The sequence below is a fragment of the Mycobacterium sp. SM1 genome, assembly GCF_018361265.1.
In the GTDB taxonomy this organism is placed as follows: Bacteria; Actinomycetota; Actinomycetes; order Mycobacteriales; family Mycobacteriaceae; genus Mycobacterium.
Map to the genome: position 1 here is coordinate 1 of NZ_JAFLNH010000005.1, position 54308 is coordinate 54308.

At 63.9% G+C, this 54308-nt stretch carries 61 protein-coding genes and 9 pseudogenes (1 of these 70 running past the window's edge); 20 read left to right on the forward strand and 50 right to left on the reverse strand.

The window, feature by feature from the left end:
* The first annotated feature begins 74 nt into the window (after positions 1–74).
* Together MSM1_RS20045 and MSM1_RS20050 are read left to right on the forward strand one after the other, a co-directional pair.
* A pseudogene (locus tag MSM1_RS20045) lies at positions 75–697 on the forward strand (IS607 family transposase).
* A gap of 45 nt (positions 698–742) precedes the next feature.
* Positions 743–2359: an IS200/IS605 family accessory protein TnpB-related protein gene (locus MSM1_RS20050; RefSeq protein WP_213445833.1), complete on the forward strand. Its 1617-nt coding sequence runs from the start codon at positions 743–745 to the stop codon at positions 2357–2359.
* On the opposite strand, the gene MSM1_RS20055 is transcribed toward MSM1_RS20050, so the two are convergent.
* The 11 genes and pseudogenes from MSM1_RS20055 to MSM1_RS20095 form a co-directional block, all read right to left on the reverse strand.
* The gene (locus tag MSM1_RS20055; protein WP_213445835.1) at positions 2349–4193 is read right to left on the reverse strand and encodes a transposase; all 1845 of its coding nucleotides are present in this window, start codon (positions 4191–4193) and stop codon (positions 2349–2351) included. The two genes, MSM1_RS20050 and MSM1_RS20055, sit on opposite strands and share 11 nt — an antisense overlap.
* Positions 4194–4211: 18 nt before the next feature.
* Positions 4212–4343: a hypothetical protein gene (locus tag MSM1_RS22600; RefSeq protein ID WP_282101025.1), complete on the reverse strand. Its 132-nt coding sequence runs from the start codon at positions 4341–4343 to the stop codon at positions 4212–4214.
* A 506-nt stretch (positions 4344–4849) separates the two neighbouring features.
* Positions 4850–5128: pseudogene (locus MSM1_RS22240) on the reverse strand (site-specific integrase); the annotation flags it as partial.
* Positions 5129–5610: 482 nt separating this feature from the next.
* Positions 5611–6798 carry a transposase gene (locus MSM1_RS20060; protein WP_307857460.1) on the reverse strand — a complete coding sequence of 396 codons (1188 nt, stop codon included), beginning with the start codon at positions 6796–6798 and terminating at the stop codon, positions 5611–5613.
* Complete coding sequence (tnpA, locus tag MSM1_RS20065; protein WP_213445837.1) at positions 6795–7205, reverse strand: IS200/IS605 family transposase; 411 nt, start codon at positions 7203–7205, stop codon at positions 6795–6797. The genes MSM1_RS20060 and tnpA (MSM1_RS20065) overlap by 4 nt, the downstream gene beginning before the upstream one ends.
* A gap of 363 nt (positions 7206–7568) precedes the next feature.
* On the reverse strand, positions 7569–8168 hold the full coding sequence (locus MSM1_RS20070; RefSeq protein WP_213445839.1) for a hypothetical protein: 600 nt from the start codon (positions 8166–8168) through the stop codon (positions 7569–7571).
* Between the two features lie 112 nt (positions 8169–8280).
* Positions 8281–8724, reverse strand: a complete 444-nt coding sequence (locus MSM1_RS20075; RefSeq protein ID WP_213445841.1) for a hypothetical protein — start codon at positions 8722–8724, stop codon at positions 8281–8283.
* 77 nt (positions 8725–8801) lie between these two features.
* Entirely contained in the window at positions 8802–9059 is a 258-nt protein-coding gene (locus MSM1_RS20080; RefSeq protein WP_213445843.1) for a hypothetical protein, read from the reverse strand.
* 268 nt (positions 9060–9327) lie between these two features.
* Entirely contained in the window at positions 9328–9669 is a 342-nt protein-coding gene (locus MSM1_RS20085; protein WP_213445846.1) for a hypothetical protein, read from the reverse strand.
* Between the two features lie 166 nt (positions 9670–9835).
* Positions 9836–10111: a hypothetical protein gene (locus MSM1_RS20090; protein WP_213445848.1), complete on the reverse strand. Its 276-nt coding sequence runs from the start codon at positions 10109–10111 to the stop codon at positions 9836–9838.
* Positions 10112–10854: 743 nt separating this feature from the next.
* Complete coding sequence (locus MSM1_RS20095) at positions 10855–11331, reverse strand: hypothetical protein (protein ID WP_213445850.1); 477 nt, start codon at positions 11329–11331, stop codon at positions 10855–10857.
* Here MSM1_RS20095 and MSM1_RS20100 point away from each other — a divergent pair.
* On the forward strand, positions 11330–12085 hold the full coding sequence (locus MSM1_RS20100) for a DUF732 domain-containing protein (RefSeq protein WP_213445852.1): 756 nt from the start codon (positions 11330–11332) through the stop codon (positions 12083–12085). The genes MSM1_RS20095 and MSM1_RS20100 overlap by 2 nt on opposite strands.
* A gap of 102 nt (positions 12086–12187) precedes the next feature.
* Here MSM1_RS20100 and MSM1_RS20105 read toward each other — a convergent pair whose 3' ends face one another.
* On the reverse strand, positions 12188–12463 hold the full coding sequence (locus MSM1_RS20105; RefSeq protein WP_213446084.1) for a hypothetical protein: 276 nt from the start codon (positions 12461–12463) through the stop codon (positions 12188–12190).
* A 241-nt stretch (positions 12464–12704) separates the two neighbouring features.
* On the opposite strand from MSM1_RS20105, the gene MSM1_RS20110 reads away from it, so the two are divergent.
* The gene (locus MSM1_RS20110) at positions 12705–13955 is read left to right on the forward strand and encodes an IS256 family transposase (RefSeq protein WP_213446061.1); all 1251 of its coding nucleotides are present in this window, start codon (positions 12705–12707) and stop codon (positions 13953–13955) included.
* Here the strand turns inward: MSM1_RS20110 and MSM1_RS20115 are convergent.
* Entirely contained in the window at positions 13952–14101 is a 150-nt protein-coding gene (locus MSM1_RS20115) for a hypothetical protein (protein ID WP_213445854.1), read from the reverse strand. The two genes, MSM1_RS20110 and MSM1_RS20115, sit on opposite strands and share 4 nt — an antisense overlap.
* A 127-nt stretch (positions 14102–14228) precedes the next feature.
* Here MSM1_RS20115 and MSM1_RS20120 point away from each other — a divergent pair, with 127 nt between their 5' ends.
* Positions 14229–14537 carry a DUF3761 domain-containing protein gene (locus MSM1_RS20120; protein ID WP_236055743.1) on the forward strand — a complete coding sequence of 103 codons (309 nt, stop codon included), beginning with the start codon at positions 14229–14231 and terminating at the stop codon, positions 14535–14537.
* A gap of 396 nt (positions 14538–14933) precedes the next feature.
* Here the strand turns inward: MSM1_RS20120 and MSM1_RS20125 are convergent, their stop codons facing one another.
* From MSM1_RS20125 to MSM1_RS20165, 10 genes and pseudogenes are all read right to left on the reverse strand, one after another.
* Complete coding sequence (locus MSM1_RS20125; protein WP_213445859.1) at positions 14934–15812, reverse strand: hypothetical protein; 879 nt, start codon at positions 15810–15812, stop codon at positions 14934–14936.
* Positions 15813–15823: 11 nt separating this feature from the next.
* On the reverse strand, positions 15824–16255 hold the full coding sequence (locus MSM1_RS20130) for a recombinase family protein (RefSeq protein ID WP_236057282.1): 432 nt from the start codon (positions 16253–16255) through the stop codon (positions 15824–15826).
* 5 nt (positions 16256–16260) lie between these two features.
* Entirely contained in the window at positions 16261–16443 is a 183-nt protein-coding gene (locus MSM1_RS20135; RefSeq protein WP_213445863.1) for a hypothetical protein, read from the reverse strand.
* A 223-nt stretch (positions 16444–16666) separates the two neighbouring features.
* On the reverse strand, positions 16667–16990 hold the full coding sequence (locus MSM1_RS22245) for a hypothetical protein (RefSeq protein WP_236057286.1): 324 nt from the start codon (positions 16988–16990) through the stop codon (positions 16667–16669).
* Between the two features lie 316 nt (positions 16991–17306).
* Positions 17307–18455 (reverse strand): hypothetical protein, encoded by a 1149-nt coding sequence (locus tag MSM1_RS20140; RefSeq protein ID WP_213445866.1) that lies wholly within the window; start codon positions 18453–18455, stop codon positions 17307–17309.
* 66 nt (positions 18456–18521) lie between these two features.
* The gene (locus MSM1_RS20145; RefSeq protein WP_213445868.1) at positions 18522–19010 is read right to left on the reverse strand and encodes a hypothetical protein; all 489 of its coding nucleotides are present in this window, start codon (positions 19008–19010) and stop codon (positions 18522–18524) included.
* 12 nt (positions 19011–19022) lie between these two features.
* Entirely contained in the window at positions 19023–19649 is a 627-nt protein-coding gene (locus MSM1_RS20150; RefSeq protein ID WP_213445870.1) for a recombinase family protein, read from the reverse strand.
* 1 nt (position 19650) lies between these two features.
* A complete protein-coding gene (locus tag MSM1_RS20155) occupies positions 19651–20022 on the reverse strand; it encodes a hypothetical protein (protein WP_213445872.1) in 372 nt (123 codons plus the stop codon).
* A gap of 482 nt (positions 20023–20504) precedes the next feature.
* Positions 20505–20825, reverse strand: a pseudogene (locus MSM1_RS20160) (AAA domain-containing protein); the annotation flags it as partial.
* 83 nt (positions 20826–20908) lie between these two features.
* Positions 20909–21268 (reverse strand): hypothetical protein, encoded by a 360-nt coding sequence (locus MSM1_RS20165; RefSeq protein WP_213445874.1) that lies wholly within the window; start codon positions 21266–21268, stop codon positions 20909–20911.
* A 221-nt stretch (positions 21269–21489) separates the two neighbouring features.
* On the opposite strand from MSM1_RS20165, the pseudogene MSM1_RS20170 reads away from it, so the two are divergent.
* Positions 21490–21638: pseudogene (locus MSM1_RS20170) on the forward strand (transposase); the annotation flags it as partial.
* 491 nt (positions 21639–22129) lie between these two features.
* Here MSM1_RS20170 and MSM1_RS22605 read toward each other — a convergent pair.
* The 4 genes from MSM1_RS22605 to MSM1_RS20185 all read right to left on the reverse strand — a co-directional run bounded on the left by MSM1_RS22605 (position 22130) and on the right by MSM1_RS20185 (position 24121).
* Positions 22130–22264 (reverse strand): hypothetical protein, encoded by a 135-nt coding sequence (locus MSM1_RS22605; protein WP_282101013.1) that lies wholly within the window; start codon positions 22262–22264, stop codon positions 22130–22132.
* A gap of 175 nt (positions 22265–22439) precedes the next feature.
* Complete coding sequence (locus MSM1_RS20175) at positions 22440–23255, reverse strand: type VII secretion target (protein ID WP_213445876.1); 816 nt, start codon at positions 23253–23255, stop codon at positions 22440–22442.
* Between the two features lie 207 nt (positions 23256–23462).
* A complete protein-coding gene (locus tag MSM1_RS20180; protein WP_213445878.1) occupies positions 23463–23909 on the reverse strand; it encodes a type II toxin-antitoxin system HicB family antitoxin in 447 nt (148 codons plus the stop codon).
* Positions 23906–24121, reverse strand: a complete 216-nt coding sequence (locus MSM1_RS20185) for a hypothetical protein (protein ID WP_213445880.1) — start codon at positions 24119–24121, stop codon at positions 23906–23908. The genes MSM1_RS20180 and MSM1_RS20185 overlap by 4 nt, the downstream gene beginning before the upstream one ends.
* Before the next feature lie 180 nt (positions 24122–24301).
* Here MSM1_RS20185 and MSM1_RS20190 point away from each other — a divergent pair.
* The 3 genes and pseudogenes from MSM1_RS20190 to MSM1_RS20200 all read left to right on the forward strand — a co-directional run.
* Positions 24302–24535 (forward strand): annotated as a pseudogene (locus MSM1_RS20190) (IS607 family transposase); the annotation flags it as partial.
* Position 24536: 1 nt separating this feature from the next.
* Positions 24537–25226, forward strand: a pseudogene (locus tag MSM1_RS20195) (transposase); the annotation flags it as partial.
* 63 nt (positions 25227–25289) lie between these two features.
* A protein-coding gene (locus MSM1_RS20200) for an IS3 family transposase (RefSeq protein WP_213445882.1) occupies positions 25290–26428 on the forward strand; the annotation gives its coding sequence in 2 pieces (ribosomal slippage) (positions 25290–25560 and positions 25560–26428; 1140 coding nt in all).
* Between the two features lie 141 nt (positions 26429–26569).
* Here the strand turns inward: MSM1_RS20200 and MSM1_RS20205 are convergent.
* The 13 genes and pseudogenes from MSM1_RS20205 to MSM1_RS20265 form a co-directional block, all read right to left on the reverse strand.
* A complete protein-coding gene (locus tag MSM1_RS20205) occupies positions 26570–27124 on the reverse strand; it encodes an exonuclease domain-containing protein (RefSeq protein ID WP_307857461.1) in 555 nt (184 codons plus the stop codon).
* Between the two features lie 17 nt (positions 27125–27141).
* Positions 27142–27957: a DUF2637 domain-containing protein gene (locus tag MSM1_RS22250; RefSeq protein ID WP_307857462.1), complete on the reverse strand. Its 816-nt coding sequence runs from the start codon at positions 27955–27957 to the stop codon at positions 27142–27144.
* Between the two features lie 283 nt (positions 27958–28240).
* A pseudogene (gene dnaB / locus MSM1_RS20215) lies at positions 28241–29557 on the reverse strand (replicative DNA helicase); the annotation flags it as partial.
* 83 nt (positions 29558–29640) lie between these two features.
* On the reverse strand, positions 29641–30873 hold the full coding sequence (locus tag MSM1_RS20220) for a hypothetical protein (protein ID WP_307857463.1): 1233 nt from the start codon (positions 30871–30873) through the stop codon (positions 29641–29643).
* Between the two features lie 602 nt (positions 30874–31475).
* Positions 31476–32036 carry a hypothetical protein gene (locus MSM1_RS20225; protein ID WP_213445890.1) on the reverse strand — a complete coding sequence of 187 codons (561 nt, stop codon included), beginning with the start codon at positions 32034–32036 and terminating at the stop codon, positions 31476–31478.
* 158 nt (positions 32037–32194) lie between these two features.
* Positions 32195–32449: a hypothetical protein gene (locus MSM1_RS20230; RefSeq protein WP_236057289.1), complete on the reverse strand. Its 255-nt coding sequence runs from the start codon at positions 32447–32449 to the stop codon at positions 32195–32197.
* Complete coding sequence (locus tag MSM1_RS20235; RefSeq protein ID WP_213445892.1) at positions 32446–32901, reverse strand: hypothetical protein; 456 nt, start codon at positions 32899–32901, stop codon at positions 32446–32448. Before MSM1_RS20235 ends, MSM1_RS20230 begins: the two co-directional genes overlap by 4 nt.
* Positions 32898–33785, reverse strand: a complete 888-nt coding sequence (locus MSM1_RS20240) for an alpha/beta fold hydrolase (protein ID WP_213445894.1) — start codon at positions 33783–33785, stop codon at positions 32898–32900. The genes MSM1_RS20235 and MSM1_RS20240 overlap by 4 nt, the downstream gene beginning before the upstream one ends.
* 395 nt (positions 33786–34180) lie before the next feature.
* A pseudogene (locus MSM1_RS22255) lies at positions 34181–34420 on the reverse strand (WhiB family transcriptional regulator); the annotation flags it as partial.
* Entirely contained in the window at positions 34417–34809 is a 393-nt protein-coding gene (locus tag MSM1_RS20250) for a WhiB family transcriptional regulator (RefSeq protein ID WP_213445899.1), read from the reverse strand. The pseudogene MSM1_RS22255 and the gene MSM1_RS20250, both read right to left, overlap by 4 nt.
* 59 nt (positions 34810–34868) lie before the next feature.
* Complete coding sequence (locus MSM1_RS20255; RefSeq protein ID WP_213445901.1) at positions 34869–35501, reverse strand: hypothetical protein; 633 nt, start codon at positions 35499–35501, stop codon at positions 34869–34871.
* Positions 35498–35824, reverse strand: coding sequence for a WhiB family transcriptional regulator (locus MSM1_RS20260; protein WP_213445903.1), 327 nt, complete (start codon positions 35822–35824; stop codon positions 35498–35500). The genes MSM1_RS20255 and MSM1_RS20260 overlap by 4 nt, the downstream gene beginning before the upstream one ends.
* Positions 35812–36348 (reverse strand): hypothetical protein, encoded by a 537-nt coding sequence (locus MSM1_RS20265; RefSeq protein WP_213445905.1) that lies wholly within the window; start codon positions 36346–36348, stop codon positions 35812–35814. Before MSM1_RS20265 ends, MSM1_RS20260 begins: the two co-directional genes overlap by 13 nt.
* Before the next feature lie 36 nt (positions 36349–36384).
* Between MSM1_RS20265 and MSM1_RS20270 the strand changes: the two genes are divergently transcribed.
* A complete protein-coding gene (locus MSM1_RS20270) occupies positions 36385–36579 on the forward strand; it encodes a hypothetical protein (protein ID WP_213445907.1) in 195 nt (64 codons plus the stop codon).
* A 398-nt stretch (positions 36580–36977) separates the two neighbouring features.
* On the forward strand, positions 36978–37463 hold the full coding sequence (locus tag MSM1_RS20275) for a helix-turn-helix transcriptional regulator (RefSeq protein ID WP_374101756.1): 486 nt from the start codon (positions 36978–36980) through the stop codon (positions 37461–37463).
* 956 nt (positions 37464–38419) lie between these two features.
* Here the strand turns inward: MSM1_RS20275 and MSM1_RS20280 are convergent.
* Positions 38420–38575: a hypothetical protein gene (locus MSM1_RS20280; RefSeq protein WP_213445909.1), complete on the reverse strand. Its 156-nt coding sequence runs from the start codon at positions 38573–38575 to the stop codon at positions 38420–38422.
* Positions 38576–38621: 46 nt separating this feature from the next.
* Here MSM1_RS20280 and MSM1_RS20285 point away from each other — a divergent pair, with 46 nt between their 5' ends.
* Both MSM1_RS20285 and MSM1_RS20290 read left to right on the forward strand, forming a co-directional pair.
* A complete protein-coding gene (locus MSM1_RS20285) occupies positions 38622–38858 on the forward strand; it encodes a hypothetical protein (protein ID WP_213445911.1) in 237 nt (78 codons plus the stop codon).
* A 2-nt stretch (positions 38859–38860) separates the two neighbouring features.
* Positions 38861–39142, forward strand: a complete 282-nt coding sequence (locus MSM1_RS20290) for a hypothetical protein (RefSeq protein ID WP_213445913.1) — start codon at positions 38861–38863, stop codon at positions 39140–39142.
* A 375-nt stretch (positions 39143–39517) separates the two neighbouring features.
* Here MSM1_RS20290 and MSM1_RS20295 read toward each other — a convergent pair whose 3' ends face one another.
* The 3 genes from MSM1_RS20295 to MSM1_RS20305 are packed head-to-tail and all read right to left on the reverse strand — an operon-like array spanning position 39518 to position 42550.
* Positions 39518–40264 (reverse strand): cyclase family protein, encoded by a 747-nt coding sequence (locus tag MSM1_RS20295; RefSeq protein WP_213445915.1) that lies wholly within the window; start codon positions 40262–40264, stop codon positions 39518–39520.
* Between the two features lie 8 nt (positions 40265–40272).
* Entirely contained in the window at positions 40273–41331 is a 1059-nt protein-coding gene (locus MSM1_RS20300; protein ID WP_213445917.1) for a helix-turn-helix domain-containing protein, read from the reverse strand.
* Entirely contained in the window at positions 41324–42550 is a 1227-nt protein-coding gene (locus tag MSM1_RS20305; RefSeq protein ID WP_213445920.1) for a hypothetical protein, read from the reverse strand. Before MSM1_RS20305 ends, MSM1_RS20300 begins: the two co-directional genes overlap by 8 nt.
* Before the next feature lie 45 nt (positions 42551–42595).
* On the opposite strand from MSM1_RS20305, the gene MSM1_RS20310 reads away from it, so the two are divergent.
* A complete protein-coding gene (locus MSM1_RS20310) occupies positions 42596–42916 on the forward strand; it encodes a hypothetical protein (RefSeq protein WP_213445922.1) in 321 nt (106 codons plus the stop codon).
* 298 nt (positions 42917–43214) lie between these two features.
* Here MSM1_RS20310 and MSM1_RS22260 read toward each other — a convergent pair whose 3' ends face one another.
* Positions 43215–44336, reverse strand: coding sequence for a hypothetical protein (locus MSM1_RS22260; RefSeq protein ID WP_236057293.1), 1122 nt, complete (start codon positions 44334–44336; stop codon positions 43215–43217).
* 834 nt (positions 44337–45170) lie between these two features.
* On the opposite strand from MSM1_RS22260, the gene MSM1_RS22265 reads away from it, so the two are divergent.
* Complete coding sequence (locus MSM1_RS22265) at positions 45171–45701, forward strand: hypothetical protein (RefSeq protein WP_236057295.1); 531 nt, start codon at positions 45171–45173, stop codon at positions 45699–45701.
* Positions 45702–46306: 605 nt separating this feature from the next.
* On the opposite strand, the gene MSM1_RS20320 is transcribed toward MSM1_RS22265, so the two are convergent.
* Together MSM1_RS20320 and MSM1_RS20325 are read right to left on the reverse strand one after the other, a co-directional pair.
* Entirely contained in the window at positions 46307–46927 is a 621-nt protein-coding gene (locus MSM1_RS20320; RefSeq protein WP_213445926.1) for a hypothetical protein, read from the reverse strand.
* Positions 46928–46942: 15 nt separating this feature from the next.
* Positions 46943–47302 carry a hypothetical protein gene (locus MSM1_RS20325; protein ID WP_213445928.1) on the reverse strand — a complete coding sequence of 120 codons (360 nt, stop codon included), beginning with the start codon at positions 47300–47302 and terminating at the stop codon, positions 46943–46945.
* Between the two features lie 49 nt (positions 47303–47351).
* On the opposite strand from MSM1_RS20325, the pseudogene MSM1_RS20330 reads away from it, so the two are divergent.
* Positions 47352–47719 (forward strand): annotated as a pseudogene (locus MSM1_RS20330) (IS1634 family transposase); the annotation flags it as partial.
* Positions 47720–47859: 140 nt separating this feature from the next.
* Here MSM1_RS20330 and MSM1_RS20335 read toward each other — a convergent pair.
* The 3 genes from MSM1_RS20335 to MSM1_RS20345 form a co-directional block, all read right to left on the reverse strand.
* Positions 47860–48321 carry a hypothetical protein gene (locus tag MSM1_RS20335; protein ID WP_213445929.1) on the reverse strand — a complete coding sequence of 154 codons (462 nt, stop codon included), beginning with the start codon at positions 48319–48321 and terminating at the stop codon, positions 47860–47862.
* Positions 48318–48911 (reverse strand): winged helix-turn-helix domain-containing protein, encoded by a 594-nt coding sequence (locus tag MSM1_RS20340; protein WP_213445931.1) that lies wholly within the window; start codon positions 48909–48911, stop codon positions 48318–48320. The genes MSM1_RS20335 and MSM1_RS20340 overlap by 4 nt, the downstream gene beginning before the upstream one ends.
* A 163-nt stretch (positions 48912–49074) precedes the next feature.
* Entirely contained in the window at positions 49075–50097 is a 1023-nt protein-coding gene (locus MSM1_RS20345; protein ID WP_236057297.1) for a discoidin domain-containing protein, read from the reverse strand.
* Between the two features lie 664 nt (positions 50098–50761).
* Between MSM1_RS20345 and tnpA (MSM1_RS20350) the strand changes: the two genes are divergently transcribed.
* The 4 genes from tnpA (MSM1_RS20350) to MSM1_RS20365 form a co-directional block, all read left to right on the forward strand.
* A complete protein-coding gene (gene tnpA, locus MSM1_RS20350; protein ID WP_213445933.1) occupies positions 50762–51160 on the forward strand; it encodes an IS200/IS605 family transposase in 399 nt (132 codons plus the stop codon).
* Between the two features lie 3 nt (positions 51161–51163).
* On the forward strand, positions 51164–52414 hold the full coding sequence (locus tag MSM1_RS20355; RefSeq protein WP_213445935.1) for an RNA-guided endonuclease TnpB family protein: 1251 nt from the start codon (positions 51164–51166) through the stop codon (positions 52412–52414).
* Positions 52415–52749: 335 nt separating this feature from the next.
* Entirely contained in the window at positions 52750–52968 is a 219-nt protein-coding gene (locus MSM1_RS20360) for a hypothetical protein (RefSeq protein WP_213445937.1), read from the forward strand.
* A 136-nt stretch (positions 52969–53104) separates the two neighbouring features.
* Positions 53105–54308: the 5' portion of a serine/threonine-protein kinase gene (locus tag MSM1_RS20365; protein WP_213445939.1), read on the forward strand. Its footprint extends 377 nt past the window's final position; only the first 1204 of its 1581 coding nucleotides appear in the window; its start codon is at positions 53105–53107; its stop codon lies beyond the right edge, outside the window.

The following is a 54308-nucleotide window of genomic DNA, read 5'->3' on the forward strand; positions in this document are numbered from 1 at the left end:
GTGGGGTGCGGAGCAGTTGGCGGAATACTGAGTGATAGTGAGCGTATGAGCGTTCTAGTGAGTGTGCTGGTGGTGTGAGCCTGACGGAGTGGGCGCGTGCTCAGGGTGTGCATCCGCAGACGGCGTACCGCTGTTTCGGGAGGGCACGTTGCCGGTGCCGGCGGTGCGGGTGAATTCCCGCTCGGTGTTGGTGTCCCCGGACGCGCCTGGTGAGTCGGGAACCGCCGCGTTCGGGTTGTATGCGCGGGTGTCCTCCCGTGATCAGAGGTCCGATTTGGACCGGCAGGTCGCTCGGCTGACTGGCTGAGCCGCGCAGGCCGGTGGCCAGGTGGTGCGGGTGGAGGCCGAAGTCGGCTCGGGGATGAACGGGTCGCGGGCCAAGGTGCGACGGTTGTTGGCTGATCCGAAGGTGACCGTGGTGGTGGTGGAGCATCGGGATCGGTTGGGTCGGATGAGCACCGAGCTGGTCGAGTCCGCGCTTGCCGCGCACGCCCGGCGGCTGGTGGTGCTCGACGATGGTGAGGTGACCGATGATTTGGTGCGCGACATGGTGGATGTGCTCACTTGGTTCTGCGCACGACTCTATGGTCGCCGAAGCGCTCGAAGCCGCGCGTTAAAAGCGGTGGGCTGCGCGCAGCGCGACATCGGCCCCAAGGCTGTTGTCGGAGGCCGGGTGGATGATGCCGGTCATGGATGAGCTGCGGCGGGCGTTGCGGTCAAGGTCTGCGCGAAGGCGGCCGTCATGACCATCCTGCGCCAGATCGCTGCGCCGTTTGTCGCCGACCCGGCGACGGGTGTGTGCATACGCACCCGGCTGAAAGGACTCACCGCCGCCGACGAAGACGTGCTGCGTCAGGTGGGTGCCCACTTGGGCGGGCTGGCCGGCGCTGATCTGGCGGCGCGGGTGCGCGCCGGTGTGGGCCACGGCAAGGACGCCTGGGCCGAGCGCAAACGCGGCCTGACCGTGGAGTCGACGGCGCGCTGGGCGGGCGCCATCACCAAAGCCACGCACGACCAGTGGGGGCTGGCGCGGCGCGCGCAATACGCGCACGCCCAATCCCTGCGCGACGGGATCGCGATGATCCGCCACCGGCTCGCCCAGGAGTTGGGATCACAAGGCGTCGACGGTATGCCGGGCGGCTACCGCAGCCGCCAGGAGTGGTTCGCCAAATCACGGCGTCTGGCGGACCTGCAAGCACGGCTCGCGCGGGTGGAGGCTGACCGGGCAGCCGGTCATGTGAGCGTGGTGCGCGGCGGCAAACAGCTGTTGCGCAAACGCCACCACCTGGCCCAGGCCGGGCTCACCGAGGCGCGGTGGCGAGATCAGTGGGAAGCGGCCCGCTGGTTTTTGTCTGCTGATGGCGAGTCGGGTAAACGCTGGGGCAACGAAACCATCCGCGTCACCGGTGAGGGTGAGCTGTCGCTGCGCCTACCGGCTGCGTTGGCGCACTTGGCGAACGGCCCGCACGGCCGCTACGTCTTCTGCGGCAGGGTGGAGTTTGCGCATCGCGGCGCCGAATGGGCCCAGCGGGTGGCCGTCGACCGGGCGGTGGCTTACCGCATCCACTTCTGCCCCGATAAGCAGCGCTGGTATCTTGACGCTGCCTGGCGGCGCACGCCGGCACAGGCGGTCCCGCTGGAGTCGCTGCGCGCCGGGGAACTGGTCGGGGTGGACATGAACGCTGATCACCTCGCCGCTTGGCGCCTCGACCCTCACGGCAACCCGATCGGCTCCCCGCGCACGTTCGGCTATGACCTCTGCGGCGCCGCCGACCGCCGCGACGCCCAAGTCCGCCACGCCCTGACCCGGCTGCTGCATTGGGTCACCGACAACGCGATCACGGCGATCGCGGTCGAGGACCTCGACTTCACCGACAGCAAGACTCGCGAAAAGCACGGCCGCAAACACAGGTTCCGCCACGTCATCTCGGGCATGCCAACCGCCAAACTGCGCGCTCGACTACTCGCCATGGCAACCGGGGCAGGGATCAGCGTGATCGCCGTCGACCCCGCCTACACCAGCAAGTGGGGCGCCCAGCACTGGCACAAACCACTGGCCGCACACCATCCACAGACCACCCGCCACCACGCCGCGAGCGTGGCGATCGGACGGCGCGCCCTCGGACATCGGATCCGGCGACGCGTGGCACCGCCTCAACCACACCAGAGTGATGTGGCTGAGCATCGGACCACGCAGGCCGAATCTGGCGGCCGGGAGCGTGAGACAACCCGCCACCCCGGGCCGGGACCACGGACACGATCCGCTTGTCCGACCGGGGCGAAGAACGCGGGAAGTCAGGCGACCCAACACCGTTCGGGGCCGCCCACTGAGCAAAACTCAATTTCGCTCAGTGTTTAGGAACGGTTTCGTGTGGGGATTGGAGCGCTCGCGCCAACATGGTCGCGGTCGCGGACAGGTCGGGGTCATAGGTTTTGCCGCAGCCATCGCATGTGACGGGGCGCCTCCAGTATCGGTCGTCAGCGGGATTTTCGTGGCCGCAGCGGGCGTGGATGCGGCTTAACCCAGCCGCAGGTACTACGGTCACGGCCACGCCGTCGCGCTCTGCGGCCGCGATGATGCGCGTACGCAATGTACCGGGTGCGGCGTGGTCTCTACGGCGGTCGATTTCCCGCTGTATCTCGTTCGGAAAGTCGCTGCGCTCCACAATGCCTCGTATCAAATCCGCCACATTCGTGTCATCGACGATGATTCGCCGGTATTGGGTCACCACGGTGTGGGCGACCTGGCGCCAGAGGTCGTCGCGGTGGCCGAGCGCTCGACAGCGCCCGTGTGCTTGCTGCTGCCATAGCAGCCTGTCGGCTCGACGCCACGCCTCCAGCGCCGCGGCGATCTCGAGGCTACTGTCTCGCCATGCCAGCGCGAGTGCCGCGAATTGGGCGGGTGAGCGCCACCGCGCTACAGCCGCGGCCGTAATTTGCTCCCCCTCCCGAGTCGGGTGCGGCTGGGGACCGTGCTCGTGTAGCCAGTCGACGAGCTTGCCGCGAATCCCGTCCAGTGCTAGATAACGCTCGGACGCGGTCTGGCTATGTCGGCGCAGTCGCGCCGCGATCGACGCCGGCGCGATGATACGGCCCGCCAGCCCATCGGCGGTGATGGGCACCATCACGTTGGCTAATCCCGGCGGTACGGCCAGTGGCCGATTAGCACGCCAATGGGCGACTATGGTGCCAGTATCAGAGTTCAGCCAGCCCAAGTGAATCGCCACAGCGGACTCGTCGTCGTGCATCGTTGCCGGGGCTGGGATGGATGCGGTGATAGATAGGCGCCCCCGTAGATCAGCGCCGACCCGGCTGATGGTAAGTTTCGCGCCGCTAATGTCGGCATCAGCGGGTAACCAGCGGTGCGCCTGCACTGGCACGGTAATCCACTGCGGTTGTCCGTCACGAGACCCGCAGCGCATACGGACTTCGACGCGGCCAGCGCGGCGCTGCTCGGCTCGTGTCATGTCGGCCCACTGTTTCGGGTCGATCCACGGCAGGTGAAGGACGTTGCGGTAGCGGCCAGTCGCGTCGGCGAGCAATGCTGGTGTGCGGGGCGGCATGTCGGCTTGCCGCTGCAGCTGCACGGCGATGGTGCCGGTGCCGTCGAATCGGTGATGACGCAACATAGCAGGCCGGCCTTGCGCACGTAGTTGTTTGATGCGGCGCACCGCAGCCCGGTGCTGATCCACGATCGTATTAAAGGTGGCCCAATACAGATCGCTTTGTTGGCAATAGCGCTGATACAGCGCTTTCTGGTCGGCTATCAGTTGATCGCCGCGATCCCGGATTCGCTGCATGGCAGCGTCTTTGACTTCCGCGATCGCGCTGAGGCGGTGTTGACGGGCGGCTTTCAGCGCGGCGCGGGCGTCCCGCAGATGTTGTGTGAGCGCTGAATCCACGCGTTTGCCGCGGGCGGCGATCCTGGCTGCCTTCACCGCGTCGCTGGCCGCCGCGGCCTGCTCCTGCGCCAACGCGACGCGCTCTTCCGCGCTGCGCACTGCAGGGTAGGAAGACCAAATCCGTTTAATGTCGTCCTCGTAGGACAGTTGCAGGCTTACAAGGTCCTCTCGCAGATCATGCGCCAGCCGCAGCTGCCGCGACAGCACATCGGGCACCGCCCAGCGATAGTGCACGCCCATCGTTTGCACCGTGACGTCGTTCATACCGTCGTTTCGTGACCAGCCAGCCATCGGACCTCCATTCCTCGTCTATAGTTGCAGGGCCGCCGTATCGTGGTCGCTGACGCCGCCACCGAGGATGTGTGTCGTCTGGCCGCGCTTGGCGTCGACGAGCGTGGTGGCGGCGCAGTCGATGGCCGCTTGGGCGTATCTTCTCCACATGCGCCAGGAAACTGTGCGGCGGACGTGGTGCGTCGGGCCGTGGCCCTCCAGCCGGTGGAACTCGTAGAACTCCGCACCGCGGCATTGACGGCCTTGACCCGGCCTTCTTCGGCGCAAGCCTCGCCATTTATGGCGGGGTTAGCCGATCCCGTTCGTCGCCGGGCGCAGCCCGGCGCTTGGAGCCAGTGTGTCTGGCCGGTGTTGTCAGATCGGCCCACTATGCTCGTTGTGGGTTCGCAGGGCAGGACATCGCCCGGGGCCGGAACCCAGGTAGCGTCAACTCGCGAGGCCGCGGCAACACCAGACACCTGCGGCGCCCGCAAGGGACAGAGCGAGTCGGCCCGAACCGCCTCCGGCGGGCGGCCTACGGCGGCGCGCAACACTGCGCCGAGACAGCCGAACGCTGCGCGGAATCCCACGGCTTCAGTCGTGGGAGATGTCAACGTTCCGACTGAACGTGTCCCGCCACCGCGAACCGGGAGCGGAGGCAGCCCCGCCGTTAACGCGCCGACGAAATCGCACAGGCCATCGAAAGACACGCCGTCCCAGGGCGTCCCACGCGCAGCCAGCCACCTATAGAACAGCGACAAATGCAGCGCATAGGAGCGCACCGTGTTATTGGAGCGTTCCACGGCCCGCAGCCAATTCAAGAACTGCTCGACCTCCTCGACCGGCAAGCCCCGCTCGTCGACCACAGTCCACGACCTCGACCCATGCACCGCTACAGGTGCCACGCGCAACACGGAGGCCGTCGCCACTCCGACACCTGCAGATAACCCGACCATGGCAGAAAGGTAAACCGCCGCACCGACACGGCCGCCTGACACGCCAGGTGAGCGCAGAACAAGTCCGGTTCAAGGGGAACTGTCGGTGCGCGCGCAGTGTTCGTGGCGCGTCCGGTGTGCAAGAAACGGCGAGCCGCTTCTGCAACCGTGCAGATGCGCCTCTTGTCGGAATAACTGTAGATAATTTGTCGATCACAGGGCCGGAGTCGGCACTGAACGACCTGTCGTGCACGTCAACGATGCTCCACCGGCACTTAGAGATAACATCTCAACGCCACTCTTTGCGCAACTTCTGCTTAGTCCACGAGCGCGACCTCTTATGCTGCGCCGCCGGAATTGACACAGCCGCGTTACAGCGGCGCAGCTCCTGGCGCCGACGCGCCTTAGCACGCGCAACGCTTTCAGCCTTGACGGTCACCGCACTCCCCTTTCCCTGTGGGATCAAGTGACTTCTCTGACGGCTGGAAGCCGCCAGCTTCTTCTCACGCCGCGTGGGCGTGAAGGGCCAGTCCAGCCCGTAAGACGTTACGTGCAGCGTGTTCATCTGCTTGAGCGCGATGCGAGCATCGCTGGCAGACGAATTCCGCTTGGGTGACGCGGTTCTCGCGGGCTGCATATCCACATTTCTCGCAGCCGTCGGAGGTGTGCCGGGGGTCGACCTCAATCCAGACACGCCCAGCCTCTTCCGCTTTGGCGCGCAGTTTTGAGACGAAACCTCCCCAGCCCGCGTCGCTGATACTCCGGTTCAGCCCGGACTTCGCCCGGGCACCGTTCTTGAGGAACCGCCCCGGGGTGTCCGGGTCGGGCGCGGGTTTAGCCCGCCGCAACATGTTGACGATCTTCAGATCCTCCACCACCAGCACGTCGTAAGACTCAACCAGAGCCCGTGCCAGTTTATGATGAAAGTCCTTGCGCTGGTTGGCAATCTTGCGATGCAGAGCCGCCACAGTCTCCCGCCGCCGTTGCCGGTTCTTCGAGCCGCGCTTGGCGCGCTGCATTCGCTGCTGCGCGGCGCCGAGCCTCTCACCGGCGGCCCGTCCCCAACGCGGATTGTCGATGTGCTCACCATCGCTGGTGGTGGCGAAACTCGCGATCCCGACATCGATACCGGCCGAGCGGCCGGTGGCCGGCAGCGGATTGGCCGGCACGTCATCGCAGGACAGAACCAGCATCCAGCGCCGCCCCTGGCGCTTGATCTGGATTGTCTTCACCCGGCCCACCACCGGGCGGTGCAGTTCGACCTTGACCTGTCCAATGCCCTGAAGATACACCCGCTTGATCTCGGGTAGCCAACGCGCACCATCGCCGTCTTTGGGCCACTCCACGCTGTCGAATCGGGCCTTACCTCTAAAACGCGGATACCCAGCCTTGACACCGGGCTTGGCGGTCTTGACCCGCCGGAAAAAACCCTGGAATGACTTGTTGAGTCGCCGCAGTGTGGCCTGCTGGCTGGAAAACGACCAGACCGCCTGATCCGGGCATGCCTGCCGGATCTCGGCCAACTGTGCCGACTGATCCCCGTAGTAGATGCGAGTCTTGCTGTGAGACCAGGCATCCCGGCGCTCCTGCAGCGCCGCGTTGTAGAGTTCGCGGTGCGCATCCAGGCACCGCGCCAACGCGAGGTGCTGGCGCGCGGTCGGGCGCAGCCGAAACACGTAGGCGCGCCTCACGAGGCCACCGCATCCCACTGATGCTCGATATAGCGGCGCACCGTCGACTCCGACACATACCCGACCGACGCGGCGAAATACGACGGCGACCACAACACCTTCGCAAACCTCCGCAGATACGGGAACTCCTCGCGCAGCACCCGCGACGAGCGGCCCTTGAACGCCCGCACCACCTGCGCCGGGGCATCGGTTGGGCCGACCCGCACGAACAGGTGCACGTGATCGGGCATCACTTCCCTGGCCACTATTTCCCAGCCATGCTCGCCGGCGATTTGTTCCAGCAGCTCGCCACACCGCGCCGCTACACGCCCGCCCAGCATCCGACGCCGATACTTCGGACACCACACCAGGTGCAGCCCCAGCGAGCACACACCACCCGGGGTGCGGCGAAACCGGCGCTCGGACATGCCCCACACGTTACGAGAAGGGACCGACAAACTCACCGCCCACACGCTGTTCACCAGGCCCGATTCCCCCGACGGCTAAAAGCCGCCGGTCCCCTCGGGCCGCACTGATGGGCCAGCCCCAGTGGCAGTGCCCACACCGCTGACCCTACTGCCGGCTACCGACAAACCCGGAAAAGCGACAAAACTCCCACCCGCTCCCTGTGCTGGGCGGGAGGCGCAAGCGGGAACAGCACCGCCGCAGCCAAATGCTCACCACACACGGCGGGCCGCACTCGCGGCGCAAACCCGCCACCTCATACGACGCCCCGTGGTGAGCCGTGGCCGCGCGCGGCATCGATCACGGTCCGCACCTGATCTTTCTCTTTACGGTTCGACTGGCAGCGCCGTAACGCGACCGACGCCGAGGACCAGCCCCAGCCCCTCGGGCCAGGGCTCGTGCCCGTGGTCCATCAGGTCGCCTTGCCACACCCACGGCTGCCCGCGAAGCTCCGCCCAGTCACGTGGGCCTTTGCTGATGATTACCCGGGCTGCCGCCCGGGCAGTCAGACGGCGGGCCCCCGGCCCGTCCGTTGAGTTGACACCACTGGGGGTGTACCAGTGCTCCGCTCGTTGCGGAAACACCGTAAGGGAGGTTATTCTCGATCCGTCTTTTAGACGGATCGAGAAGTCCTCCCATTCCGCGATCGAGGGCCACGTGAATGGCCCTTCTTTAAAGAATTCTACGCCGCGCTCTAGTAGTAGAGCTTGGGCACGTTGTTCGTGCCCATTTCTTATCAACCAGGTCAACGCCTGGCTTTCCGCGATCCGCGACCATTTATCTGTAAAAAAGTCGTGGATCACCCAGGTGCCGTCCTCGGTGAACCACAGCATTCTTCGGTAATCCGGGTGCGGCGTCCGGGTTGATTCTTCGTATCTGGTGGCGGTGTCACTATCCACCGTCACCGGGTTCCGGGTCAATATCATTTTCTCCTCCTTATCAGTGTTTAAAGCGCTCCGGTACGGATTCCAGAGGTCTACATAACCCAGCAAATTACCGCGGGAACCGCGCACCGCGCATTTCCCGGGAACCACCTGGTCAGCTCCTGGACACTTCCGACAGCACGATTCCGACGGCCCGATAATCACGCTTGTCGGGTGACATGGCCCACCAGCGGGCGAACGCTAACCGTAGCGCCAGGTCCGCCGCCGGGCCGATATCCTTCAGTTTCTTCAGCAGCGCTTCTTCATCGATGCCGTGTTTGGCACCGTAACTGGATACTCCATCTCCCGCGCACCTGAATGCGTCGCTGACCTCAGCGTAGGTGATCGGGCCGAGGACTGCGGTCGTGATGCTGCTATTCAGGATGTCAGCGAGACAGTCCGCTTCCTGCTCCCTCAGTGGAATCCGACGCAACTCCAAGCGCATCAGATCCCGCATCGCCGCAAGCAGATTGCTTGCAGCGGACGCTGGCGGCTGCATCAGCAGCTCCGCTATTTCCTCGAGCCATCGCCGAACTGGTTCGGCGATGGTTACCGACATCCTTGGATACTTTGTAGTCACTTTGCTGGTGCCCCTTTCAGCGGGCGATTGGAATCGCCGTAACCGACCGGCATTTTTTAATTCCTTTCCCTGTTTCTCAGCTCGTTGATACCCTGGAAACCAATCAGCTCCTCCGGGTACCAGTGACCCGAAATTTCGTCGTACCGGATCACCATCTCACCATCAAGGCTTGTTATTATTCGGCCATTGTTGTCATCAGCCTCGAGGTCAATCTCGACCCCCCCGATTTTCCCGCTCGCCCTTGCGAGCGAGTACTCTTCCCAAGAGGTCCCGATCTCGTTCTCGACGGCTTCCGCCCATTCCCAAGCAGTCATGGTGCTCTCCCTGTGTGTCAAGTAGTGAAAGGCGGTTGATCATGTAAATGGTTGACGGCTGATTCGTAAGCTCGTCGTCGCTTGCCGGTGAAAGTCCGGTCCGGGTAGCTGTCAGGAGGCCCGGTAGCAGGCTGGCGGTGTCGTCTGGAAACGGGCGGGGTCGAAGCCCAGCGTCGAACGCCCCGGTGGTGTGGGACTGCCGAGCCCAGAGGAGAAGGGCGAAGGCCATGGAAACGGTGAAGATCCTGGAAGTGCAGGACGAAATCGGTCACGGGCACACACTCAGCCCGAGACAGGCGACAATTCGTCCTGCTTCGTCTCGCTGGCCTTCTCCTGGGCAGACGACATCGCGTCGCCCAGCCGCCCAGGCAGCCTGCGCCGCGATGCCGCTGACGATATAAATCTTTCCAGGCGACGAAGGCGGAATGCCTTCCACCTCGCCGAACGCTCGCGCGGTAAGCGCGAGCGTCACTCCATTCGCGGAGACTGTTCCCCGCCGTTCAGTGCGCGCTTCGCAGCGCGCAACCGTCCCGCTCGGCGGGACGGTAATCGTCCCGTCGAGCCCCACGATGATCACATTGTGGGGAGTGAGGTTCACAAGCTCGTGCATGGTGCTAGTGTAGCACCAGCGCGGCATCAGTGCAACACTATAGCTGCATGGTTTGGACGCGGCGGGAATGCTGCGGCAAAGAGGCGGCTTGCCGCGCAGTGCGCAGCATCGGCAGCGCCGCAAAACCGCAGTGGTTAGTGGCCGAAGAACAGCGGCTGCGCCTCCGTCAACCGTCAGCGGCCGGGTCGCGCATCCAACGCCGATGGCCGGCGGGCCCTCTCATGCGATGGCCGTAGTTGTCGATAGCTTCCCGAAATTCCTCGGTAGTGATCCGATCCCAGCGGCTGTCTAGGCCCACGGCGAACGCGGCTTCACCGACTACCGCCACGGCACCGACCGGCAGTGACCGATTCCTGGCAGCCCGATGCCTCGGCGCCGGTTGGCTGCTCAGTTCGATCTCGATGATGCGGTCGCGGGAATAGCTGCGGATGAAAGAATTCAAGAAAAAGCAGTGGGTCGTGTCCCTCCCATCGGCGCTAACGGCGCGGGACTCCGTGTGTCAGCACCAACGCGCCAGCTCAAGCTCCCTGGCATGCTCGCGCATGACGCGCATATTTTGCGCTCCGGCGGAACGGCGGCGAACGTGCCGCCGCAATTTATGCACCTGGTGATTTGGTAGTTCATCTCTATCCTTTCTGGTCTGGGTTGCGCGCCACGCCTGACGCGCGCCTGGTGCCGGGTGGGGTTGGTGGTTGTGTCGGTCCGCCAGGTAGCGAGGGGCGCGGGCCCCCTGCTCCTGCTGCCCCACGGTGCTCGAGGAATCCGGACCACAGCGCCCACCAGCAGCTGTCACACCGTGGCACCAGATGTTGGTGCAGACGTATCCGAACATTGCCGACTCTGGGGCTGTACGCTGACCGAGATACCTTCCACTTTTGAGGTGGATCCTTGAAGAACATGACTTTGAGGTGGGTCGGTTCGGTCGTGTACCCACCCAGGAACTCGTTGGTTTGCCAATGCTTTCCAGTCACGTTGTGCCGCGCCGTGATTAGCCGGTCCTTGCCGTCAAGTCGATAGATGAAGGCGCTGCCGTAGGCCATAGTGTTGCAGTCCTGCGCGGCATCGACGTCTGTGCTGGGTCCGCTCTGGCAGAACACCATCTCAATCAGGACCGAGCGGAACGACTCAGCATGTATCTGCAGCTGCTTATTCGGGCTCAAAGTATTCTGTGCTGGCTGCGTTGCTTCAGTATTCATAGTCCGCTTCTTCCTTCGGCACACACTTTGTGACCATGCTGGCGCCGGGCTTCTTCCACTCGCCCTTGCCGGCTAGCTCACCGGTAATCTCTCCCAGGAATATCGGGCTCGCTCCTGATCCCTGCCCGCCTAGTTTGTAGACGGTTCCGCGCCAAATGCAGACCTGTTGACCTTGGTGCCAATCGGCTGTGCGCGCGAACCCGGCTGTCACGACGAAAACCTTCCACGTGGTAGTGGTATCGACAGACTCGAAATCCGCCCACGACGCTCTTATTTCGTCGTCGCCGATGAGCGCAGCGACAACCAACATGACAGCGCGCGGCGCGCCTCTGCCTCGGCTGTCGGTGTGATGTCTCAGCGCCTCCCAAAACTCTTCGTCAACTTTGACTTGCATAGACGGCTCAGCCCCTCGTCGGCCGCGCAAAAAGGCCCAAATCCCACCGCCGGCGGCGTAGGTTCCTGTCATGGACGACACCCCGGTCGAGCAGGCTGAAGACGTCACGACGGCCGCCAACACGGCGCTTGACGCCGAGGAAACCGTCATCGTCCCAGATGCTTCGTCGACCCAGATGGCCGAGTTGGCGTGGTCAACGGATGGTCCCGACTACACCCGACAGTGGTCGGCAATGCGGGACGCCGAACCGGAATGGCCATGCAGCGTAGCCGATAACGAACCGGATGTGAAAAATCGACGCCCACTCCTACTCTGGTGCCTAATTGTTGCTGCGGTGCTGATTACCGCTGTGGCGGCGGGATGGTTCGGCAACGTTTTCTACTATGAGGAGCAATCGACGCAGCCGGGCAAATCGTCAGCAGAACCTCCCCAAACCACGAGCCCCACGGCAACGCCACAGCCTCCCCGTAAAACGCCAGCGGCTGGGCCACCACCGCCGACCGTTACCGAGCTACTGCCACCACCAGTCACCATTACTGCACCACCGGCGACCGTTGCCGCACCGTCGGCACCGCCGCGGCCGGGATCAGACGCTGACGCCCGCTTTCTCGCGGTTATATCGCGAATATTCAACGGTGCACCGATCCCCGACCCAAGCTTGGCGATCACCAGCGCTCATACGATTTGCGTCCACTTGCGGGAAGGCTCGACAACGCCTAGGCAGGCAGCACTTGACACTATGAACGCTAATCCTGGCATTTCATTCGAGTTAGCCTCTCTCTTAGTTGAGGCCGCGATCGATGTTTACTGTCCGCAATTCTCGTAGGGACGGTGTTCACAGGCGCCTTGGCCGTGGGTCCGGCCTTACTGGTGGTGACTAACCAGCCAGGCGTCAGCTGCCGGGTAGGCGCGCCGCACGCGCGCATTCTCAAATGAGGCAACGAACCCCTCTACGCGCGCATCTTGGATGAGTCAACGCGCGGTATTGCGTCATTGCGCTAGCACGTAATAACGTCATTGCGTAGTACGGTATTACGTAATGACGCTGCTGCGTGGGCTCGGCGTTGTGGTCGAAAACCTCGCCCAGGGCCGCCAGGTTGGCTTTAAAGTCCCGGTAGGCCGCGCGGCGTTCCTCGTCGGTCGCGTAGTCATCGCCGTACCGCGCAAGCCATGCCAACCAATGCTCGGCCGCGTCCACGCCCACCAGTGTCTCACCGCACTACGACACTGGTGGAGTGCAGACGTATCGGGCGCTCGCCAGCCGTGGTGAGCGGTTCTGGCTTGTCCATATCCCGGAGATCGACCAGTGGACTCAGGCGCCCAGTTCCGTCCAGGGAGGTGGTGTACGACCCGCTGATTAGCGGGTGTGTCGCAGCCCAGTAGAGGGCGGTCATCGCGTGATCCTTCGAAACGACGGATCAAGTCACCCGAAGGAGAACAACGCGATGACCAACCACCACCCTATCGATGTTGAGAAGCTGTTGGAGGAGCAACTCGCCACGGCGAGCCCAGATTTGCTGCGGGCGCTGTTGTCGACGTTTATTCAGGCCCTGATGGGCGCGGAGGCCGACGCGGTGTGCAGCGCTGGCTATGGGCAACGTAGTCCGGGTCGCACCAATCGGCGCAACGGGTATCGGCCTCGGGATTTCGATACCCGCGTCGGCACGATCAAGCTGGCAATTCCCAAGTTGCGCCAGGGGAGCTATTTCCCGGACTGGCTGCTGGAGCGGCGCAAGCGGGCCGAGCGGGCGCTGACCAGTGTGGTGGCGACCTGCTATCTGCTCGGTGTGTCCACCCGGCGCATGGAGCGCCTCGTCGAATCCCTCGGCGTGACAAGCCTTTCTAAATCGCAGGTCTCGGTCATGGCTGCCGAGCTCGATGAGGCGGTGGAGGCGTTTCGCACCCGCCCACTGGATGCCGGCCCCTACACGTTTGTGGCCGCGGACGCCCTGGTGCTCAAGGTGCGCGAGGGCGGGCGGGTGGTCGGGGTGCACACCCTGATCGCCACCGGCGTCAACGCCGAGGGCTACCGCGAAATCCTGGGCGTGCAGGTCACCTCCGCCGAGGATGCAGCGGGCTGGTTGGCGTTCTTCCGCGACCTGGTGGCTCGCGGGCTGTCCGGGGTGGCCCTGGTCACCAGTGACGCCCATCCCGGGCTGGTCGAGGCCATTGGCGCCACCTTGCCCGGAGCGGCCTGGCAGCGCTGCCGCACCCATTACGCGGTCAACCTGATGACCGTCACCCCGAAATCGTCCTGGCCGTGGGTGCGCACCCTGCTGCACTCGATCTTCGACCAGCCTGACGCGGAATCTGTTGCAGCTCAGTATGATCGAGTACTCGACGCGCTGAGTGGCAAGCTGCCGAAAGTGGCTGAGCACCTTGATGCCGCCCGCGCCGAGCTGCTGGCGTTCACCGCCTTCCCCAAACAGATCTGGCGCCAGATTTGGTCGAATAATCCCCAGGAGCGGCTCAACAAAGAGATCCGGCGCCGAACCGACGTGGTGGGCATCTTCCCCGATCGCAGTGCGATCATCCGCCTCGTCGGCGCGGTGTTAGCTGAACAGCACGACGAATGGATCGAAGGCCGCCGCTACCTTGGCCTCGACGTGCTCACCCGATCCCGCGCAGTGCTGGCCACCACCGACCAACCGGTCGATGACCAGTCCGGCACCACCACGCCGGCATTGATGGCCTAAACTCCCACCCGAAGGGTCACGCATCGAGCGAACTCATACACCACCACTCCGGACTTGGCCAGGCGCCCAGCTGGGGTGAAATCGAGCCGATGGCCCGGCGCGCCGTTAATCGCGGCCAACTGCTGCGCCCGCCCTAGCACCTTCACCACCCATCACCTTCACCACATCCTCTGGCATATTGACACAAGAGTGTGCAAGTCTGGCTGCGACCGCGCCGAGGTGCGTCCAGAACCGGCGTGCGCCCTCGGTAGGCGCGGTGGAGTGGTAATGCGCATGCGGATTTGGATCCTCGCTATCGCGTCGGTGTTTGCAGCGGCAGCGTTGGGTGCTGCCCCTGCGGTCGTTGCGAGCGGGCCGACTACGGTTCTGGCTGGTTGCGCTGCGGGCGAGTACCAGAACTCGGATGGCCAATGCATCCCCGACCCATCGTCGGGTCTACCCCCTGGCGGTGCGCCCGGCCTCGTGGGCAGCCCGCCTGCGGGGGCTACCGCGATCTGCCGAGATGGCGACTACTCCTTCAGCACCCACCACAGCGGCACCTGCTCGGGACATGGCGGCGTACTGCAGTGGCTGACAAACTGAATGGTTACCAAAACAGCGTGGTAGCCGAGACCGAGAACGTCAACCTAGGCCGTCTACAGACGGGATCGGGTGCGTGAAGTCTTCGCGATAGAGCGCCAACGAAAGCCACCCGGGAGCCAACGCCATGACGCACACCAGTGCCGGGGCGCGCGTAGCCCAGCAACGCGCCCAGCGGCCCGGCTGCACCAAACCCCGCTCGACCCAGCCACCACAACCGCGCTGCAGCCTATGAACACCGCCCCTACGCGCACATCCGCAGATGAGGCAACGACTCAGTCGCCATTCAGCCCTGGGTATGATTTGCTCCGTCGAGTTCGAGAACCGACTCACTCAGACGGCATAAGCCGCCTGATCGTGTGTCCACCAAACGGGGTCATGCCCCATTTCAAATCTATCTCATGCTCCGCACACTGAGGCTTTGTCCGCGGCTTTGTCGCAGAATGGAACCTGATCACCCAATTGATGCCCTGCGTTCATCGCACCGACGCGGTCGCCATCGATGGTGACGGTGAGTACACGGCCTGGCGCGGTGCGCTCAGGAGGGCACACTCCCGTTCGAGCGCAAAATCGTTCACTAAGCCGGGCGTTGTAGTCGCTTGCGTTCGTCACATCGACTTCGACAGGCAGGCCTGCAGGGATCACACGGGCATCTGAGCTGTCCTTGACGTAGCCGAAAAACGTCCTCCCATCAGGTGCGCCATCTGCTGTTCCGTTGTACGAGGTCAAGCCGACGTGGATGGTGGCATCGGGCATCGAGGCCATGCCGCATGTAGGGCACGCTGGAAAGTCGGGGATGACTATCTCGACACCCCCGTCAGCGGAGACGGTCAGCTCCCGCTCATGTCCTACCCACTTGCCCACCAAGGTGGCGTAGGGGCTAGCCGGGGCCGCAGACGGTGCCGGAGGGAGTGCCGTCACAGTCGGCGGCGCTGCGATCGGCACGGACTTGGTCGGCGCGGGTGCCGGTGCCGGTTGTGGCGCCGATTTCACCGTAGCCGGCCGCGCATTTGGGATCGAGTGCGTGAAGTCTTCGCGATAGAGCGCCAACGAAAGCCACCCGGTAGCCAACGCCATGACGCACACCAGTGCCAGCAGACTCGCCCAGCGCAGCCACCACCGCCAATTGGCGCGTTCGGCGTTTTCGGCAGCTTCCTCGGTTTCGGCTTCCCTTGACCACGCCAACGCGGCGATCTCGGTCAACGATCCGTCCGAGACGATGGCGGTCGCATCGGCCTCGGCGGCGACTCCCGTGGTGTGGTCCGCGCCGTCGTTCATGGGAACCGAACCTACGCTGTTGTCAGCGAGATTGGGAGCATAACAGCAGCTCCTCCTATTCTCGTCGCGCCTCCGGCCCCCGACCGCTCGGCCGCTAGTGCGCGCTCGAAGTGGGCGACCGCGGCGAACACGTGAAACAGCAGCCGCCCGCCGGCGCTGCTGGTGTCGATGGCCTCGGTCAGCGAGCGCAGCTCGATTCCGCGGGCCTCCAGCTCGCCGGCAATTTTCAGCAGGTGCGACAAGGAGCGGCCCAGCCGGTCCAGCCGCCACACCAACACCACATCACCGGGGCGCGCGTAGCCCAGCAGCGCGCCCAACCGCGGGCGGTCGTCTCGGCCGCCCGACATGGTTTCAGTCCAGATACACTCCGCCCCAGCCGCTTTCAACTCCTGAATCTTCATGTCGGGGTTTTGGTGCGCGGTGGAGACCCGCGCATAGCCCAAAACGCTCACCTCCGCGGCGCGTCGCTGTGGTCGAAAACCTCGCCCAGGGCCGCCAGGTTGGCTTTGAAGTCCCGGTAGGCGGCCTTGCGCTCGCCGTCCGTCGCGTAGTCATCGCCGTATCTGTCAAGCCATGCTTGCCAGTGTTCGGCCGCGTCCACGCCCACCAGTGTCTCACCGCGCCACGACATCACTCGGCCCCCCGCGCATATGAGCGGCGGGCGGGCGCGTCCGCGAACCATGTCAAGGCCCGCGGCCGCCGACGGCGGTCGGCCACGTTGTGGCCGAGCCTTGACATGGTTCGTGGGCGCGCCACACACACCACACACTAGCGCCGATAGCGGGGGGCGGGCCGCGGGCTGTTTTAGCGGCCGCCGCTGTGATGGTTGGACGTTTTTGTGGTCCCTTGTCCTTTTATGAGACCGGTGTCCAGGGTTGACATCCGTTCGTCTCGAAGGCCGCTACTGTTGCCGGCACGTTCGCATACATCGGACCCCGAGAGACATCTCCGTCGACCATATCGTCCTCGGTCGCCCCAAGTGTGCTGTACGTCGCCCACGAGCATATTTCGCTCCAGTCTGACGGCCCCTGCGTGTGGTAGGTGCCTGGTGCAACGTCGGTCCCCACCTTGAAGACGCCGTCGCCAGGGATTTCACCGCTCGGCTGGGCAAGGGCGGGTGACGCAAGCGCAACCGCTGCAGCACAGGCAACGCTCCCGGCCGCAATGAATAGGCGCATTCTTTTCTCCCTTCTCCTTGTAGGAATGTAAGACCCTAAAGAGAGACATAAAGGAGAATCTGCAGGAATTTCGATGAGCTGCGGCCGGCCTTGCTGGTGGTGATCGCTAGAACCTCGGTTGTTAGGGCCGCGGAGTTTAAAGACGGTAGCTGCTGCGCTGCTGCCACCACGGGTTCAATTCGATGAGTTCCCAGCCGCGCGGCGACCAGTGCAAGCCCCGCCCGGCCGGCACGCCGGTGATGTCGGCGACGGACAGCACCGGCTGCCGCGAGGTGTGGTAGGTGAGGCCCGCTGGGTGGAGGTGGTGATCGGACCGTTACAAACGTAGTTGGTCGTTGTTGGCCAACTGTGCCGGGGTAACGGTTGCCCGGCCCGGTAGTCGCGTTCTTGCCCGGTTGGGTGCGCGGGATTTTGTTCCCCGTGTCCCTGGCCGGCGGCGGCTACTGGTGTTCGCCTGGTGGCTGTTGGGTTCGGCCTGGTCGGTAGCTCTCACCGCGCGTTCCTCTGGTCGCGTCGGTGTCACACCTTTCCGTCGCCGGGCCCTAAAGCCTTGGGCGCGACGCCCGATCACGGTGGCTGCTGCCTGGTGTCGGGTGACGTTGGGGTAGGGGCGCTGCCAGTGTTGGGCGCCCCAAATGCTGCTGTAGGCGGGGTTGACCGCCAGTAGTTGGATGCCGGCGACCGCGGCCATGCTGGCGAGCCGGTTGCGGAACACCGCGGTCGGCATGCCGGATACGGCGCGGCGGAACCGTTTCCCGCGTGCGCCGCGGCCCATAGTTTCCCGGCCGGTGGCCCGCGCGTCGGCGAAGTCGAGGTCCTCCACCGCGATCGTCGCAACACCGTGGCGGCGCGTGTACTTGATCAGTGCGGTGATGGCGTGGCGGACCTGGGCGTCACGCCGCGACGCCGACCCGGTGAGGTCGATGTCGATCCGCCTGGGCGCACCCACGGGGTTGCCGTGGGCGTCCAGCCGGCGCACCGCCAGGTGCCCATCGTTGAGATCCACTCCCACCACCGGGCCTTCGGCGTACACATCGTCGCCGACAGCGCAATTGTCGCGGCCTACCCAGTACGGCACAGACGGGATCGCCCAGGAAGCGGTCAGATACACCCCAGCCCTGCCGGGTTTGCGGCTGATCGCGTAGGACACCGAGTTAGCGCCGATGATCCGCTGGACCCATTCACCGCCGCGGTGCGCGAACACCGCGCGGCCGGAGAGGACGTAACGGCCTCGTGGGGCGTTCGCGAAGTGTTCCAACGGTTTGGGCAACCGAATACTGACCTGCCCGGCCGGGGTCACTGTGATCGTGAGATTCCCGAACGGTTCATCGGGCGAGCCGTTCGCCCCGATTCGCCACCGGGATGCCTCCCACCGCCGGCGCCACTGAGCCTCGGTCAGACCGGCCTTGTCCAGGTGATGGCGCGTCGCAGCCAGGCGTTTACCGCCCTCCACCACATGCACCACACCGGCGGCCTGATCCCGTTGCGCCCGGGCCAGCTCGCCCCGTAGATGCCGCAGCCGACGTTGCTTCTAGAAACGTTCAGCTTGGTTGGCATACCCTCTGGCGGCCTTGGCTTTTCGGCGGGCCTTACGCTCAGCGACGGACAGCATGTCCGCGGTCGGCGCCGCTAGACGCGCCTCGATGGTGGCGATCGCCGCCCGTAACCCCGCCCCATGGCGGTACTGGGCATCGCGGGCCCGGCGGACCCGAGCATCATTGGCGGCGATGATCGCATTAGCCCACCGCGCCGACGACGCCGCAGTCAACCCTTTCTTGCGGGTATTCAACCGATCCCGACGCAGCTGTCGCCGCTCATCGGCGTCGCGTCCCGCGCCGACCGGACCGGGCCGGGACACCACGGCGAGATCAGCGCGACGCAACCGGCCTAGATGCTCGGCAACCAAGTCGAGCACGCGCTCGTCCTCGCCGGTGATCCGCAATCGGGTGCTAGTCGCCACCCCGGACGGTCCCGCCACCGGTTTGACTCCACGCCAGGCCCGCAGCTTGTCGGCCGTCATGCGGCATCACCGCTAGTGGTCTCGGCGCTCACCGCTGCGCGTAATCGTTTCGCTTTGGCTGAGCGCTGCCCGTAGAGGCGGCCTGCGAAGCTGGTCACGATCGCGATCATGTCGCGCACCAGTTCCGACTGCGCCGAATCGTCCTAGACGGCAAGGCCGCTGTAAGTCACACTCACCCCGTGTCCGGCCAGCAAGTGCTCGGATCACCCCGACCCCGAAGCGTGCCAGGCGATCCGGGTGCTCGACCAGCAGCACGGTCACCGCGGGTTTCATGCACTCGGCCAGCGCTTTACGCAGCCCAGCCCGGCGGTCGGACAGCCCCGAGGCGACGTCGGTGAACACCACCAGATCCGCCCCGCCGAACTCCTTGAGCCCAGCCACCTGCCGGTCGAGATCGCCTTCGACCTGCTGGCGCCGCGACGACACCCTCGCATACCCCACCATCCGCCCACCATCAGCGGGCGGTTTATGGCCGATCGCATCCAGATCGGCGATCCGGAAGATCCGCCGACCACCAGCACTGCGCGCATCCGGCAGCCGGCCTTCTTGCGTGTAGCGGCGCAACGTCCGCGTCGACACCCCCAACCGGTAGGCCGCCGCGGTCGCCGACACATAATCATCAGGGCCACGATGAGCCATGTCACCAATGCCTCATCAGGTCTTCGACCGGAAAAGGCAATTCGAGGCCATCTTCGGCCAGCATCGCCCGCACATCCGCTGCGGTGACGTTCTCGCCGTCCTTGATCGCGTAGAACACCGCCTGTTCGAGGTGCTGCACGAATTCTGGGCGCTGCCCACACCAACGCTGCACACGTCGTTTCGCCGCGGCGCGCTCGCGCTTCTTCTTCGCCGACATCGACTTAAAGGCGTGTGCGCGGTGCGCGTTTTGCGCGGTCTTATATCCGTAGCCCTGAGCATCATCGAGCACCTCACCGGTCGCCTCGTCGACGACGACATACCGCTTGTCATAGCTGCTGGACAGCGAGGCGCTGACGACAACCTTCGCGCTCATCGCATTTCCTCCAACACGCATCGAACGCACCACCACCATGGCCAATAATGACCAACAAAACCATCCGAACCCGGACCGGCGAGAGTCCAGCAGTCACATACTCTCAAACAAGTCCGACAACAACCGGCCGACCGCTACCGGCCAACAAAATCACCAACTGTTCTCAACCCGACGGCACCCTGTTCAAAGCCGCCGAGCTGATGTGCATGTCGCACTATTACACCATCACCGAGGCACGCCAGGCCCTGCAGCGGCGCGCCGGTGACGGGTGGGGTGGTGGTGGGCGACAGCTCGACCAACCGACTCGCCGTCCTGCACCACGAACCGACGGCACTCGGGCGCAGCCCCCGGTAGCAGAGTCTCGCCCACGGCCACACCTGCGCCCCGCCGCGACGCCGTCAGCCGCCAGCTAGCCCACCAAGCCATCCAGGACACCCCGGTGCCGGGTGGGGCGTTTCGGCCCACCCTTAAGCCGGTTGTGGCTACAGCGCCGCGAGTACAGCTTGCGCGTGCGCTGCTTGGGGGTCGTCGCTGGCGGCGTTGAGCAGCGGCGCAGTGGCCGGGTCGGTCAGGATGGTCAGGTGTGCCCGGTGCCGGGTCAGGGTCACGCACATACGACCGGCGTCGAGAGCGAACGATTCGGCGGAGCGGTAACCCGCCATCGGGTGCAGCGCGACCACAGCAGGTCGCTCCATGCCTTGCAGCGCGTTGACTGTGCCGACCAAAACACCGGGCATGTCGGCCAGTAGTGCCCGCACAGCCCCGGCTTGGGCGACGTGGGGAACCACGACGACTGCGCGCGCCGTCTCAAACCGTCGCCGCAGATACTCCTGCCGCGACAATCCGCGCGCCGCCGCAGACGCATCGATGTGCGCCACCAATCACGTCAACGGTCGTCGGCTTGTTGTCGTTGTCGTTGGCGTATTTTTCGACGGTGAGCCATGGAGCGCATCATTTGGTCCGGAACTCTGGCGGAGGGATGCAGACGAATCACGGTTACCGTGTGGCCACCTTCGACCCACGTGTGGGTGCCCTGCACCTGTTCGATCAGCGGCGCGAGTTCTCGCGCGCGTCGCTCCGTTTCTATTTCCTTGTCGCCCGCGATGGCGCCAAAGTCGTGGAGTGCCCGCACGAGCCATCTAGCGGTCGTGTCGGCGTGTGCCCATTCCTCGGCCGGCGTGTAATACCCGCCGATGTATCCCGGCCCCTCGATTTCGAACGTCCACATCGACTCAATCGAATCCATCTGGTTCATGCGGCGCGGAAACGCCGCTTCTCCTTTCGGTGCGTTCATTGATATGTGTGCGGGCATGTCGCTGCGCCCCGTGAGCGCCGCGATACCTGTCGATCATAGGGGACGTAGCGCGGCGGACCCCGGGCTTTAGCCCTGGGGGTGAGCGCGTCAAAGCGCGTGTTCCTGGCGTGTCGTCGCGTTAGATAGGCGCAACCTGTCTACTGTTGTCGGGTATGGGTGTTACGTTGCGGACGAACGCGAATATCGCGTTTCAGTGCGCGTATCACGTTGTGTGGTGCCCGAAGTACCGGCGCGCCGAGTTATCGGCGGGCGTATGGAGGAGCGGCTTAAGGAGATCATCGCTGAGGTGATCACCGAGAAGGCCCGGTGAGCAGCTGGCCTTCGATAAAACCGGTCACCACAGCCCCGCGGCCGTGCCCACCCCTAATTACGCCATCACCCAACAGCTTCCAACCCCCATCAGCGCATCCCAACAGCGCAGCCACCACCGCCCCGGCCACCGAAAACAAGATCATCACAGCCCGGCTGAAAAATCAGGGTCAGAGCGCACAAAATTACCTCGGCGGCTATCCCAGCAATCTGCCGCGGCCACGACCCATCCCTGCCTTCATTCGGGCGACAGCGTCATCGAGTTCGACGTCAACCAGGGGCCGCATCGCATGATCTTCAGCGAGCGGACCGGGTTCCAAACCAGCCGCCACTCACCAGATACCGCGTGCCCCACGAACCGCTCGTTCAGGGTACGAACAACTTGCCGAGCAAGTAGCTCGATATCCCGGCGGGCACAAAGGAACCCAATAGCCGTGTCGCTGTCCGACGGGCCTGGGGCTGAGCCGCGGTCGGGCTCGTGAATCACTTTACGCCTCTCGTACCGTCATCGCCGTAGCCGTCTTCGTCGGGGTAGTCGCCGGCGGGCTCGGCGCCGCTGCCCGCGCCGGTCAATGCGCCGACCACGGTCGGCACCATCTGCGGTGCCCCGGTCAGCATCGACGTCGACTCGGCGTCGATGGCTGGGAATTTCTCGAGGGTGTCGCCTTATTCGCCAGCGCGGTCGCCATGCATGTCGTTGGCGTCGGCGGTGTTGGCCGGGTCGCCACTGTTCGTGGCGGCGACCAAGGCGTTGTAGAGGCCGTCGATCGACGACCTGGCCGGAGCAGGCGCGTCAGCCACACGACCCGGCCGCCGGGTGTGTTTCAGGTGGTAGCAGCGGTGACCTAGGCTGAGCCGGTTCAGGAAGTAAATCGTCGTGCCACATGTAGATACCGGATCCCGGCAGCCACTCGCGGTATCCGTACGGCGCAAGCGCATGTGAGCCAGGCGGAATGATGACCGCACCAGGGAAATCGGACTTCGGTGCCCACGCACCAGTGCCAGGACCTAACTCGATATACGGCACTCGATTGCCGTTCGCGTCGTAGGTCGGTGCCGGCCCAAGGCCCCCAGGTTCTTGGATCTTCAAGCCAGGAAGCTCATCAGAGCGCACAAAATTACCTGATCTTGGACCGATTTCAACCCATTTTGGGCCATCGGGCGGATTCGCTGGCCCAAGCCCGCCCGGACCGGCGATATAGGGCATGTGCCGCTTATCACCAGGCTTCCAGTTATGTGAATCCAGTGGCACCGCCGCATCAACGTCCTTGTTACCACCAGGGACGCGGGGCTGATCATCGGGCCAGTCAATAGATTTTGCGCGCTGTGCCGCCTGCGCGTCTTCGCCGGTATAGGCAGCGGCGTGTTCGGTAAACCGCTGCGCGTAGCTATTGAAGTCCATGACTTTCGCCATCAGCGGACCATCGGCGTTGGCCAGCCCCGCGGCAATACCAACCGCGGTGGGATAGCCTATAAGGCCGTGGGTATCAGCGATGCGTTGCACCTCGACAACCGCCTGGGGCGAGATCAGGGCAGCACGGGCCGCCAGCTCGGTGTAGGCGTCAGCGACACGCAATAAATCAGCCGGATTCACATTCAACTCTGCCATCGACTACCTTCCTAGCGCCGACATAGATGCACTATATGACCAGAAAGTGACACGGGAAGACAGATGAGCGGATTGACGCCTCTCCCGCTGGGAGCCTCGCTCCAACGCGCGGAGGACGTCAACTAACTGCCGACCATAAGACCTGGCTCAGCCCGGCTGGTGGCTGTTAAGCACGGAAGGGAACCGGCCCCGCCAGGACGTGGACCGCTAGGCCCTTGCTGTAGCGGCCGAAGCTTCGGAACCCCCACGTGCGGTTGGCTTTGGTTGACTGCCGGCGGCCCCCGATGTTAATAGCTGCTGGGCTCGCTGGTACGATATGTTGAGAACTTTTCCGATATCACGCACGGTTAACCCCAGCGTTTTGAGTTCTTTTGCCGCAGCGCGGTATTCACACGCTGCCATAGATTGGGCGCGAGCTGCTTCACCACGCCGCCTGGCGGCTTCGTCAAGGTGTTGACGCACCTGCGCTGGCAGCTGAATATCTACAGCCACATCGAACGAGTCCAGGGGCGCTTGCAACCACACTGCGATCAGGTCACGGGCCATCAACTCGATTTCGCTAAGGGTGCGCGCCTGAGTCCACTGATCAATCTCCGGGATATGGACGAGCCAGAACCGGTCACCACGGGTTGCAACCGCGTGGTAGGTCTTCATCGCCACCATCCTTTACCAAGTTTGGGTTCGCACTGTTTGTAGATTTTTATGGCCAGATAGCCATCGACGACGGGGTGACGCGCGATGGGGATCATTAGCCCATCGAGGTTGTAGATGGTGTGGTTTGCGCCCTCACGTTGAATTTCAAGGCGCAGACCGGCCTTCTTCGCCCCCTTGGTGATTTTGTCGATGACCTCTGTCCGTTTAGGCATACTAGCAGTCTATCCCGCAATAGACAAATATGTCAAGGCGACCCTAGACATCTTGTCGTCGTGACGCTGCCGCTGCAGCTTCACCGAACCTTCTTGGCCGTTTACGGCCGGCAGGAAGCCCATCCAGTCGGTCGGCCCGCGTAGCGGGTCGGTTTAGTCGGGCCGATTCTGCTGTTCGATGTGGAGCATCGGGGTCGGTTCTGCCGGTTCGGCTCGGAGTACGTCGAAGCCGCTCTTGGTGCCTAGGGCCGTGAGCTGGTGGTCTATTCGGCTGAAGTCGATGACGACCCGGTGGGCGATATGAGCGAGATCCTCACCAGTATGTGCGCTCGGTTGTATGGCAAACGCGCTGCGCCGAACGGGGCCAAGCGCGCGCTGGCGGCCGCGGTGTCCGACGAGGTGGAGGTGGCCTGAGATGCCGCGTTTCGAGGTGCCCGACGGCTGGTGTGTGCAGGCATTCTGTTTCACCCTGGACCCGAACGGGGGCCAGGCCCGCGCGCTGGCGCGGCATTTCAGTGCCCGCCCAAGGCATACAACTGGGCCGCCGCCACGCTGAAAGCCGATATCCGGGCCTGGCACGCCACCGGTGTCAAGACCGCGAGGCCCTCGCTGCCGGTGCTGCGCAAACGCTGGAATCAGGTCAAAGACGAGGTGTGCGTCAACGCCGAGACGGGCCAGCCGTGGTGGAGTGAGTGCTCCAAAGAGGCCTACGCGGGCGGGATCGCCGCCGCGGTGGACGCCTACTGGAACTGGCAGAGACTCCTGATCGGGCAAACGCGAGGGCAAGCCGATGGGCTTCCCCCGGTTGAAGAAGAAAAGACGCGACGCCGAGCGGGTGACGTTCACCACCGAGGTGATGCGCGTGCGGGTGCTGGTGCAGCGGCCGATTCAGCCCGGCGTGGCGCTGCCCGAGTCGCGGGTCGGTGTCGACGTCGGGGTGCGCCGGCTGGCGACCGTGGCCACCGCCGGCGGCGGCGTGATCGAACAGGTGGCTAACCCGCGCCCGCGTGGCGCCGCGCTGCGCGAGCTACGCCACGTGTGCCGGGCACGGTCGCGCTGCACGAAAGGCTCACGGCGCTACCGTGAGCGTGAGGTGAGCCCGTTGTAGTGGTCCAGTCGTTGTGCGACTCTGATGCCCGTGGTTCGGGCAGGAAGAATCGACAACGACATGACAGCAAACAAGCGTCGGCGGCACACGCCGGATCAGATCATCCGCAAGCTCGCCGAGGGCAACAAGCTCCTCGGGGCAGGCCAGGAACTCAGCGAGGTGTGCCGGCACCTGCAGATCGCCGAGTCGACGTGGCATCGCTGGGTTGCCCAGTACGGGGGCATGAAAGCCAGCGACGCCAAACGCCTCAAAGAGCTCGAGGCCGAGAATGCCCGGCTCAAGAAGATGGTCGCCAACCAGGCCCTCGACATCGACATGCTCAAGGAGATTTCGGCGGGAAACTTCTAACCCCGAACCGCAAGCGCAGCGCTGTGACGATGCTGCGCGAGCGGTTCGGGGTCTCTGAACGCCGAGCCTGCACGGTGGTGGGTATCCACCGCTCCACGATGCGCCTGCAACCGGCGCCGATCCCCGATGAGGAAGCCGAGCTGGGTGCCTGGCTGCGCAAGTTCTCCACCGACCGGCCACGCTGGGGCTGGCGGCGGGCCGCCAAGATGGCCCGGCGCGCCGGCTGGACGGCCAACAACAAACGGATCCGCCGACTGTGGCGCGAGGAAGGGCTGCGGGTTGTGCAGCGCCGCAAGAAGAAGCGGCTGACCGGCATCGGTGTCGCCGTGGGCGCGATGTCACCGATCCGTCCGAACGTGATCTGGGCGATGGACTTCCAGTTCGACACCACTGCCGACGGGCGCACCTTGAAGATGCTCAACGTGATCGACGAATTCACCCGCGAAGCCCTCGCAATCGAGGTTGACCGCGCTATCGACGCCGACGGCGTCGTCGACGTCTTGGACCGCTTGGCCTTACAGCGAGGAGCACCGTGCTACGTGCGCTTCGACAACGGGCCCGAGTTCATCGCCCACGCTGTCAACGACTGGTGCCGATTCAACGGCACCGGTTCGCTGTTCATCGATCCCGGCTCGCCGTGGCAGAACGCCTGGATCGAATCGTTCAACGGCCGGCTCCGCGATGAGTTGCTCAACTCCTGGCGCTTCGACTCGCTGCTGGAAGCCCGCGTGATCATTGAAGACTGGCGACGCGACTACAACGCCAACAGGCCCCATTCCGCCCACGGCGAACTCACCCCAGCCGAGTTTGCCCTACAATGGACCACGACTCACCAACCCCAAGCCGCATAACGGCTGGACCATCAAACGGGTCCCCCTCAAGCGCACCGCTGAAGGCCGGGAAGGCCCGCGCAATGAGGCTAAAACCAAAGTCGCACCCGCGACAAAGGAACTTCGCAAGGAGTGCGCCAGAAATGAGACTCACAAACGCGGCTAGCGCTCCACACAGACCGCTCGCACTGGCAGTGCCATACCACGGTCCTGGGCGCGCTTGAGCGATCGCGCTAAAATGGCGGCGAGCACACGAGCGTCGTCGAACGCGTCGTGTGGGCGCGCCTGCGGCACCCGCCAGTAACGCGCCAATGTGCTCAGCTTGTGGTCGCGTACCGGCAAACCCAGCCGGCGGGAAAGCTCCACTGTGCACATCAGCGCCTCCACTGGGCACGGCACCGGTGTACGGCGAAACTCGTCCATGAGAAATCGGAAATCGAAGTCCGCATAATGAGCAACTAGTACGCGCCCGCGCAACAATCCGGCGAGACGTACCGCGATCTCACCGAATCGCGGCCACCCAGTCAGCATCTCGGCCGTGATCCCGTGCAAGTCGGTCGGTCCCGGCGGAACACCAGGATCCAGCAGCGACACAACAGAATCAGCGATGATGCCGTCGTCGTCGACAGCTAGCGCGGCAATACTGACCACCCGGTCTCTTTCTAGGTCAAGACCGGACGTCTCGACATCAACCACAGCCCACCGTGGAGCACCCACTCCACCAGCATGACAGCTCATACCGACGTCGCTGAGCGCGGTGATGCGGTTGTGATCCGGACCAAGATTTCATCTGCGGTTTGTTTGATCATGCGGACTTCACGGTGGTGCAGGGCGGTGTCGGCGCAAATGGCTCGTTGTGAGTCGTTGTTGTCATAGAGACGTTCCAGGATCTCGGCCACTTTCACTCGTGGTAGTTCGGCTATCTTGCGTACGTCACTGGTGTGCGCTTGCACAACGCCGGCAATGGATTCCCACCACAGGCGCCGCTCCGCCGGAGAACTCGGACCGGTGTATGCAGCGCTTGGCAACGGCGGATCAGTGCCGCAGGAGCCGGACATTTTAAAGCGGCTGTCAAGCGGTGTTGTCAGAGATAGGAGCGCTAGCGTGGAACAGATCAGTGAGAGATCTACGGCCATCGGCCATAGCCAGGCGGTGTCCCGGCTCATTCCCAGCATGATCGTCAGGTCGCGCAATGAGACGAACGACATGGCGAACGCGCAGGCGGCGACCCCAACAGTCAATAGCAGCCCAGCTGTGAGTACGATCCCATCAACGCGACGGTACCCGCGTCGGCGGGTTTTGATCAGCAGCGCAACCGAGTGTGTTGAGCCAAGTAGGACGGTCGGCGGCACAGCGGCCGCAGTGGCGGCTAAAAGCTTCAGATGCGTGGTCGGCGCGGTGATCCAGGCGTGGATGACGTTGCCGCCGACGGAAACTACGGTGGCAAACAACAGCCACATCCAGAAGAACCACAGCGCGTGGCGATGCGCGGCTTCGAAGCTGGCCTCATCGGGTGTGTTCGCAGCCACGGCGCGATCGGCGGTAGTCACCTCTGTGCTCCGCGCCGCTGGTTGGCCCACCGGTGTTGGTTCGGATAGGCCACACACTGCCGTCTGGTGCATCGGCACGCCGGGGACCTGTGCACCGTTACGGTGAACATCGTTACAGGCTGGAGCGTCCTGCAGGAGGGTCATCTCAGCTGCGTCCCCTATCATGAATACGTTGCGCGCAGACTAAATAATCGCGCTGAGTGCGTTTCGGGCGTGATGGTCGGGATCGTAACAACTACGACGGACACCGTGGGTTCTCGGCACAGACGCTACAAACACCGTCTTATATTCGCGCAAGATCACGGAACATGCTCATGTCAAGTAACGCCGCCACGGTGCAGGTTTTTTGAGGACCGTTGCGGTGTTTGGCCAGTATCAGATCTGCCTCCCCTGCTCTGGGGCTGTCCCGCTCATAGGCACCTGGTCGGTGAATGAGAATCACCAGGTCCGCGTCTTGTTCGAGCTGGCCAGTCTCACGTAGGTCAGCAAGTTGCGGAACTTTATCAGCGCGCTGCTCAGGTCCGCGGTTAAGCTGGCTGATCGCTATGACCGGCACGTTGAGTTCTTTAGCCAACAGTTTGAGGCTCCGGGAAAATTCCGCCACCTCAGTCTGACGGGACTCCACACGCTTGCCAGATGTCATCAGCTGCAGGTAGTCGACCACAATTAGCCGCAGGTCGGCCCTCTGCTGGAGCCGACGCGCTTTTGCCCGGATTTCCATTATGGTCAGATTTGGCGAGTCGTCGATATACAGTGGCGCGTCAGTTATCTCGCTCATGCGCTGCACCATTCGCATCCAGTCGTCGTCGCTGAGCCGCCCAGAACGTATCCCGGAAAGTTTGATCCGGGATTCAGCTGACAGTAGCCGCATTACAATCTCCGACTTGCTCATTTCAAGGCTGAAAATAACACTGGTCATACGGTGCTTAATCGAGCATGACCGCAATATGTCCAAGGCCAGCGTCGATTTACCATGCCCTGGCCTGCCAGCCACAACGATCATCTGACCTCCATGTAGACCGGTGGTTACCTCGTCGAGTTCGCTAAACCCAGTCGGCACGCCTTGGGTCAGCCCGCCGCCACACTGGATCGCATCGATTTCGTCCATGGTGGCTTGCAGCAGATCGCCCAGCGGCTCGTAATCCTGGCAGCGGCGGTTGTCGGTGACGTCGTAGATTTCGGCTTGAGCCCGATCGACGACCTCGGCCACATCCGCCCCAGAGCCGCCGGCGTACCCGTATTGCACCACCCTGGTGCCGGCGGCGACCAGGCGGCGCAGTATCGCCTTCTCTGCGACGATGGTGGCGTAGTAGCCGGCGTTGGCCGCGGTGGGAACTGTCGCGATCAGGGTGTGCAGATACGGCGCACCTCCCACGCGGCGCAGTGCTCCACGCCGATCCAGCTCGGCAGCGACCGTGATAGGGTCGGCTGGCTCACCTCGTCCATACAGGTGCAGGATCGCCTCGCAGATCACCTGGTGGCTAGGACTGTAGAAATCGGCTGGCCGCAGTCTCTCGAGCACATCGGCGATCGCGTCCTTGCTAAGCAGCATCCCGCCCAGCACAGACTGCTCCGCATCTAGATCCTGCGGTGGCTGACGCCGATCAACGATATCGAAGTCAGCGCCGGCCCGCGCCGCCGGCTGATGCTGGCCAGGTGCCGCAGCTGTGTTGCGTAGATCAGTCACGCCACGGCCCGCTTGTCGGCACCGGAGTTGTTAGCGTCCATTTCGCTGGCGATGACTTGCCAACACCGGTCGCAAACCACCGACTTCAACGGCAGTTGCGGCCGCGCTATGGCCTCCTGGGAGCCGCACACCACGCACTGGCAGCCCGCGATCGCCAAGTCGGTCAGCAGATCCGTGTGACGCGTCGCGCCCTCCGCAACCGGCTGACCGGCAACCTCCTCCGGCTGGGGACCGAGAACCTCCGCGACCCAACGCGCCAACGCCGCTGCCAAAGGCATCCCGGGGAACATACGGGCAACCCGCCGACCCGCGCCTGCCAGCGCGGCGACCGGATCCGCCGCCGGCTCACCGAATTTCACCTGATGAGCGCGCAATAGCTCAGCGCGCTCATCAGTACTGGTCACCGCCGCGACGCTGTTGTACCAGCGTGCCGTGATCTCTGCGGCGGCGGCCTTGGCTTGAGCAGTAGCTTGATCGTCCCACGCTTGCTGCAGCGGGCGTAGCCGCGGCCCGACACCAACGATGTTGTGCCGCAACCGCCATAGCGCCAAGCGCCACGGGCGCTCTACATGCTGAGGCAGCGGCGCCGACAGGACCTCGAGGATTTGATCCGGCCGCCACCCGGCTAGTAGACGTTGGCGGATCTCCCCGCCCAGCAACCAGCGCAGATGCCTAGGCAGTTCAGCCATCGGCTTGGGCAGTTCATGCAGCACTGCTTGGAGTTCTTGAGTGGAGACATCTACCGCAGTCGGGCGGGCCGTGGCGGGCTGGGCCTCGTCGTGGAGGGTAGGGAGGTAATTATATTGGCTTTTATAAGGAGAAGCCGTCGAAAAGGTGACGGGATTGGTGTCGCCTTGACTCTTACCGCTGGTGATAACCCGGCCGGAGCTGTCCCTATCAAGCACCGCAATATCGTGGATAAACTGGTCATGGATCGCCATAAATGCTCGCCTGCCGCGGCCTCGCGCTGGCTGGTAGACGATCAGATCAAGAGCTGCTAAACGCGCCAGGGCACGCCCGATGGTTTTTAGATCGTAGCGGCGGCCAGCGGTTGCCACTATGAGCTCGACGACTTGGGTTAGCCGAATCTGGTCATCAGTGATCCTGCTCCAGCCACACAGCAGCGCCAGTACCGCTGACAGCACATGGTTGGCAGCACCGCGTAGCCGCAGCCGACGCGCGTATCCTTCCACGCGTTCACGCACCAGCGCGGCATCGGCAAAACGCACTCGCGGCCGATGCTGACAGATCTGATGGGCCGGGGTTTCGTGTGCGCGGCACGCGCATGAAAGTCGCGTGTTTTCGCAGGTCGCGCCATTTGTTTGCGAAACACGGCCCGGATATTTGCAATCATGTCCAGGGTAAGTGCTACCCTGAGAAGCACCTGGCATGGTGTTCTCCTCGGTAACGCGAGGACCCCGAGGCCCGAAGTTGGCGCTTCAGGCCTCACGAAGCCCGGAGTTGGCGCTCCGGGGTTTCGACCTCTAATCGATTCCCAGCTCCCCCTCCAGGGGGGTGTCTGTCTTCTTGGTCCCGCTATGTTTTTGTCGGGCACCCCGTAAAAGGGTGGTTAGAACAGGTGTGTAAACCTCCTTTTCCGAGTCGTTACCCTCAATCGGACCACGCCACTGGCCGATGGAGTTGGATCGACACGGCTGTAGCGGCGGTGCCAATGCCGCTACAGCCGGTGCGCCAGGAAGACCGGCACGCGTCATAGCGATCACTGGTACGGCATCGACCAGGTGCCAGGCGCGCAGACAGCAAGGTTTGTGCGTTTAGGACAGGCAGCGCGCAGATCCCCAGCGCCTGGATCGACGTCGAGCAGCTGCGGTTAGTGGTCTCCATGTGCCTCCGATCCGCTGTGGTGCTCACCGATAGTCCCGCCGGTGGGCGGATCGACCGCGATCAGGTAATGCGCAGCCATTGCGGTCAACACCGAACATGGTGCGGCTACCACACATTCAGCGGTGGGCACACCTTCCTGGTCGCCGGCCCACGGACCGGCCCTAAAGGTGCAGGCGCCGCACACCACCCGGTAATCTGGGCACACATCTTCGCCATGAACCGCTGCGGGGTCGCGGCAGCGGGCGCATTGCTCACACACGGTTACAATTGGCCGGTGTTCGGCGGCATGCGCCAGCAGCTCTGACCGATGCCCCAGCTGAGCCTCGCGGTCCGGCGGAGCATCAGCGAGGATCGCCGTGAATATCCGCCGCAGCAGATCAGGATTCCAACCACCACCGACCCGCCAGGATGATTGGGCATACAAGTCTATTTCCTGATCGATCGTGCCCCTATTAAGCGCGACAACCCACCCACATCTTTCACAGCGGCCCTTCGCCAGCCAGCGGCTACCGTAGGTGAACGCCCCAAACTGGGAGGAATACGCCACGCGTGCTCCACATACTGAATACACGTCAGTACTGATATAGGTGCTGCCTTGAGCCGCGCTCGTATTCAGCAGGTCCCCCACCACCGATAGATCCACCGCATGCCACCGCGGCCACGGACCAGCGGCAACCCCGATTCCGAACCGGCGTGGACGACCCATCAGGGTTCCTTCCGGAGCATGTGTTGCAGTTGGTAGTGACGATGTGTGTAGCTGTCGCGCTCGGCGATATCGCCGGCGGTCATCCGCTGCCCGTTGGGGTTGCGGCGCAGCATCGGCCCGAACGCGCGCACGCAGTCACCGCATGGCTCACCGACATCGGCAACGCGATTAGTGCAGCCGGGAAGAACGCACAACACCGAATTCACAGTGACACCCCCACCAGCGCCAGTAAACAAATCCGTCACAGAAATCATCGGTTGCTCCTCGCCATAGCGCTGAGTGCCGTTTGCGTTGTGCCGCAATACGGTTGTTGGTTATCGATGCCAGGGAACTGATCCGAGAAATCGCCACGCAGATTACCGAAATCTGCTATAGGCTCGCAGAAATCCACACCCCACTGCTCAAATAGCACCGCCAGACTGTCAACCACATCGACGTGTGCGGGATCAGCAAGGTAGACAGGATCAATCACCACGGGGTCAAACCAGGACAACCGTCCGGCGAGCTCCATCAACGCCAGCGGTGTTCGAGCCGCCGCTACTGGCCGCCCACTCGGTGCATGCACCAACACCCAACGTCCATCAAATGATGGCTCCCCCTCGTCACTGATCCGCGCAGCCGGAGCGATCACCAGATGCGGGCACATAGTAAGGAACTGACACACACGCTGGGTCAGCAGCGCCGTATACGCTGACTCGCCGCTCATAGCCACTGCCTCGTTCTCGTTGGCGGCGAACAAGCCGACGACGCCGCCGAGAACACGATGGCGCGCCGGATTTCCTCGGCGACAAGGTTGGGGGCCTCATGCAGAATCATGTGTCCGGCCCCGGGGAGGTGAACGAGCTTAGCGCCCGGGATGCCGCCAGCTAGGTCGTAGGAATGCGCCGGCGGGGTGAGACGGTCGCCCCCTCCGCTGATAATTGTTGTTGCTGCGCGGATGGAGCCAAGAGTGTGATACTGATCGAAATCGCGCAAAGCTGGCAGAAAGCCGACTTTGGTTGTCAACGGTGTCGCGTTGATAGCAGCGGCGGAAATCGCGGCGAGAGCCTCACGGTGTGCCCTGTATCCGCCGTATCGGGTTAATGCGTCACATAACGGCCGGGCCAGAAAACGTATAGCCCCATCAGTTGCCGAACACGGGGTGTGCTGCACCAGGGTGTAGAGGAGGTCTATCACTGGTATGGCGACGAGCCGGCCCAGGCCGCGCTCAGCGAGCCTGCCTGCAGCAGCAGAGATAAGAATGAGCGATTGCGGTTCGACCGGCCTGCTGCGGCGACTGAGGTAGGCGATTACGGCCATCGCCCCCATAGAGTGGCCGGCGAGCGTCAGCGGACCCGAAACACCAAGAGCTACCATCATTTCAGCGAGATCGTCGGCCAGCTGCTCGATGCGGTAGGTGTGCATCGGGGCAGCCCCGGAACGCCCATGGCCGCGGTGGTCATAGCTGATCAGCCGGACGCTGTCTGGGTACCTGCGCCGCAGATAACCGATCTGGTGGACCCAACTGAGTTGGTTTAGGCATAGCCCGTGCAGGAACACCACGGTGTGACACGCCGCAGGTGGGTGGTAGTCACACACCGCCAGCCGCACACCGTCTCCAGTGATCACCTCAGCGTCTACTCCATCCGGCGACCAGGAACCCAGCGCAGGGCCAGCAACGTCAACCGTCATAGTCATGCCACACCTGCCGTCTCCCGCGGCCAGCGACGATGGCCTGTGCGCTCGACATCACGCGCACAGACGTAACTTTCATGGCAGGTCTCGCAGCGTGTACGGCCCGGCGAACGCCTTGTGGACATGCAGTCCCGGCACAACCCGCGCCGGTAGGCTTCATGCCGATCAGCAGGCACACCAGCCACAGCAGCGGCCAGATCCTGCCGGCCCCTAATAGCCGGCAGCAGGTTGCCGGCTCCAGCAGCTGTTGAGTCGGCTGCCGGCCACATATACTCGGCCAGCCATCGACGACGATCATCAGCATCCAGGCCGCCGACCACGCTGCGCAGCCGACGCCGCTCCCGCTCAGAAAACCCTCCCCAAACACCAAAGCGCTCATCGTGGTCCAACGCCCACTCAAGACACGCCAACCGCACCGGGCATCGGATGCAAACCCGTTTGGCCTCGCGGGTAGAACCACATTTTTCCGGAAAGAACGCGTCGGGGTCGGTCTGGGCGCACAACGCAGCCCCTGACCATGAGGGCAAATCCAAGTGGCACTGCGCCGTCATGCCGCCCCCTGGTCTTCAGCCACAACGCGCACCCGCTTAGCCCCCACTTCCCGGCGCCGAATCTCGCGCCGGCGTTCTGCCATGGTCATGCCACCCCAGATGCCGCGCTCGTCACGACCCCTGGCCAACCCATAGCTGCGGCACTTAGTCAACACCGGGCAGTATGCGCAGATCGCCTTACATTCGGCCTGCATCCGTGGACTACGGCTAAGCCAGTCGAGCCCCGGAAAAGACCCGCAGGCCCCGTCCAGATAGAAATCCTTCAAATCGACTTCTGGCTCGGCCTGCAGCGGCTCCGGGCACGGCAACGCCAAATACCGAGAAACCGAGCGTTTGGTGACCCGCAAATGATCGGCGATCGCGTCCAGTGACTGGCCGCGAGTGCGCATCTTGTGCGCAGTAATCCGATGATTAATCCAGCGGGCGTTCTGTTGTCCGACAACACCGCTCACAGCCGCCCCCCCATCGTGTCGATGTTGGCGTCACGCAGACGCCGATACTGGGCACCGACCTCGGCGATACCTAGACGCTGCAACGCTGCGGCAACATCACCGGCGCTGATCGCCGCGCGCGGTTCCCCGTCTGTGGGTTTGGCGTTGATCCCAATCCGCGCCATCACCGCGGTCAGCGTCAGCATCATCGGCGGGCTCGGACAGGCGACCTTCATGCCGTGGCGGCTGAATGTCGCCGCGGCATGCACCGCGCCGCGGCTGATTCCCAACGCCGCTGGAATCCCTGGCCCGAACACCCAGCGGCCGTCCCGAAACCCGTAGCGGCCCAGCACGATTTGCGGATTCGACACCTCCACCGTGGCGCCGTCGCCGTCGACGTCGAGCAATTTGACATCGCTATGGGAGATGGCTTGGGTCAACCACAGCGCCGTAGGGGCATGCTCGAAGCGAATACGCATCCGGTGGCCGCTGCGTTCAGTCGGTGTGAACGCCAACAGCGCCGCCACATGCCGGACCCGCACCTCGGGCCGCTCACGCACCACGCACAGCTGTAGCCGCGCATCCGAGAGCACTGAAGCGAACCCGTGCTGGCGCGGCCGCCGCGGTGTCGCTACCTTGGCGGTCTTCATGCGGAGACCCTCAGCGCGGCAAGCCCAGCGATGCCGGGATCCAGGTCAGCGATGCGGCGCAGCTCGTCCATGGCCGCGCCCCAGCCGTTGGCCTCTTTGCGTTCGGGCACCCACACGCCGGCGTACATCCCAGTTTCGGTCTGCGCCAAGACAGCATCTTCGGCACACTGGCGGCGCACCGGGCAGCGCTGGCACATCGCCTCCAAATGCACCCGCACATTGCGCGGCGGTCTCCGCTCCGGTGTCCACAACTCGGGCGCGTCTGCGCTCTCCAGGTAGCACACCGCTTCAAGACGCCAATGCTGTCCCTTCAGCTGCAGCACACCGAACTCCTTGCAGGTGTTCGTGTTATCTCAGCGATGAACCGCACCGCCATCGCAGCGACCCGCGCCGCAGCCGGACGAGCGGGCTCATCGAAACGGATCGCCGACCACAACGCGTCGTACTCCCGCTTGACGAACCCGAACGCCTCATGAGCCGACGACAACGCCCGCCCCGCCGGGCCCACGGCGCTACGCACGGCCTGCTGCTCGGCGATCGCGGCGCGACACCGCTCACGCGCTGAGCCGCGCGGCTCATACAAATCAGCAATGAACCGTATGGCCATCGCACCCACCTGGGCGGCCTCTACGCGGGCACACCCAATCCGGTCGTGGCGCACTTCATCCCACAACTCGTCGACCTCTTCGCCGAGCACCATGGCGCCCTCCTCCAAAGACCGCCACAGCTGCGGGTATTCGGCTAGGGCGCGGCTCAGCTCGTCGCGGACAGCAAGCTCGGCGTGCCGGTAGCCGGCCTCCGGGTCGCCGGTGGTGTAGGCCCCGGCCAGCAGGTGCGGCGTCCTCATGCCCACACCGCCCGTGGCCGGCCGATCACATGCCGGATGCATTCACTGCAAGCGTCGTCACCGGGAACGCACGGCCACCCGCAGATGATGCAGGCGCTTGTGCAGGTGCGGCAGGCCAGCTGGCCGTCGACACGCACCGGCTCCAGCGGCACCCTGCTGCACATGGGGCAGTCGCCGACGATCGACGGTGGCCAGCTACCAGCCCCCGGCTGGCCGACCGGACCCGCATAATCCTCGGCCCGACCGGTGTTTATGCAGGTCAAAACAGACGAATGTGCATTTAGGGCCGGAACACTTGATTCCGTTGAGGCGTAACCTCTACCCTGAGATCGACTCGGCAAAGTCATCTCCTCTTAATCGGGGAGTCCCTGGACGCTAAGGCTGCTACCTTCTCGTCCGAACCAGAGAGCTGACCCCCTTCGGGGGGTTTCTCTTTTTTCTGGGACAGGGTTTATTGGGAATGTTTTGGAAGCGCCGCAGCAGCGAGCGCAGCTAGAGCAGCAGCCGCACCACCACCTTCCCGGCAAACGTCACCGAATCCCTCCTCATCACATCGGAACGCTCAGACCATACTCTAGGATATGACAACTGTCTATGACAGCGGAATTAACAGGAAAGTGGAGACCTCGGTGAACCTTTCTGACTATGAACCGCGCTGCAGGCCCGATATGACACGGCGCGTGCTGCGCGGATTCAATCCGCAGGCCTTCGCCGAGGCTCGCCGGCGCAAAGGCATCAGCGTCGCCGACCTGGCCCGCCTCGCCGATGTCGGCCAGTCGACTGTGCATGCATGGGAAGCTGGCCGCGGAACCCCCCAAGTGGATCTGCTGGCTCGCGTCATGCGCATCCTCGACACCGGCATCGAACAGGTCGTCACCATCCCCCCCCAGGAGCGCTACCCCGGCGACTGGCGGATCATCAAAGGAATGACCCAGCCCGAGTTGGCCGCCGCCGCCAAAATCGCAACCACCACGCTGCGAGGAATCGAACGCGCCGACATCGGTCTGACCGACGCCAACGCGGTCAAACTCGCAAAGCACCTCGGCATCAGCGTCGAGGAATACCGGGCCGCATACCAGCGCGCCCGTCACCGCCCGCCCGGAACCCCAGTGTAAACCTCGAGGAAACCCCAGCAAACCGCCGCAGCGAGCACCGCCCTGATCACGACGCAAACCGCAACCGTCCGATCCGCGACGAAACGGCGGCGCGCAGTTAGCCAGCCCAGCCCTGTAAGGCCAGCTAAAACCCAGCGATGCCGCCATAATGCCCTCCTGAACGCCTTACGTTGCCATGCCCCAGACGATGCTCACACGAAAATTTCAGCAGGCAAGACCTCGAAAGTCACGAAACTGAGCAAAGGAAAAAACGACAATCCGACGATAACAATCCGATAACAATTGCGAGGCTGCCTGGTGAGGCAGAACCCAAACCCGCCGGCCACACGACACGAGCCACCACCACAACTCGGGCCCGCATGACCCAGCAGGTAAGCCGGCGCGCCCGACCACCCGAACCTTTGCGGTGTCGAACATGTTGACCCGACCTTCTTCGGCGCAAGCCTCGCCATTTATGGCTGGGTTAGCCGATCCCGTTCGTCGCCGGGCGTAGCCCGGCGCTTGGAGCCAGTGTGTCTGGCCGGTGTTGTCAGATCGGCCCGCTATGCTCGTTGTGGGTTCGCAGGGCAGGACATCGCCCGGGGCCGGAACCCAGGTAGCACCAACTCGCGAGGCCGCGGCAACACCAGACACCTGCGGCGCCCGCAAGGGACAGAGCGAGTCGGCCCGAACCGCCTCCAGCGGGCGGCCTACGGCGGCGCGCAACACTGCGCCGAGACAGCCGAACGCTGCGCGGAATCCCATGTCAAAACGGTGCGTATACGGCTGTCCACCGTCAACAGCAAGAGACACAATCCACCCGCTCTGATCAGGGATTAAGCCGGTTTGCGCCACTGTGAGCCACCTGGCGCTTCGACCGTGACCGCGATAGGCCGCCGCGAGACAGCCGCCGCCGTTCGCGCCCAGAGCATCAGGACGCTGTCGGTGCCAACGATCCACGGCGACACCGTGGACGATCAGGGAGTCTGGGGGCGACGCCACGCGTTTATCGACACACCTTTGTCCTGCTCAGCGGCGTTCTCCGCCAAGTTCCACACAAACCGCGCGTGGCGACAATGCTCGGCCAGCACCACCGCCTGCTCCAGAACAACGAAGTCGCGCGAAGCGACCATCTGCTACCCTATGTGGGTTCAACCCACCACGGGTAGTGTGGTTGGTATGAGTGAGATGATCCGCACCGACAGCCGCGGCCGCGCCACGCTGGTGGGCCACCCTGACTCGACCTACTTGCTGCACGAGGAACCCGACGGGGTGTTGGTGTTGGAACCTGCAGTGGTTATGTCGGCGGCACAGGCGAGCTACCTCGCGCTCCCGGCTGCCGACCGCGCGCGTATCGAAGAGTTCGTCGACGACCCGTCCACCGCAGTGAAACGCACCTATAAGCGACGCCGGTAACCGTGCCCATCGAGTACGCACCAAAGGCCGCCGCGCAGCTCGACGCGCTGGAGCAATCTGCGGACGATCAGACCTGGGACGCGATCTGCAGCGTGCTCGAACTGATCGACCAGCACCCGGACAGCGCGCAGGCCCGGCGAGAAGAAATCACCGGATCAAACGGCAAGAAGATGTGGAAGGTGCCCGTGCGGTCCCCATCCGTCAACGACCTCGCCGTCTTGTGGAGTCGAGGCTCAACCGTCGACTATGTGGTGTTCGTTGGCGTGATGCCGATCGCGAGGTAGCACCACACTGGCCAGCCAGTCCGCAACCGCCAACGCGCGAATGTCCTCACATCGGGACGTCGACGAGCCGCCGAAGTCCAGCCGTAGTGCGCAAGCACGCAAGCGGCGAGGCCGCAGGCATCCGCCCTCGCGGAAGTCAGTGGCGCGTATCAAAGCCCGACGCGCAGCGCGGGCCAAAATACGACAGAGCCGCTCGGCGCGAACCTCCACTACCGACCAGCCCGCGGCGTTGCTCGCAGCATGAACAACGAGACAGCTGGCCGGCACGAGGAATCCCCGCATCTTCAGTGCGGGGAGGACGTCAACGACACATAATCCTGTCACCGCGCAACAGTATCGAGGCGTTTCCCAACAGTAACAGCGGTGATCGCACGCCTATCGACGCTGTGCGACGCCATTGGGCCTCAAAGCGTAAACCGTTGCGGGTGAGCCAGTGCCGCCGGCGTTGATGAAACCGCCAACCGCAAGCCAAAACCCGCGCGCAGGAAGCCGGTCGAGGTTAGCAAGCACTTCGAGGCTGATGCGATGCTCCCGGTACAGAAGTTTGGAAACCGCGAACGTTTCATCAACACCGACATCGGGACTAAACGCGTCCGTCCCCAACGCTCCGCGATGCCCGAGCGCCCCTCGCCGCAGCAGCCACCGCACCGCCTCAACAGAGAATCCCGGGTGACGCGGCACGCCGTTATCGTCGAGATTGGCGAAACGCGCAGTCGGCCAGCGCTTATGCCAGCCGGTGTTAAGGATGACCGCGCACTGGTGCGGAAACGGCCCAAATACCGACTCCCAAGCTTCGAGATCATCGACAGTAACCGCGTAGTCGTCATCGTTTTCAGCCTGACGTTGCACATCGATCATCACACCCGGCAGAAAAAAGTCTTCAGCCTCCAGCTCGTCCGCGGCAGCTGCACCTTCATTGAAATGGCGCGGCGCACCCCAATGCGTTCCGGTATGTTCACCGACTGAAACATAGTTGAGCGCATAACCGTCGCTATCGAAACTGGTCACAGGCTGCAACCGGTACGGGGGATCGCCGGGGTAGTGACATACTTCCCCGGGAGCCAACCGATGTGACAAACCGACAACTTGAACGCCGTCGGCTCCGAAAAACTGATCAAGCATGAAAGCGCCTACCTCTTTTCCAGCAAGTAACTGGCAGCAATGCTCATAGCCGAAGGAAAAATCATGTACCCGACATCGGCGCCGTACGGAATCGAGTTTTGTGGCTTCCACCAGGCGAAATAGACGAACAACAAATCCGATATCAACAGAACGGCAACTCCGCAGAACGCCACCGCTAACGACCAGTTGCGCTCGCGGCGCCCAATCCAACCGAACAAACCGAACACAACCAGCATCGTCAGGTCGGTAACGATGTAGAGCGCGTAGACGACAGCCGCGCCGACGGGTCCACGGATGAAAAACAACAGGGCCAGTGCCGCTGCAGCCGTGGTCGACAACATCAGAACGACAAGCACTCCTGCGCACGCCCAGCGCAACCTCGCCGGCAACGCCGCCACAAAGCTCGGGATCACACAAGCTGGAAGCAGCAGATAGAACAGATCACCGATCGATGGCGCAGCAGGGATTGGGTTATCGAAGATATCGCGCATCGCAAGCCAATACGCCTGACCCCCAGACCACCCCACCAGCCCCAGCGCCAGCGCCAGCGCACGCCCTTCTTTGCTCTTAGCGAAGACAACACCCCATAGGCCGGCTGCAACAAGGCCGAACCCGAGCTGCGCGGCGTCGGTGATCGCCTGATTGCGTGAAGCGCTGGCCGGTGCCAAGCCTTGCACAGAGACGACGATAAAAAGCAGCACGAAGCACGCCGCCGCGACATAAGAGGCCAACCCCCGTCGCAGAGACTCGTCAGCAGCCGCCGCTGCCGCTGTTGGTTGACCACCCCCACCCATGCACTCGATCCAAAGTTGCCGAAACATCTCTGTGTTGCCGCCCAAATGCGCCACAACAGCTTCGAGTACGTCCCACTTCGGCACGGACTCTCCACTGAAAACCCGCCCAACTGTCGCGCGACTCCACCCTGTTTTCTGCGCCATCGAACGAAAGCTCGGCTGGCCCGCCGCCAACCGCAGCCGGTACAACTCACTTCGTAATTCGGCCAACGAGACAGACCGTTTCAGCCCGTCATCATCCGGGGTATGCCCCTTGGGAATCGCCTCATCCACACGCCAAATCCGTCCGCTTTTGAGCTAATCGGAAGTCGTGTTCAATGAGTTCAAGGACTTCGTTATCGCCGCGGTCGCGCAGGATCGACGTAACCTGGTGCGGTCTACAGTCAAGGGCGCGAGCCAGCGCGGGAATCGGATCCTGTGCGGGCTTCCCTAGCAGGGCCTGCAGGTGGCAATGCGGACTTTCTCCAGCCGTGATCCGCGCTACGTCTATAGCGTTGTCACGCAGATTGAACACCAGCACGACGGTGTCGCCCAATTCGGCGCCGACGCTCGCCGCAAGAGCGCGCAGTGATCCGACACTCGGTCCGCGCGTCGTGGAAAGATGCCAGGCAAGCTTGATGGCACCATGAGGGCCGCTAAATAGACGATGCTCACCCGGGTGTATTCCCAATGCTGCCGCCACGGCGGGATGGACCTGCTGGCCCGAGCCGCGCAGCAGATCCCGGGTTACCGCCAGGGCCACCCGTATTTCGTTGCGTCCATTGCAAAACACGCGGCGCACCGAGCGCAATGGAGGCACAGTCGGCCAGCCATCAGCTGCAGTTCGCTTGCGCACCATACCGCCTTCAGTCACAAAGCCGGGGGCCGCTGCTAAGTAAGTACGAACGGAGATCTCAGCGACATCAGGAAAACACGTCCTCATATCGGCAACCACAGTCTCAACTTCGATGACCCCGCCGGCAACGTCAATCCGTTTCACGATTTCACTGAAGACGCCGCCGTATTCATCAAGCCCCCACTCCCGTAGCGCCCAAGTCCGTCGGGTAGTACGGGCGAACCGGTGGTCGCCGTACAGCGCCTCACGCACCGCCCGGGGATGATAGTTCTCGCCGATCGCTGCGGCGATCATCTCCGCGGTCGCAGGAACTCCAGACACGTGCAGCACAGCCACAGCCTTGTCGGCCACCGATGTGCCCCACCGCACCCACCGGTCACCGAAACGCCGCAACCCCGGCCGACTCTTAACAAAGTCCTCGGCAACATCAGCAGCCATGCCAAGAAGACCCAGTTCAGCGACGAGGTCAGCAGTCGACGGCGCCCCAAATCGAGCAAGTGCTGCATTCAGCGCCGCTTCTGCGGCGCTGAATGCTCCTGTCGAAGTGTCCTCAAACCAGCCATCACGCCACGCGTAGGGGCCCGCCACCGCCAGCAACATCAATCCTGCCTCGCCCTCCAGGTCAAGCCCGATATCTCGCAGCGCCGCCTCGATCATGTGGTCACGAACCAAAGGGCCTATTGCGCGACGAAGTTGTTCTGCGTGCGCCGCTACGTCACGGTGAAATGGATCGGCGAGCAGCTCCGCGAATCGGACCTCCGCCTTACGCTGGTTGCGCATGACCGATGCATCACTGGTACCAAGCACCTCGGCAACCTTCTGAAGGGTCTGCGGCCGCAGCGCCCAAGTCCGCCCACGCAGGATGATCCGGTCACTTTCGGTGAGGCGATCGAGCAGTCGCAGTGCCGCAGACGCAGCGTCATTCGCCGCAGAATTCGACCTAGCCCTTTCGACGGCGTCTCGCGCGGCCGCCATAATGGCGCGCACCGTGGCCGCACCGCCCTTTGGCCGGCTGATCAATGATGAAATCGTCTGGTCGGCCAGATCCGACCAGGTAGCGAAATCCCCAGAGTAGAAGCTCCGAGCGCGCCCCGGAAGCCGCCCGTATGGAATCGGCTGCGCACCGATATGCTCCAGGCCGTCGATCAGCTCAGCGATCGGCCTGCCGGCCAGCTCCCGCGCTGATATCTCACCCCACCAGTCAGCCGCCATATTTCATGAAAAATACCTCAGATGGTGCGTGGGTGTATAACGCGGGAGTCGCCGCCGCGCGGTGAAGGCCGACCCGGCTTGGCACAGGTCGAAAAATCTGAAACGCGTGCTAGGCGACGGCGGCGTCCAAGCTCAATGGCGCTCCCGCCAGACGGCTCGCATACAAAAGATCCGCGCAACCATCGACGGTGTCGTAGTTGCGCAGGCACTCGATGACCTCGGCGGCGCGCGCGGTCGCCAACGCCCGCGCTGGCTCCGATCCCCCTTGCCCGCGTGTCCTCACAGCCGACTCGTACTCGACCAGCGCGATGTAGCGCTCGTTGCGAACCTGCTCCCACAACTGGTCGCTGATCGGCTTGCGTTCCTCAAACAGCCGCATCACCGTCTCACAGGCCGCGCCATGAAGATGTCCGGCCATCGCCGCCATATGCATGTGCCGCGCGGCGATGCGCAGCCGATCCTGGGCGCTAAAAGCATTGGCCTGCCGCCACTCCCACGGCATCGCGACCTGGCAGCGATGCAGCATGACACCGAGATCGGGCGCGGCGGATTTCTGGAGGTCCACGCTGACCGGCCGCGCGCCCACCGCGGCAGCCCAGTCGATCACCTGCGCCAACGGCACCGAGCCGGCGATGGCCAACACCCGCTCCCCCGGCGCGGCCATCTGACGCGCTTCAGCGTGGCGCACCACTACCTCGAGCGGATTGGCACCGCCAGCGGCCGCGGTCTTCTCCCAGAGTTCACGTCCCACCACCGGATCAGTGACCGCAAGCCGCACATCCTGCGGGATGCGCACACCCAGCGGGATATATGAGGCGCCTTCGCTGGTGGCTAACCACGCGGTCACTGCGCCGGTTCGTTCCCAGATCAGCGACACCGCAAAATGAATTGGGATGTAGCCCCTGATTTGAGCGAGCATCGCCGCGATCACGTCACGGCCAGCATCCATCGCTTGCTCAAAGAGCTCGTCACCGGTGGCACCGCCCGCCCCGATGGAAGCAAGCCGGTTTTGTGGCATCGCATAGGGGGCCGCCGCCGCACCCGGCGACGAGCCCGCCACCGGCCCGGAGCCACCGACGGGTTGTGCCGCGGCCGGTATGGCCGGCGTGACCGGCCCCGCGGTCGGCGCACCACCTAGCGGCGCCGCGCCGCCGCCCGCAGGCGGCGGGGGCATCATCACCATCGGGGCACCACCCGCAGCAGCCGGGCCCGCAGCGGCTGGGGTGGTCATGGCAGCAGGATTCGGCGCAGCCGACGCTGCTGCTTGTGCCGCCGTCGCTTGCGCCGCCCCGGCAGCAACGTTTTGCGCAACCTGGTTACCCGCGTTCGCAACCGCGCCAAGCCCATTCGCCGCGCCGCTGATCACGCCGGAAGCCATCCGCGCCGACGTCTCCGCAATACCACTACCCAAGCTCGCCAAACCGGGGGCCTGACCGGCACCACTGGCAGCGCCAGCACCGGGAGCAGCACCGACACCAGGCGCGGCGGCCGCGTTAGGACTAGCCAACGGACTCCCCTGCGCCGCAGCAGGAGTCGCCCCAGGATTACCGAAATTACCCAAACCGCTTGCACCCGAAGACAAAGGCGACCCAGCCGCCGGCGACGAGCCCCCACCCGACGAGATCGGCCGCATCATGTGACCCACCAGCGAACCAGGACTACTCAACCCACCAGCGCTCTGCGAAGGAGATGACGTCGCAGGCTCCGGCGTCGAATGCGGCAGTGCCGTTTGATTCGGATCGGACCCGTTAGGCTGGTGATAGGCGGTCTGCTGAACCTGAGTCTGTTGTCCCTGCTGGGCATTTGTACTCTGTTGCGCCGGGATCCCCGTAGCTGGATCGGCTTCATTGGTGGTGTATTTGTCGACAGGCTGGGCACCAGCGCCACCACCGTGCGGTTTAGGTTGGGCGGGTGCTGGTGTGGCAGGTGCCGGTGCGGCGGGGACTTTGCCGATGTCCGGTGCCCCAGCAGGCTGTGACAGAAGATTATTGCTGAATGGCATTGTCCAGCTGCCGATTTCGGAGGACAACCCGGCAACCGTGGCGGCACCCTGAAGATCGCGCGCTTGGGCCTTGCCTTTGGCACTCGCAACGATCGCGGCAATATCGGCCTGCAACTTGTCCTCTATCGCTTGCGCTGCGCCCGGCACTGCCGCGGCAGCAGCCTTTGCCTTCTCAGCAGCGTCCCGCGCTTCCTGAATATCCTCCTCGGCCTGGTTGACTATCTCAACCAGATCGGCCTTGGTGGAATGCAATTCGTTTGCAGCCCACAGGGCCTGCTTAGCAAGGTAACGGTATCCTTCAATCCGGTTCTGCAGCGCAGTTTCACACCCGGCCTCAAGCGCGCGCGCAGCATCGATGAATGCGCCTTCCATCGGTGCCAAAATGTCGCGGATGTCGTACTGGATATTCAGAGCATCGAACAGCCGGTTCGCTGCCTGGGTGAACTCCATTTCGTAGCCAGACCACGCCGTCACACTCTGCGAAGGCCACGAACCAGCCAGAATCGCAGCCGAGTGCTCGGTGGCGGGCATCGACACTTCACCAAAAGCCAAGGCGTACAAGCCCTCCGATTAAGGCGCCAAGCGATAGCATAAAGTGCCGACCTCGTTGGCGGTTGTATTACCAATCTCAATAGCATTGCCAAAAATGGGGTCATTTGTGCTGATGGCGTCGCCGAGAAGACGAAGCTGCTTCACTGCAGTGGCAGCAGCCTCAGCGAGGATTGGAGTGGTGCCTGGGGCAATCGCGGGCTTCAGAATAGCGCTTGCTTGACGGTAGGAGGCGGCCGCCTTTTGGGCCGCTGCGTTCCAATCAGGGTTAGTGGGAACTACCGAGTCGCCGACCCTTACTCCTGTAGGAAGCGTCGCCAGCGCCGCCTTGCCTGAGTCAATGAAATGGCCAGCAGGGATCCACCCGTGCTCGCAAGTCTGGCGGTCCGCTTGCGCGGCCGGCAATGGCGCTGGTGATGGATGTGGCGCCGCAGTCATGGTGACTGTCACAGGCGCGCTTGTCGGGGTATTGGCAGTTCCGGTGCCGCGGACCTGGATTGTGATCACAGCGGCAACGACCGAGGCCGCAGCCGCGCAGATAACACCCGCAGTGACGGGCACAAGCCAACGCCGCCTGTGATCGTCAGGCGGTAACGGGAAATACCCCGGCATTGCTGGGGTCGGCGGCGGTAAGCCGGTGTCAACCCGAGTCATCGTGGGAAGCATATCCAATCGAGGGCCTTTTGGCTGGCCTGGAAAACGGCCACGGCTTTGTCGCTGTCTGGATCAAACGATTTGTAGGCCTCACTGAGGGTGCGCAGCGAGCTGACGGTGGTGTCGGAAACCTCGGCAAGTATTTGGCTGGTTCCTGGCGCGATCTGGGACGCGAATACGTCGGCAGCCTGGGCGTATAGGTCGCTGGCCCGCTTGACGCCGGCCTTCCATGCCGCGTTGTCCCGCACTGCAGGATCTGTGAACGGCATGCCCTGGGGGATGACGTTTAGGGCGTATGCGGCGGCGGTGACCAGATTGTCTGCTGTGCCCCACGCGTGGCAGGTCTGCTTGTCGGCCTCTGCTACGGGCAGCGGGGTGGGCTTCGGAGGTGTGGCAGTGACGGTGACAGTCGGCGCAGCGGTCGGCCCAGCCGTGTTGTCGCCGGATCCGGCGGTGGCGGCCATCGTGACCAGGGTGGTGATGGTGCCGGAAATGAGCGCGCCGACACTGGCGGACGCGGCGACCGCGGGCCAGCGACGTCGGTGTTGCGACGGCACGGGCGGGTAGGGCCGCGGGGGCCGCGTCGGGTAAGCCGGTGGCGGCGGCGCGATCGACATCGGAAAACTCCCTGGTCAGGCCTTGAGGATCTTGCCGGCGCTGCCGCCGGGGATCATTACCGGTGTCGGGAATTGGGTGGCTGCACGGTTATAGTCGTGGGCGCCCTGCTGGTCCTGCTGAGTAAAGACCGGTGGCGACTCTGTGAGCGCGGCCTGCTGCTTGGTGGCCCACAGGCTGCCCTCGGCGTCGGCCTTGACGCGCATCGCCTCGGAAGCGGTGGCCAGGCCGACGAGGGCCGCGTCGAGCTGCGATGTCGCCGTCGGCGGTGGTGGCGGGATCGCCGGCACCGCGCTGGCAGCCAGCGTTTGTGCTGCTTTGCCGGCCGCCGACGCCAACTTCTCGGTCTGGATATCCAGCTTGCTCTTACTGCCCATGGCAGTCATTGTCCCAGTAACTGGCGACAAACGAAACCGGCAAGTGTAGGAGGCCAAGACCCGGGCGCTGGCCGGTTGCAACGGATACACCACCGCAACGTTCGTCATCGATGCGTATCACCAGCTGTGGCGCATCCAGAAGGCCTTCTGAATGTCCAAGCACGACCTACAAGCCCGGCCGATTTACCGCCGCCCGCGACTCCATCGAAGCCCATCTCAGCGTCGTTGTTCGCCGCGATGGCCGTCTCCCATTGGATCGAGCACCAAACCAGTTGGAGCATCAAGAAAGTCGTCCGCACCGCGAGGCGCTACCGCACCGTCACCATTCAGGCCGGCAACCACACCCTGACCGCCGCCGAGCCCCCGCCAACCGATCTCGCCGAAGCCCTCACCAAAATCCACGAGGCCCGAGCGCATGCAGCGTTATGTCGCCGCGCTGGCGGCCAGGTATCGGCGCGCGCAATGCGAGCCGCGCGAAGGCGGTTGTCTTACCGGAGCTCGTGCAGTGCACCTCGTTTCGTGACCGTTGCTCTTACCTGGCGACAAGCGGGCAAGTGTTATGGATGCCATATACGGAGGGTCGGTAGTAATTGTTCAGCTGCGCGCACCGTGCGCTCAACATAGTCGAGCGCCTCGGCTGCTGCGTCAGAAGCGATCGCCACATCGCTTGGGCTCTGTGGATATTCGAGCTTGTTGCGCCGGCGCCGCATCGCATTGAAGAAGTGGAACGGCTCGCCGAACTGAGCGCGAACTGCTTCGGCGATGGCGACATGGCCGCCCTCCATCTTGGGGCGCAGGCCTTGTTGGATGAGCAGTGCGGTGACGGCCTGGCGGGCGCTGTCATAGGCGATGGTGTAGGCGCTGACAGGGTCGACGTTTAGCAGGGTTGTTGCGGTTGTCAACCGTTGGCGTGCCTGCTGGATCAGATAGCCGCCATTAGCGGCGTCTCCGCTGATTTGCTCGAGATGGCCACGTCTGATGAGTAACACGATGGTGTCGCGGCCTTGCTGCCAGCTCACGCCGCGTCCACTTCGGCGCGGTAGACAACAGTGTAGGGGCGGTTACGGATTTCGATTATCAAGGTCCAGTCGCCTGGTTCGGCCCACTGCTGGGGTGTGCAGCGGACCGGGTTGACCTCGATCCCGATCCTGCGCTGTGCCCTGTCTGCAGCTTCGTAGAGGGTGAGTTCGCTGATCGATCCGACCACTAGGACGTCGATGTCTTTAGGCGGCGGGCCAGGTTGGTCGACGTAGCGGGCTGCCCAAGAGCCGAAAATAATCACTTGCTCGACGCCGTCGATGGCGAACTCCTGGCCAATGACCTCGACTGGGCCGAAAGTCATCATGACCAACTGAGTTAGCGGTCCGGTGGCGCGGTTGGAGGGGTTAGCTGAGAGCAGGCGGTTGCGTCCCTGCTTGCGCTCACGGATGAGGCCCACGTCGGCGAGACGCTGGGATTCGCGCTGCAGGGTTGTCAGTGGCACGTTGAGCTCGCGTGAAAGCTCGGAGAGGGTGTACTCCTGGTCGGGGTTGAGCAGCAGCCGGGTCAGCAACTCCGCCTGGTGGCGGGAGCGGAAGATTGGCATCAACAGTGGAGCGTCGCTACGCATAAATGGACTATATCACCCAGTAAACGCAACGTCCGCAGTCGGCCGATCACCGAACCTTCTTCGGCGGAAGCCTGGCCGTTTACGGCCGGGAGGAAGCCCATCCAGTCGGTCGGCCCGCGTAGCGGGCCGGTTTAGTCGGGCCGATTCTGCTGTTCGATTGTCGTTATCCGACCGTTCGGGTGTCGTAACCAACCGGTGATGCAGGCTGCATCACGAGCGCCTGGGGCGCGGGGCGCTCGCCCAGATCAGGCGGTCTGGTCGTGGCCGCTGCGTCCGGCGCCGACGCAGTGCCGAGAGTGCCGATGAACTGGATTTCGCTGATTGCTACGGTGGTCACATTGTCAGGGCTGGCTGAGGTTGTTTCGGTTGTGGCGGTTGCCGGATGGGGCGGGTCAGAGGTTTCTTTGACGCGGATCAGGAGTTTGCTGACGGTGGCTGGTGGGTTGATGGTGGCGGACCGCCAGTCTCTGGCTCCGCCAGTGTCGATGGTGACGGGGTCTCGCTTAAGGTCTTTGGGGAACCACACTTCGAGTTGTGTGACGATGCGGTGTTTGGACCATTGGTCAGTGCCGTCGGGGGCGATGGCGTCGAATCCGGAGATGGCGCGGACCTGGGTAATGGTGACTTGGCGGCTGAAGTCGACTTGGATGATCTGGCCGTCCTGGTTTTTGACGCGGGTACATACCCAGGCGGTGTTGAAGTCGCCGTCGAAGGCCCGGTTTGCGTCGGAGTAGTTAACGTCACGGGGGCACATGTCGGCGGCGGTGAGCCCTTTGATGATGGTGTCATTTCGCAGCGGCGGCGGTGTAGGTGTGGGCGGTGTGGCCGCGGTCGTGGTGGTGGTGTTCGACTGTGGGCGGATGTCAGCGGTGAGGTAGTTGACCGCGGCCAAGGCCACCAGCAGTAAAACGACCGCGGCGGCGGTGATAATTGCGGTGTGCATACGCCGCTCGGGCGGTACCCGTTTGTTGAATTGCTGCCCGGCGGCGCGAGCTGCCCGCTTGGAGGCGTGCAGGCTGCGGGTGAGCAGACTTGCCTTCTTGGGTTGGGCGTCAGCGGTGGTTGCTGGGGTTTCGGCGAGGCTGCGGCGGGCTGGCCGGGTGGCGGTTCGGGGGGCGAGCGAGGACAGGATCAGGCGCCGGTTCTCCCAGCTGTGGTCGGTCTGCAGATCGTGGCGTGTGCTCATGGCCCAATGTCGTTGTGGTCGATGATGTCGTAAATCGCGTCGTGGGCTTTCTGCTGACAGGTGCGTTGGGGCAGCCCCGGCAGGGGGTGGTCTGGCCGCTGCGGGCTTCTTAGAGTCATTGGAGGCGGGGGGCCGTAGTAGTGGTGATGGTGGTTGATCTGGGTCAGCTGCGGCGCAGGGCCTGGCGTAGTTGTGGTGCTGCGGCGGCGGCTGTGTCGGGCGTTGCTGATCAGGCGAGCAGTACACCGTAGGGCAGGCCAGGTGAACCAGATGGTGAGGCACAGGACGAAGCCGTAGCCCAGTGCCGCGTCAGTGGGGAGGCCGAACAAGCGGACGGCGGCGCCGGTCAGTAGCGCCGCGGCGATTAGGGCGCGTAACACGGTGTGCTCCCCCGCCCGTGGTGGGTGATCTCGATGGTTTCGCCGCCGGCGACTTCGCTCAGAAGCACATTTGCATTCTGGGGCAGTTCGCGGACAGTTCATGGTTTTAGTTGACGTCCTCCCCGCGGTCGGGCAACCGACCATAGGGGACGTAGCGCGGCGGACCCCGGGCTTTAGCCCTGGGGGTGAGCGCGTCAAAGCGTGGGCTTTAAGCGGCCGCTGGCACGCGTGTTTCTGGCGTGTCGTCGCGTTAGATAGGCGCAACCTGTCTACTGTTGTCGGGTATGGGTGTTACGTTGCGGACGAACGCGAATATCGCGTTTCAGTGCGCGTATCACGTTGTGTGGTGCCCGAAGTACCGGCGCCGAGTTATCGGCGGGCGTATGGAGGAGCGGCTTAAGGAGATCATCGCTGAGGTGATCACCGAGAAGGGGGCGTGGTTGATCGAGATGGAGGCCATGCCTGATCACGTGCACCTGTTGGTGGAGGTGGACCCGCAGTTCGGCGTGCACAAACTGGTGAAGGCCATCAAGGGCCGCTCGTCGCGGGTGCTGCGCGAAGAGTTCCCGTGGCTGAAGTCACGGTTGCCGTCGCTGTGGACGAACTCGTACTTCGTCGCCACTGTTGGTGGTGCCCCGCTGTCGGTGGTCAAACGCTACGTCGAGTCACAGAAGGACCGCTGAACCATGCTGACGGGGCGGCGGTTTCGGGTCGAGTTCACCGGTGAGCAGGCTGAGTTCGCCGAGCGGATCGGCGCGGCGTGCCGGGCGGTGTGGAACACCGGTTTGGAGCAGCGCCGCGAGTACCGCCGCCGCGGAGCGTGGATGAACTACCCCAGGCAGTGCAAAGAGTTGGCTGAAGCCAAGGCTGAGCATCCGTGGCTCAAAGATGTTCCGGGGCATTGCTTGCAGCAGACGTTGATGGATCTGGACCGGGCGTGCCGCCAGCATGGCACATGGAAGGTGCGGTGGCGTTCGGGGCGCAGGTGGGCGCCGTCGTTCCGGTTTCCCGAGGGCTCCAAGATGGCCGTGGAGAAGCTCAACCGTGGGCATGCCCGGATCAAGTTGCCCAAGCTGGGCTGGGTGAAGTTCCGCGCCAGCCGCAGCCTCGATGGCGAGACTGTCCGTTCGGCCACCCTCACCAGAGAGGGTCGGCATTGGTTCATCTCGATGTTGGTCGACGACGGCCGCCAGACCCCCGAGATCCACCCGGTGCCGGGTGCGGCGGTGGGGGTGGATCGTGGTGTGGCGGCGGCGATCGCCACCAGCCACGGGGATCTGATCGACCGCCAGTTTGTGACCGCTGGGGAGCGTCGTCGTGTGGTGGCGCTGCAACGCAAATTGTCCCGCGCATCCAGGGGCTCGGCCAACCGGGACAAAGCTCGGGCGGCGTTGGCGGCGGTGCGGGCCCGCGAGCGCCGCCGCCGCCTGGATTTCTGCGCTCAGACCGCCCACCAGCTTGCTGCTACCAACTCCGTGGTGGTGATCGAAGATCTCAAGACCAAGCAGATGACGAAATCGGCGAAAGGAACTGTCGAATCGCCCGGGCGCAATGTCAGAGCGAAGTCCGGGCTCAACCGCGCCATCCTGGACAAAGGCTGGCATCAGTTCGCGTTGGCACTAGCCTCGGCGGCCCGCTATACCGGGACCACCGTCGTGAATGTGCCGGCGGCCTACACATCGCAACGCTGCTCAGCGTGCAGGCAAGTGGACCCGAAATCCCGTGAGAGCCAAGCGGTATTCCGGTGCACCCACTGCTTACATACCGAGCACGCGGATGTGAACGCCGCGAGGAACATTCTGGCCGCAGGGCTTGCGGTCACCGCCTGTGAAGACCAACCAAGGCCCGCGGGCCGAGCGCGGTCACCGAAGCAGGAACCAGCAGGAAACCGCGAGGAATTACTGCTCCAACCCAACGCTGCTGCACCCGCAGCATAAACCGGTTGGAATCCCCCGGCTTCAGCCGTGGGGAGGAAGTCAAATGCGCGCGGTCGCATCACCTCGCCGGGCGGTTTCCTGGCGAGCCGGCTGCGCCGGCTGGACTGGCGGGCCGCCGGCCCGCCGATCGAGGGCGGCAGCGCCGCTGCCGCCCGCCCAGACCAGGCAACGGCGCGCAGCACACACGAGCGCCCGGCTGCTGTCGCGGTGTAGTTCTCCGCGACAGCACCATCCGGTCGCATCACATCGGCCGGTTCTAATTACACAAAAACCCGCTGCCCAACCGTACTCAGGTGGCCCGGTTACTGGGTGCCCACGCTGGCCGCCTGGGGTGCATGCCCATCGGAGCCATCCCGGTTCTGCTTGGGCATCGCAACCACGTGGCCGTGGATGAGCAGCAGGCCGCGGCGCTGCGTGCCCGCGCGCTCGCCGAGGTCGAGCGCCGCAACGATCCGACGTATCGGGGTGGGCGTGATGTGGTGGTGGGCGCCTGTCCGCGCTGCGGGGTGCCTGGAGACACACGAGATACGAGGGTCTCCATGCCCCTCTCATAACCATCGGTGTTTCAGCCAAACTTGGTCATGGCCGATTCTCCGGCTGAATGGCCCTGCTGCTATCCCTTGAGGTGCTACGGGCTGCCACTCATCGATTGCGGCTAGAGGTGGCCGAGACGCTCGATAGCATCTGCACATGCCGTTGACAATCGGTGCGGCCTTTGCGAACTTCACCATTATCCGGTCACTGGGTTCGGGGGCCATGGGCGAGGTTTATCTCGCGCAGCACCCGAGGTTGCCTCGGCGCGATGCGCTCAAGGTGCTACTAGCCCATGTCTCGGCTGATTCCGAGTATCGCAGTCGCTTTGAGCGGGAGGCGGATCTGGCGTCGACGTTGTGGCACCCGCATATCGTCGGCGTTCACGACCGCGGCGAGGCCGAGGGCCGACTGTGGATTTCCATGGACTTCGTCGACGGCCTCGACGCCGCCCGGTTGCTCGCCGAACGGTTCCCTGCGGGTATGCCTCCAAACCACGTCCTCGATATTGTCACCGCGGTAGCGAGCGCGCTCGACTACGCCCATAAGCAGGGCCTGCTGCATCGCGACATCAAACCGGCCAACATCATGCTCACCAACGTTGATGACGACGGCGGGCGGCGAATCCTTCTAGGCGATTTCGGCATCGCGCGCAGCGTCGATGACATTAGTGGGCTGACCGCCACCAACATGACCCTCGGCACGCTCGCTTACTGCGCTCCTGAGCAGCTGAAAGGTGAGGATCTCGATGGTCGCGCGGATCAATACGCGCTAGCGGCCACGGCCTACCACTTGCTCACGGGATCGCAGCTCTTCCCGCACTCCAACACCGCTGTGGTCATCGGTCGCCACCTGACGGCGCTACCGCCAGCATTGGCTGATCGTCGTCCTGAACTGGCCGCCCTCGACCCCGTGTTGGCGGTGGCGCTGGCCAAGGACCCCGACGACCGGTTTCCCCGTTGTTCAGATTTCGCGCAGGCGCTCGCTGAACACGCCATGAACCTCGGCCTGGCTTCCACCGCCGCGGCAACCGCGTGGGCACCCGCACTTGGCAACGCGACAACTGCTGTATCGCCACCTCGGCCGCCCACAGAAGAGCCGCCCGAACGTGCAGGCTTGGGGCGCTTATCGAAGTGGTGGCTCATTGCCATATCGGCAGCGACCGTAGTCGTATCAGTCGTAGTCGGGGTCGTTGCGCTGGCCTGGGAGCCGTGGCAACGGAAGCAGCCAACCGTGACCGCATCATCGACTCCACCGAAGTCGCCACCACCTATGTCGACCAGCAGTCCAACCGTCGCAAGCAGCAGAACGCCTCCGCCTGTGCCAGCAGCTGCACCACCGCAGCCTCATCCCCCAACAGGGC

Coding starts and splice junctions, on each gene's coding strand:
- MSM1_RS20050 (WP_213445833.1), top strand. CDS start 743: ATGACCATCCTGCGCCAGATCGCTGCGCCGTTTGTCGCCGACCCGGCG.
- MSM1_RS20055 (WP_213445835.1), bottom strand. CDS start 4,193: ATGGCTGGCTGGTCACGAAACGACGGTATGAACGACGTCACGGTGCAA.
- MSM1_RS22600 (WP_282101025.1), bottom strand. CDS start 4,343: ATGTGGAGAAGATACGCCCAAGCGGCCATCGACTGCGCCGCCACCACG.
- tnpA (WP_213445837.1), bottom strand. CDS start 7,205: ATGTCCGAGCGCCGGTTTCGCCGCACCCCGGGTGGTGTGTGCTCGCTG.
- MSM1_RS20070 (WP_213445839.1), bottom strand. CDS start 8,168: ATGATATTGACCCGGAACCCGGTGACGGTGGATAGTGACACCGCCACC.
- MSM1_RS20075 (WP_213445841.1), bottom strand. CDS start 8,724: ATGTCGGTAACCATCGCCGAACCAGTTCGGCGATGGCTCGAGGAAATA.
- MSM1_RS20080 (WP_213445843.1), bottom strand. CDS start 9,059: ATGACTGCTTGGGAATGGGCGGAAGCCGTCGAGAACGAGATCGGGACC.
- MSM1_RS20085 (WP_213445846.1), bottom strand. CDS start 9,669: ATGCACGAGCTTGTGAACCTCACTCCCCACAATGTGATCATCGTGGGG.
- MSM1_RS20100 (WP_213445852.1), top strand. CDS start 11,330: ATGGACGACACCCCGGTCGAGCAGGCTGAAGACGTCACGACGGCCGCC.
- MSM1_RS20095 (WP_213445850.1), bottom strand. CDS start 11,331: ATGACAGGAACCTACGCCGCCGGCGGTGGGATTTGGGCCTTTTTGCGC.
- MSM1_RS20110 (WP_213446061.1), top strand. CDS start 12,705: ATGACCAACCACCACCCTATCGATGTTGAGAAGCTGTTGGAGGAGCAA.
- MSM1_RS20120 (WP_236055743.1), top strand. CDS start 14,229: ATGCGGATTTGGATCCTCGCTATCGCGTCGGTGTTTGCAGCGGCAGCG.
- MSM1_RS20125 (WP_213445859.1), bottom strand. CDS start 15,812: ATGAACGACGGCGCGGACCACACCACGGGAGTCGCCGCCGAGGCCGAT.
- MSM1_RS20135 (WP_213445863.1), bottom strand. CDS start 16,443: ATGTCGTGGCGCGGTGAGACACTGGTGGGCGTGGACGCGGCCGAACAC.
- MSM1_RS22245 (WP_236057286.1), bottom strand. CDS start 16,990: ATGCGCCTATTCATTGCGGCCGGGAGCGTTGCCTGTGCTGCAGCGGTT.
- MSM1_RS20145 (WP_213445868.1), bottom strand. CDS start 19,010: ATGACGGCCGACAAGCTGCGGGCCTGGCGTGGAGTCAAACCGGTGGCG.
- MSM1_RS20150 (WP_213445870.1), bottom strand. CDS start 19,649: ATGGCTCATCGTGGCCCTGATGATTATGTGTCGGCGACCGCGGCGGCC.
- MSM1_RS20155 (WP_213445872.1), bottom strand. CDS start 20,022: ATGAGCGCGAAGGTTGTCGTCAGCGCCTCGCTGTCCAGCAGCTATGAC.
- MSM1_RS20165 (WP_213445874.1), bottom strand. CDS start 21,268: ATGGATTCGATTGAGTCGATGTGGACGTTCGAAATCGAGGGGCCGGGA.
- MSM1_RS22605 (WP_282101013.1), bottom strand. CDS start 22,264: ATGCTGACCGGGGCACCGCAGATGGTGCCGACCGTGGTCGGCGCATTG.
- MSM1_RS20175 (WP_213445876.1), bottom strand. CDS start 23,255: ATGGCAGAGTTGAATGTGAATCCGGCTGATTTATTGCGTGTCGCTGAC.
- MSM1_RS20180 (WP_213445878.1), bottom strand. CDS start 23,909: ATGAAGACCTACCACGCGGTTGCAACCCGTGGTGACCGGTTCTGGCTC.
- MSM1_RS20185 (WP_213445880.1), bottom strand. CDS start 24,121: ATGCCTAAACGGACAGAGGTCATCGACAAAATCACCAAGGGGGCGAAG.
- MSM1_RS20230 (WP_236057289.1), bottom strand. CDS start 32,449: ATGATTTCTGTGACGGATTTGTTTACTGGCGCTGGTGGGGGTGTCACT.
- MSM1_RS20235 (WP_213445892.1), bottom strand. CDS start 32,901: ATGAGCGGCGAGTCAGCGTATACGGCGCTGCTGACCCAGCGTGTGTGT.
- MSM1_RS20250 (WP_213445899.1), bottom strand. CDS start 34,809: ATGCGCACTCGCGGCCAGTCACTGGACGCGATCGCCGATCATTTGCGG.
- MSM1_RS20255 (WP_213445901.1), bottom strand. CDS start 35,501: ATGAAGACCGCCAAGGTAGCGACACCGCGGCGGCCGCGCCAGCACGGG.
- MSM1_RS20265 (WP_213445905.1), bottom strand. CDS start 36,348: ATGAGGACGCCGCACCTGCTGGCCGGGGCCTACACCACCGGCGACCCG.
- MSM1_RS20270 (WP_213445907.1), top strand. CDS start 36,385: ATGCATTCACTGCAAGCGTCGTCACCGGGAACGCACGGCCACCCGCAG.
- MSM1_RS20280 (WP_213445909.1), bottom strand. CDS start 38,575: ATGGTCGCTTCGCGCGACTTCGTTGTTCTGGAGCAGGCGGTGGTGCTG.
- MSM1_RS20285 (WP_213445911.1), top strand. CDS start 38,622: ATGAGTGAGATGATCCGCACCGACAGCCGCGGCCGCGCCACGCTGGTG.
- MSM1_RS20295 (WP_213445915.1), bottom strand. CDS start 40,264: ATGCTTGATCAGTTTTTCGGAGCCGACGGCGTTCAAGTTGTCGGTTTG.
- MSM1_RS20305 (WP_213445920.1), bottom strand. CDS start 42,550: ATGATCGAGGCGGCGCTGCGAGATATCGGGCTTGACCTGGAGGGCGAG.
- MSM1_RS22260 (WP_236057293.1), bottom strand. CDS start 44,336: ATGACCACCCCAGCCGCTGCGGGCCCGGCTGCTGCGGGTGGTGCCCCG.
- MSM1_RS20320 (WP_213445926.1), bottom strand. CDS start 46,927: ATGTCGATCGCGCCGCCGCCACCGGCTTACCCGACGCGGCCCCCGCGG.
- MSM1_RS20325 (WP_213445928.1), bottom strand. CDS start 47,302: ATGGGCAGTAAGAGCAAGCTGGATATCCAGACCGAGAAGTTGGCGTCG.
- MSM1_RS20340 (WP_213445931.1), bottom strand. CDS start 48,911: ATGCGTAGCGACGCTCCACTGTTGATGCCAATCTTCCGCTCCCGCCAC.
- MSM1_RS20345 (WP_236057297.1), bottom strand. CDS start 50,097: ATGAGCACACGCCACGATCTGCAGACCGACCACAGCTGGGAGAACCGG.
- tnpA (WP_213445933.1), top strand. CDS start 50,762: ATGGGTGTTACGTTGCGGACGAACGCGAATATCGCGTTTCAGTGCGCG.
- MSM1_RS20355 (WP_213445935.1), top strand. CDS start 51,164: ATGCTGACGGGGCGGCGGTTTCGGGTCGAGTTCACCGGTGAGCAGGCT.
- MSM1_RS20360 (WP_213445937.1), top strand. CDS start 52,750: ATGCCCATCGGAGCCATCCCGGTTCTGCTTGGGCATCGCAACCACGTG.